At 73.2% G+C, this 53,391-nt stretch carries 58 protein-coding genes and 1 pseudogene (2 of these 59 running past the window's edge); 21 read left to right on the top strand and 38 right to left on the bottom strand.

The genetic code is table 11. The features are described 5' to 3' along the window. Positions 1-680, top strand: partial view of an MFS transporter gene (locus tag ACZ51S_RS09760; RefSeq protein WP_468960416.1) — the 3' portion only. The gene continues 682 nt to the left of window position 1, outside the view; the window shows 680 of its 1,362 coding nt (coding positions 683-1,362); the start codon falls outside the window, past its left edge; the stop codon is at positions 678-680. Between the two features lie 52 nt (positions 681-732). Here ACZ51S_RS09760 and ACZ51S_RS09755 read toward each other — a convergent pair whose 3' ends face one another. Next, positions 733-1,560: a maleylpyruvate isomerase family mycothiol-dependent enzyme gene (locus ACZ51S_RS09755; protein ID WP_468475089.1), complete on the bottom strand. Its 828-nt coding sequence runs from the start codon at positions 1,558-1,560 to the stop codon at positions 733-735. A gap of 139 nt (positions 1,561-1,699) precedes the next feature. Between ACZ51S_RS09755 and ACZ51S_RS09750 the strand changes: the two genes are divergently transcribed. Continuing rightward, complete coding sequence (locus ACZ51S_RS09750) at positions 1,700-2,497, top strand: carbon-nitrogen family hydrolase (protein ID WP_468475088.1); 798 nt, start codon at positions 1,700-1,702, stop codon at positions 2,495-2,497. A 35-nt stretch (positions 2,498-2,532) separates the two neighbouring features. Here ACZ51S_RS09750 and ACZ51S_RS09745 read toward each other — a convergent pair whose 3' ends face one another. After that, on the bottom strand, positions 2,533-3,051 hold the full coding sequence (locus ACZ51S_RS09745; RefSeq protein ID WP_468960414.1) for an LURP-one-related/scramblase family protein: 519 nt from the start codon (positions 3,049-3,051) through the stop codon (positions 2,533-2,535). Between the two features lie 32 nt (positions 3,052-3,083). On the opposite strand from ACZ51S_RS09745, the gene ACZ51S_RS09740 reads away from it, so the two are divergent. Together ACZ51S_RS09740 and ACZ51S_RS09735 are read left to right on the top strand one after the other, a co-directional pair. Beyond that, positions 3,084-3,899 (top strand): ATP-grasp domain-containing protein, encoded by an 816-nt coding sequence (locus tag ACZ51S_RS09740; RefSeq protein WP_468475086.1) that lies wholly within the window; start codon positions 3,084-3,086, stop codon positions 3,897-3,899. 55 nt (positions 3,900-3,954) lie between these two features. Continuing rightward, positions 3,955-5,793 (top strand): NHL domain-containing thioredoxin family protein, encoded by a 1,839-nt coding sequence (locus ACZ51S_RS09735; RefSeq protein WP_468475085.1) that lies wholly within the window; start codon positions 3,955-3,957, stop codon positions 5,791-5,793. A gap of 54 nt (positions 5,794-5,847) precedes the next feature. Here ACZ51S_RS09735 and ACZ51S_RS09730 read toward each other — a convergent pair whose 3' ends face one another. The 5 genes from ACZ51S_RS09730 to ACZ51S_RS09710 all read right to left on the bottom strand — a co-directional run bounded on the left by ACZ51S_RS09730 (position 5,848) and on the right by ACZ51S_RS09710 (position 10,626). Continuing rightward, positions 5,848-7,140 carry a M18 family aminopeptidase gene (locus ACZ51S_RS09730; RefSeq protein ID WP_468475084.1) on the bottom strand — a complete coding sequence of 431 codons (1,293 nt, stop codon included), beginning with the start codon at positions 7,138-7,140 and terminating at the stop codon, positions 5,848-5,850. Positions 7,141-7,241: 101 nt separating this feature from the next. Continuing rightward, positions 7,242-7,976: a hypothetical protein gene (locus tag ACZ51S_RS09725; RefSeq protein ID WP_388933037.1), complete on the bottom strand. Its 735-nt coding sequence runs from the start codon at positions 7,974-7,976 to the stop codon at positions 7,242-7,244. Positions 7,977-8,109: 133 nt separating this feature from the next. After that, entirely contained in the window at positions 8,110-9,936 is a 1,827-nt protein-coding gene (locus ACZ51S_RS09720) for an acyl-CoA dehydrogenase (protein ID WP_468960571.1), read from the bottom strand. Between the two features lie 94 nt (positions 9,937-10,030). Beyond that, positions 10,031-10,423 carry an ATP-binding protein gene (locus ACZ51S_RS09715; protein ID WP_468960411.1) on the bottom strand — a complete coding sequence of 131 codons (393 nt, stop codon included), beginning with the start codon at positions 10,421-10,423 and terminating at the stop codon, positions 10,031-10,033. After that, positions 10,420-10,626: a hypothetical protein gene (locus ACZ51S_RS09710; RefSeq protein WP_468960409.1), complete on the bottom strand. Its 207-nt coding sequence runs from the start codon at positions 10,624-10,626 to the stop codon at positions 10,420-10,422. Before ACZ51S_RS09710 ends, ACZ51S_RS09715 begins: the two co-directional genes overlap by 4 nt. A gap of 120 nt (positions 10,627-10,746) precedes the next feature. Here ACZ51S_RS09710 and ACZ51S_RS09705 point away from each other — a divergent pair, with 120 nt between their 5' ends. Genes ACZ51S_RS09705 through ACZ51S_RS09695 form a run of 3 tightly spaced genes read left to right on the top strand, consistent with a single transcriptional unit; the run spans position 10,747 to position 12,301 of the window. After that, on the top strand, positions 10,747-11,598 hold the full coding sequence (locus ACZ51S_RS09705) for a helix-turn-helix domain-containing protein (RefSeq protein WP_468475080.1): 852 nt from the start codon (positions 10,747-10,749) through the stop codon (positions 11,596-11,598). Then, positions 11,579-11,785: a DUF397 domain-containing protein gene (locus ACZ51S_RS09700; RefSeq protein ID WP_468475079.1), complete on the top strand. Its 207-nt coding sequence runs from the start codon at positions 11,579-11,581 to the stop codon at positions 11,783-11,785. The genes ACZ51S_RS09705 and ACZ51S_RS09700 overlap by 20 nt, the downstream gene beginning before the upstream one ends. A 48-nt stretch (positions 11,786-11,833) precedes the next feature. Then, positions 11,834-12,301: an SseB family protein gene (locus ACZ51S_RS09695; RefSeq protein ID WP_468475078.1), complete on the top strand. Its 468-nt coding sequence runs from the start codon at positions 11,834-11,836 to the stop codon at positions 12,299-12,301. A gap of 53 nt (positions 12,302-12,354) precedes the next feature. Here the strand turns inward: ACZ51S_RS09695 and ACZ51S_RS09690 are convergent, their stop codons facing one another. Continuing rightward, positions 12,355-12,771, bottom strand: a complete 417-nt coding sequence (locus ACZ51S_RS09690; protein ID WP_468960407.1) for a hypothetical protein — start codon at positions 12,769-12,771, stop codon at positions 12,355-12,357. Positions 12,772-12,952: 181 nt separating this feature from the next. On the opposite strand from ACZ51S_RS09690, the gene ACZ51S_RS09685 reads away from it, so the two are divergent. Next, positions 12,953-13,957, top strand: a complete 1,005-nt coding sequence (locus tag ACZ51S_RS09685; protein WP_468960405.1) for a pirin family protein — start codon at positions 12,953-12,955, stop codon at positions 13,955-13,957. Positions 13,958-13,991: 34 nt separating this feature from the next. On the opposite strand, the gene ACZ51S_RS09680 is transcribed toward ACZ51S_RS09685, so the two are convergent. After that, positions 13,992-16,235 (bottom strand): SpoIIE family protein phosphatase, encoded by a 2,244-nt coding sequence (locus ACZ51S_RS09680; protein WP_468960569.1) that lies wholly within the window; start codon positions 16,233-16,235, stop codon positions 13,992-13,994. Between the two features lie 147 nt (positions 16,236-16,382). Here ACZ51S_RS09680 and aspS point away from each other — a divergent pair, with 147 nt between their 5' ends. Next, complete coding sequence (gene aspS / locus ACZ51S_RS09675; protein ID WP_467885636.1) at positions 16,383-18,200, top strand: aspartate--tRNA ligase; 1,818 nt, start codon at positions 16,383-16,385, stop codon at positions 18,198-18,200. Positions 18,201-18,469: 269 nt separating this feature from the next. Here the strand turns inward: aspS and ACZ51S_RS09670 are convergent, their stop codons facing one another. Continuing rightward, a complete protein-coding gene (locus ACZ51S_RS09670; RefSeq protein ID WP_468960403.1) occupies positions 18,470-20,077 on the bottom strand; it encodes a VWA domain-containing protein in 1,608 nt (535 codons plus the stop codon). Between the two features lie 273 nt (positions 20,078-20,350). On the opposite strand from ACZ51S_RS09670, the gene ACZ51S_RS09665 reads away from it, so the two are divergent. After that, on the top strand, positions 20,351-22,435 hold the full coding sequence (locus tag ACZ51S_RS09665; RefSeq protein ID WP_468480105.1) for a PhoX family protein: 2,085 nt from the start codon (positions 20,351-20,353) through the stop codon (positions 22,433-22,435). Between the two features lie 47 nt (positions 22,436-22,482). On the opposite strand, the gene ACZ51S_RS09660 is transcribed toward ACZ51S_RS09665, so the two are convergent. From ACZ51S_RS09660 to ACZ51S_RS09645, 4 genes are all read right to left on the bottom strand, one after another. Continuing rightward, entirely contained in the window at positions 22,483-23,739 is a 1,257-nt protein-coding gene (locus ACZ51S_RS09660) for an ATP-binding protein (RefSeq protein ID WP_468960400.1), read from the bottom strand. Then, positions 23,727-24,437, bottom strand: a complete 711-nt coding sequence (locus ACZ51S_RS09655) for a hypothetical protein (protein ID WP_468960397.1) — start codon at positions 24,435-24,437, stop codon at positions 23,727-23,729. Before ACZ51S_RS09655 ends, ACZ51S_RS09660 begins: the two co-directional genes overlap by 13 nt. 92 nt (positions 24,438-24,529) lie before the next feature. After that, positions 24,530-26,527 carry an FUSC family protein gene (locus ACZ51S_RS09650; protein ID WP_468960395.1) on the bottom strand — a complete coding sequence of 666 codons (1,998 nt, stop codon included), beginning with the start codon at positions 26,525-26,527 and terminating at the stop codon, positions 24,530-24,532. 87 nt (positions 26,528-26,614) lie between these two features. Beyond that, a complete protein-coding gene (locus tag ACZ51S_RS09645; RefSeq protein WP_468480109.1) occupies positions 26,615-27,442 on the bottom strand; it encodes a hypothetical protein in 828 nt (275 codons plus the stop codon). A 162-nt stretch (positions 27,443-27,604) separates the two neighbouring features. On the opposite strand from ACZ51S_RS09645, the gene ACZ51S_RS09640 reads away from it, so the two are divergent. Beyond that, positions 27,605-28,018: a hypothetical protein gene (locus ACZ51S_RS09640; RefSeq protein ID WP_468480110.1), complete on the top strand. Its 414-nt coding sequence runs from the start codon at positions 27,605-27,607 to the stop codon at positions 28,016-28,018. Positions 28,019-28,083: 65 nt separating this feature from the next. On the opposite strand, the gene ACZ51S_RS09635 is transcribed toward ACZ51S_RS09640, so the two are convergent. The 5 genes from ACZ51S_RS09635 to ACZ51S_RS09615 all read right to left on the bottom strand — a co-directional run bounded on the left by ACZ51S_RS09635 (position 28,084) and on the right by ACZ51S_RS09615 (position 31,029). Continuing rightward, positions 28,084-28,344, bottom strand: coding sequence for a hypothetical protein (locus tag ACZ51S_RS09635; RefSeq protein WP_468801409.1), 261 nt, complete (start codon positions 28,342-28,344; stop codon positions 28,084-28,086). 57 nt (positions 28,345-28,401) lie between these two features. Further along, complete coding sequence (locus ACZ51S_RS09630) at positions 28,402-28,701, bottom strand: hypothetical protein (protein WP_468960393.1); 300 nt, start codon at positions 28,699-28,701, stop codon at positions 28,402-28,404. 148 nt (positions 28,702-28,849) lie between these two features. Then, positions 28,850-29,434 (bottom strand): class F sortase, encoded by a 585-nt coding sequence (locus ACZ51S_RS09625; RefSeq protein WP_468885578.1) that lies wholly within the window; start codon positions 29,432-29,434, stop codon positions 28,850-28,852. Positions 29,435-29,643: 209 nt separating this feature from the next. Beyond that, positions 29,644-30,654, bottom strand: coding sequence for a PucR family transcriptional regulator (locus ACZ51S_RS09620; RefSeq protein WP_468478099.1), 1,011 nt, complete (start codon positions 30,652-30,654; stop codon positions 29,644-29,646). Positions 30,655-30,783: 129 nt separating this feature from the next. Next, positions 30,784-31,029, bottom strand: a complete 246-nt coding sequence (locus ACZ51S_RS09615) for a hypothetical protein (RefSeq protein WP_388933085.1) — start codon at positions 31,027-31,029, stop codon at positions 30,784-30,786. Positions 31,030-31,244: 215 nt separating this feature from the next. Between ACZ51S_RS09615 and ACZ51S_RS09610 the strand changes: the two genes are divergently transcribed. Continuing rightward, positions 31,245-31,703 carry a histidine phosphatase family protein gene (locus tag ACZ51S_RS09610; RefSeq protein ID WP_468478033.1) on the top strand — a complete coding sequence of 153 codons (459 nt, stop codon included), beginning with the start codon at positions 31,245-31,247 and terminating at the stop codon, positions 31,701-31,703. 78 nt (positions 31,704-31,781) lie between these two features. Here the strand turns inward: ACZ51S_RS09610 and pucL are convergent, their stop codons facing one another. Then, positions 31,782-32,699 carry a factor-independent urate hydroxylase gene (pucL, locus tag ACZ51S_RS09605; RefSeq protein WP_468478034.1) on the bottom strand — a complete coding sequence of 306 codons (918 nt, stop codon included), beginning with the start codon at positions 32,697-32,699 and terminating at the stop codon, positions 31,782-31,784. Between the two features lie 271 nt (positions 32,700-32,970). Further along, positions 32,971-34,332: an aminotransferase class III-fold pyridoxal phosphate-dependent enzyme gene (locus tag ACZ51S_RS09600; protein WP_468478035.1), complete on the bottom strand. Its 1,362-nt coding sequence runs from the start codon at positions 34,330-34,332 to the stop codon at positions 32,971-32,973. Positions 34,333-34,816: 484 nt separating this feature from the next. Here ACZ51S_RS09600 and ACZ51S_RS09595 point away from each other — a divergent pair, with 484 nt between their 5' ends. Continuing rightward, complete coding sequence (locus ACZ51S_RS09595; protein WP_468885584.1) at positions 34,817-35,266, top strand: ATP-binding protein; 450 nt, start codon at positions 34,817-34,819, stop codon at positions 35,264-35,266. A 78-nt stretch (positions 35,267-35,344) separates the two neighbouring features. On the opposite strand, the gene ACZ51S_RS09590 is transcribed toward ACZ51S_RS09595, so the two are convergent. Both ACZ51S_RS09590 and ACZ51S_RS09585 read right to left on the bottom strand, forming a co-directional pair. Further along, positions 35,345-36,166 carry a SigB/SigF/SigG family RNA polymerase sigma factor gene (locus tag ACZ51S_RS09590; protein WP_468478037.1) on the bottom strand — a complete coding sequence of 274 codons (822 nt, stop codon included), beginning with the start codon at positions 36,164-36,166 and terminating at the stop codon, positions 35,345-35,347. A 312-nt stretch (positions 36,167-36,478) separates the two neighbouring features. Continuing rightward, entirely contained in the window at positions 36,479-37,669 is a 1,191-nt protein-coding gene (locus ACZ51S_RS09585; RefSeq protein ID WP_468478038.1) for an MFS transporter, read from the bottom strand. 85 nt (positions 37,670-37,754) lie between these two features. Here ACZ51S_RS09585 and ACZ51S_RS09580 point away from each other — a divergent pair, with 85 nt between their 5' ends. Together ACZ51S_RS09580 and ACZ51S_RS09575 are read left to right on the top strand one after the other, a co-directional pair. Beyond that, complete coding sequence (locus tag ACZ51S_RS09580) at positions 37,755-38,732, top strand: ArsR/SmtB family transcription factor (RefSeq protein ID WP_468960389.1); 978 nt, start codon at positions 37,755-37,757, stop codon at positions 38,730-38,732. A gap of 25 nt (positions 38,733-38,757) precedes the next feature. Then, positions 38,758-39,150, top strand: coding sequence for a TOBE domain-containing protein (locus tag ACZ51S_RS09575; protein ID WP_388933105.1), 393 nt, complete (start codon positions 38,758-38,760; stop codon positions 39,148-39,150). 54 nt (positions 39,151-39,204) lie between these two features. Here ACZ51S_RS09575 and ACZ51S_RS09570 read toward each other — a convergent pair whose 3' ends face one another. Further along, complete coding sequence (locus ACZ51S_RS09570) at positions 39,205-39,888, bottom strand: TetR/AcrR family transcriptional regulator (protein ID WP_468801397.1); 684 nt, start codon at positions 39,886-39,888, stop codon at positions 39,205-39,207. Positions 39,889-39,994: 106 nt separating this feature from the next. Here ACZ51S_RS09570 and ACZ51S_RS09565 point away from each other — a divergent pair, with 106 nt between their 5' ends. Beyond that, positions 39,995-41,038 carry an aldo/keto reductase gene (locus tag ACZ51S_RS09565; RefSeq protein WP_468478041.1) on the top strand — a complete coding sequence of 348 codons (1,044 nt, stop codon included), beginning with the start codon at positions 39,995-39,997 and terminating at the stop codon, positions 41,036-41,038. 25 nt (positions 41,039-41,063) lie between these two features. On the opposite strand, the gene ACZ51S_RS09560 is transcribed toward ACZ51S_RS09565, so the two are convergent. Continuing rightward, positions 41,064-41,963, bottom strand: a complete 900-nt coding sequence (locus ACZ51S_RS09560; protein ID WP_388933115.1) for a sigma-70 family RNA polymerase sigma factor — start codon at positions 41,961-41,963, stop codon at positions 41,064-41,066. 44 nt (positions 41,964-42,007) lie between these two features. Beyond that, positions 42,008-42,973, bottom strand: coding sequence for a GlxA family transcriptional regulator (locus ACZ51S_RS09555; RefSeq protein WP_468960386.1), 966 nt, complete (start codon positions 42,971-42,973; stop codon positions 42,008-42,010). A 139-nt stretch (positions 42,974-43,112) separates the two neighbouring features. Between ACZ51S_RS09555 and ACZ51S_RS09550 the strand changes: the two genes are divergently transcribed. Then, on the top strand, positions 43,113-43,706 hold the full coding sequence (locus ACZ51S_RS09550) for an MBL fold metallo-hydrolase (protein WP_388933119.1): 594 nt from the start codon (positions 43,113-43,115) through the stop codon (positions 43,704-43,706). A 44-nt stretch (positions 43,707-43,750) separates the two neighbouring features. Here ACZ51S_RS09550 and ACZ51S_RS09545 read toward each other — a convergent pair. From ACZ51S_RS09545 to ACZ51S_RS09535, 3 genes and pseudogenes are all read right to left on the bottom strand, one after another. Further along, positions 43,751-43,969: pseudogene (locus ACZ51S_RS09545) on the bottom strand (AraC family transcriptional regulator); the annotation flags it as partial. Further along, positions 43,969-44,379 carry a VOC family protein gene (locus ACZ51S_RS09540; protein ID WP_468960384.1) on the bottom strand — a complete coding sequence of 137 codons (411 nt, stop codon included), beginning with the start codon at positions 44,377-44,379 and terminating at the stop codon, positions 43,969-43,971. The pseudogene ACZ51S_RS09545 and the gene ACZ51S_RS09540, both read right to left, overlap by 1 nt. Positions 44,380-44,458: 79 nt before the next feature. Beyond that, positions 44,459-44,791, bottom strand: coding sequence for a DUF3040 domain-containing protein (locus ACZ51S_RS09535; protein ID WP_468478044.1), 333 nt, complete (start codon positions 44,789-44,791; stop codon positions 44,459-44,461). A gap of 211 nt (positions 44,792-45,002) precedes the next feature. Between ACZ51S_RS09535 and ACZ51S_RS09530 the strand changes: the two genes are divergently transcribed. Beyond that, positions 45,003-45,839, top strand: coding sequence for an L-threonylcarbamoyladenylate synthase (locus ACZ51S_RS09530; protein WP_468478045.1), 837 nt, complete (start codon positions 45,003-45,005; stop codon positions 45,837-45,839). 124 nt (positions 45,840-45,963) lie between these two features. Next, positions 45,964-46,389 carry a hypothetical protein gene (locus ACZ51S_RS09525; RefSeq protein WP_468960379.1) on the top strand — a complete coding sequence of 142 codons (426 nt, stop codon included), beginning with the start codon at positions 45,964-45,966 and terminating at the stop codon, positions 46,387-46,389. A 55-nt stretch (positions 46,390-46,444) separates the two neighbouring features. Here the strand turns inward: ACZ51S_RS09525 and ACZ51S_RS09520 are convergent, their stop codons facing one another. After that, entirely contained in the window at positions 46,445-46,783 is a 339-nt protein-coding gene (locus tag ACZ51S_RS09520; protein ID WP_388933132.1) for a MerR family transcriptional regulator, read from the bottom strand. A gap of 699 nt (positions 46,784-47,482) precedes the next feature. Here ACZ51S_RS09520 and ACZ51S_RS09515 point away from each other — a divergent pair. Beyond that, entirely contained in the window at positions 47,483-47,842 is a 360-nt protein-coding gene (locus ACZ51S_RS09515) for a hypothetical protein (protein ID WP_388933134.1), read from the top strand. Between the two features lie 124 nt (positions 47,843-47,966). Here the strand turns inward: ACZ51S_RS09515 and ACZ51S_RS09510 are convergent, their stop codons facing one another. The 6 genes from ACZ51S_RS09510 to ACZ51S_RS09485 all read right to left on the bottom strand — a co-directional run bounded on the left by ACZ51S_RS09510 (position 47,967) and on the right by ACZ51S_RS09485 (position 51,980). Beyond that, positions 47,967-48,278 carry an SCO5918 family protein gene (locus ACZ51S_RS09510; protein WP_388933136.1) on the bottom strand — a complete coding sequence of 104 codons (312 nt, stop codon included), beginning with the start codon at positions 48,276-48,278 and terminating at the stop codon, positions 47,967-47,969. Between the two features lie 50 nt (positions 48,279-48,328). Then, the gene (locus ACZ51S_RS09505; protein WP_468478047.1) at positions 48,329-48,727 is read right to left on the bottom strand and encodes a CBS domain-containing protein; all 399 of its coding nucleotides are present in this window, start codon (positions 48,725-48,727) and stop codon (positions 48,329-48,331) included. A gap of 46 nt (positions 48,728-48,773) precedes the next feature. Beyond that, positions 48,774-50,291 (bottom strand): DEAD/DEAH box helicase, encoded by a 1,518-nt coding sequence (locus ACZ51S_RS09500; protein ID WP_468478048.1) that lies wholly within the window; start codon positions 50,289-50,291, stop codon positions 48,774-48,776. 298 nt (positions 50,292-50,589) lie between these two features. Then, a complete protein-coding gene (locus ACZ51S_RS09495; protein WP_072489439.1) occupies positions 50,590-50,793 on the bottom strand; it encodes a cold-shock protein in 204 nt (67 codons plus the stop codon). 312 nt (positions 50,794-51,105) lie between these two features. Further along, on the bottom strand, positions 51,106-51,372 hold the full coding sequence (locus tag ACZ51S_RS09490) for a hypothetical protein (protein WP_388933143.1): 267 nt from the start codon (positions 51,370-51,372) through the stop codon (positions 51,106-51,108). A gap of 29 nt (positions 51,373-51,401) precedes the next feature. Beyond that, positions 51,402-51,980, bottom strand: coding sequence for a DUF5994 family protein (locus ACZ51S_RS09485; RefSeq protein ID WP_468478049.1), 579 nt, complete (start codon positions 51,978-51,980; stop codon positions 51,402-51,404). A 319-nt stretch (positions 51,981-52,299) separates the two neighbouring features. On the opposite strand from ACZ51S_RS09485, the gene ACZ51S_RS09480 reads away from it, so the two are divergent. Next, complete coding sequence (locus tag ACZ51S_RS09480) at positions 52,300-52,797, top strand: DUF5994 family protein (RefSeq protein WP_468478050.1); 498 nt, start codon at positions 52,300-52,302, stop codon at positions 52,795-52,797. Between the two features lie 69 nt (positions 52,798-52,866). Here ACZ51S_RS09480 and ACZ51S_RS09475 read toward each other — a convergent pair whose 3' ends face one another. Both ACZ51S_RS09475 and ACZ51S_RS09470 read right to left on the bottom strand, forming a co-directional pair. Then, positions 52,867-53,067, bottom strand: a complete 201-nt coding sequence (locus tag ACZ51S_RS09475) for a hypothetical protein (RefSeq protein ID WP_468478051.1) — start codon at positions 53,065-53,067, stop codon at positions 52,867-52,869. A 103-nt stretch (positions 53,068-53,170) separates the two neighbouring features. Continuing rightward, positions 53,171-53,391: the 3' portion of an HTTM domain-containing protein gene (locus ACZ51S_RS09470; RefSeq protein ID WP_468960377.1), read on the bottom strand. Its footprint extends 889 nt past the window's final position; 221 of the gene's 1,110 nt are visible here — the last part of the coding sequence; its start codon lies beyond the right edge, outside the window; its stop codon occupies positions 53,171-53,173.

The raw sequence follows: 53,391 nt of genomic DNA, 5'->3' as shown, positions 1-53,391 counted from the left end.
ACTTCACCACCCAGTTCCCAGCGATGGTCTTCCTGCTGCTGTGGGGCATGCCGTTCCTGGTCGAGGCGCAGGGACTGCCGCGGACCACCGCGGGCGGGCTGCTGACCCTGGTCGTCGCCTCGAACATGGCCTTCGGCCTGGTCTACGGTCAGCTCATCGGACGCCGCCCGGCCGCGCGCCTCCCGCTGGCGCTGGGCACGGTCGGCGTCACGGCACTGCTGTGGGCGTCGGTCCTGGCGTACCCCGGCGACCGGGCGCCGATGTGGCTGCTGGTCACCCTGTGCGTGGTGCTCGGCACCTGCGGACCCGCTTCGATGATCGGCTTCGACTTCGCCCGGCCCGCGAACCCGGCCGAACGCCAGGGCACCGCGTCCGGGATCACCAACATGGGCGGCTTCCTCGCCTCCATGACCACCCTGCTGGCGGTCGGCATCCTGCTCGACGCCACCGGCGACGACTACCGGACCGCCTTCTCGTCGGTGTTCGTGGTGGAGCTGCTCGGCCTCACCCAGATCCTGCGCCTGTACCGGAGGGCCCTCGCCCGGGAACGCGAAGCCTCCGCCCGGGAACGCGAAGCCTCCGCCCCGGAACGCGACGCCCCGGAACGCGAAGCCCCCGGTCCCGCGGCGCCGCCGGCCGGGGAGAGCTGCCGGAAGTCCGTCCGGCCGACGCCCCGCTGACCCCGCGGGCGTGCGCCTCCGCCCGGCCGCGTACTCCCGGCCCCACCGGGTCCTACGGGGTCACGGCGAAGGACCGGAGGATGGCGGCGGCCAGCTCGGTGTCGCCCTCCACCTTGACCCGGTCGGCGACCGCGCGCGGCCGGACCCGGCCCGCGGCCAGCCGTACGTACGTCTCCCAGTCCATGGCCAGCGACACCGCCGGGCCCAGCGAGGGGGTCTGGTCGAGGGTGGCGCGGCCCGCCGCGTCGACCCGTACCGTCCGCAGGAACTCCACCGGCCCGTGCACGTCGATGACGACCGCCGAGTCCGGCGGCGCGCCCGCGCCCTTCGCGACCACCTTCGGCAGCCCCGCCAGCAGGATGTCCCGCGCCACGAACGCGCCCGGCGAATCCCAGTTCCCCGGCACGCCCAGCGCGGCCCGCAGGTCCTGCTCGTGGATCCAGGTGTCGAAGGCCCGCAGCCGCAGCGCGAACTCCAGCGTGATCTGGTTGCCCTGCGGCCCGCGCACCATCGTCGTGGCCGGATCCCGCTTCTCGTTCCGCAGCTGGCGCTGGCGCCGGATGACCGTGTACTCCAGCTCCGAGGTCATCTCCGGGGCGGTGTGGTGGCGGCGGACGTCGACCGGTACCTCCATGTACCGGGTGAACTCGTCCACCACGTGCCGCAGGTCGCGCGGCAGCGTGTGGATCGGCCGGGGATCGCCGAGCATTTCCAGCTCAAGGCCGATGATGTGGGACACGACGTCGCGCACGGACCATCCCGGGCAGGGCGTCGGAAGGTTCCACCGGGCCTCCGGGAGGGGGAGGACCAGCTCGGTTATCGCCTCGATGGAGTGGGTCCACGCGTCGGCATAGGGCTCAAGGCTGGGATGGACGGTCAACGGGACCCCTCGCTGGCTGTTCAGTGGCGCGTTGTGGACTATTCCCAAAAGTACGCTGCCGATGAGCACCCCGGCAGCGCTTTCGTGTGACGATCGTAGGCCTTGAGTTGACCGGCTGACATGCCAGGACGGTGGTAGCGTGCGCGCCTCGCTGATTCAAATCGCGGTGAACGAAGCGGAGTCGGTGGCTTCCCGGCGCCAGCGGGCCGCCGATCTCGTACGGGAGCAGAGCGGCTCCGATCTCGTGGTGCTGCCGGAACTGTGGACCGTGGGCGCCTTCGCCTACGAGCAGTTCGAGACGGAGGCAGAACCGCTGGACGGCCCGACGTACGAGGCCATGTCCAAGGCCGCGCGCGACGCCGGGGTCTGGCTGCACGCCGGGTCGGTCGTGGAGCGCGCCGGTGACGGCTCGCTCTACAACACCGCCCTCGTGCTGTCCCCGTCCGGTGAGCTCGCCGCCACCTACCGCAAGATCCACCGCTTCGGCTTCGACCAGGGCGAGGCGGTCCTGATGTCCGCCGGCGACACCCTGACCACGGTGACCCTGCCGGAGCAGACCCTCGGCCTCGCCACCTGCTACGACCTCCGCTTCCCGGAGCTGTTCCGCGGCCTCGTCGACGCCGGCGCCACCACGATGGTCGTCGCCGCCGGCTGGCCGGCCCGGCGGCGCGAGCACTGGACCCTGCTGAACCGGGCGCGGGCGGTGGAGGACCAGGCGTACGTACTGGCCTGCGCGACGGCCGGTACGCACGCGGGCGTGGAACAGGCCGGGCACAGCCTCGTCGTGGACCCCTGGGGCGAGGTGCTGGCCGAGGCGGGCCCGGGCGAGGCCGTCCTGACGGTGGACCTCGACCCGGCGAAGGTGGCCGCCACCCGGGAGCAGTTCCCCGCCCTGAAGGACCGCGCCCTGGGCCTCCACCCCCCGGTCCGCCCGTAACCCGGGGGCGGTGGCGGACCTCGGGAACTCCCGGCTCAGCCGTCGGGGGTCCCGTCCCCGCCGCTCTCCTCCCGTTCCTTTTCGGCCATCCTGATCACGCACACGGCGAGCGCCACCAGCAGCGCCGCGTCCGCGTCCTCCCGGACCACGTCCACGGCGTACGTCTCGCGGATCCGGTACCACTGGCGGGAGACCAGCGCGAGCAGCTCGCCCTCGTACTCGACCTTGAACTCGCGGTCCAGGATCCGCCCGCTGACGTCGAGTTCCGTGCCCTCGGCCATGGTCACGCGGAAGTGGTTGCGCAGCAGCGACAGCCGCTTGCGCCGGATCACCGCGAGGCGCCGGCCGTCCCGCTCCAGGGTCATCGCGTCCCGCAGGGTGAAGAGCTTCTCCCGCAGGGTGAGCAGGATCCGCCCGTCGGGGTCCTTCAGCTCCAGGGTGTCGCGGAAGCGCAGTGCCTTCCCGTCGACGAGGAAGGCGTGCCGGCCCTCCTCGTCCTCGATGCAGTAGTCGTCCCCGATGGCCAGCAGTTTGTCCCGAACGAGGTATTTCATGTGCTGATCGCTGCCCGGGATAGCTTGACCCCATGCCCACCACGCGTCTCCTCTACGTGACCGACCTGGCCTACCCCGCGCGCGGCCGCCGCTACGGCGACGAGGACGTCTTCCTCACCGCCCGCCTGCGCGAACACTTCCGCTTGGCCCTGTGCCACCCGCTGGACGCGGAGGCCCTGATGCCCGGCTTCGACGCCGTCGTCATCCGCAACAGCGGCCCGGTCCTGGGCTACCGGCAGGCCTACGACGCGTTCCGCGCGGCCGCGCTCGCCACCGGGACCCGTGTCTACAACCCGCTCACCGGGCGGGGCGACATGGCCGGCAAGCAGTACCTCCTCGACCTGACGGCCGCCGGGCTCCCGGTCATCCCGACCGTCGACGACCCCGCCCACCTGGACCGCCTGCCGAGCACCGGCACGTACGCGGTCAAGCCCAAGCAGGGCGCCGACTCCATCGGCCTCACCTTCACGGCCACCCCGTCCGGCCCGGCGGGGGAGATCCTCATCCAGCCGCGGATCGACTTCGCGTACGAGGTGTCCTTCTACTTCGTCGACGACGCCTTCCAGTACGCCCTCCACGCCCCGGACCCCGCCCGCCGCTGGGAGCTCACCCCCTACGAGCCGACCCGCGAGGACCTGGCGTTCGCCCGCCGCTTCATCGACTGGAACACCCTCGACCACGGCATCCAGCGCGTGGACGCCTGCCGCGCCCCGTCCGGTGAACTGCTGCTGGTCGAGCTGGAGGACCTGAACCCGTACCTCTCCCTGGACCTGCTCCCGCAGCACACCCGCGACTCCTTCGTGGACTCCCTGATCACCTCCCTGGACTCCTTCCTCACAACCCCCTGACCCGTTCCGCGGGGCTCGGCTGCGGTGGTCGACGGGCGGCTGGCAAGCTTGAAGGATGAACGATGCTGCTCCGGCGCCCACCCCCGCGCCCGCACCCCGCAAGCGTGCCCGTGTCCGTGCCCCCGAGCTGATCGGCAAGGGCGGCTGGCTGAACACCGGAGGCAAGGAACTCACCCTCGCCGACCTGCGCGGCCGCGTTGTGATCTTGGATTTTTGGACGTTCTGCTGCATCAACTGCCTCCACGTCCTCGACGAGCTGCGGGAGCTGGAGGAGAAGCACCGGGACACCGTGGTGATCATCGGGGTGCACTCGCCGAAGTTCGTCCACGAGGCCGATCACGCCGCCGTCGTCGACGCCGTCGAGCGGTACCAGGTCCACCACCCCGTGCTCGACGACCCCGAGCTCGCCACCTGGAAGCAGTACGCCGTGCGGGCCTGGCCCACGCTCGTGGTGATCGACCCCGAGGGGTACGTCGTCGCGCAGCACGCCGGTGAGGGGCACGCGCACGCCATCGCGCGGCTCGTCGAGGAGCTGGAGGCCGAGCACGAGGCGAAGGGGACCCTGCGGCGTGGGGACGGGCCGTACGTGGCGCCCGAGCCCGTGGCCACCGACCTGCGGTTCCCCGGCAAGGCGCTCGTGCTGCCCTCGGGGAACCTGCTGGTCTCCGACTCGACGCGGCACCAGCTCGTGGAGCTGGCCGCCGACGGGGAGAGCGTCGTACGCCGCATCGGCAGCGGCGAGCGCGGTTTCGGGCCGGACGCCTTCAGCGAGCCGCAGGGACTCGCGCTGCTGCCCGACGGGCGGGTCGTGGTCGCCGACACCGTCAACCACGCGCTGCGCGTCTTCGACCCCGGGACGGGGACCGTCGAGACCGTCGCCGGGACCGGACGGCAGTGGTGGCAGGGATCCCCGGCCTCCGGGCCGGCGCTGGAGGTGGACCTGTCCTCGCCGTGGGACGTCGCCTGGTGGCAGGGCAGGGTCTGGATCGCCATGGCCGGCGTGCACCAGCTGTGGACCTGGGACCCGGAGACGGGGACCGTCGCGGTCGCCGCCGGGACCACGAACGAGGGGCTCGTCGACGGGCCCGCCGCCGAGGCCTGGTTCGCGCAGCCGTCCGGGCTCGCGGCCGCCGGGGACCGGTTGTGGATCGCCGACTCCGAGACCAGCGCCCTGCGGTACGTGGAGCGCGAGGGGGACGGGTACGCGGTGCGGTCCGCCGTCGGCACCGGACTGTTCGACTTCGGGCACCGGGACGGGGACGCCGGGCAGGCGCTGCTCCAGCACCCGCTCGGGGTGACCGCCCTGCCGGACGGTTCGGTCGCGGTGTGCGACACGTACAACCACGCCCTGCGCCGCTACGACCCCGCGACCGGGCAGGTCTCCACCCTCGCCACCGACCTGCGCGAGCCCAGCGACGCCGTCCTGGTGGGCGAGGACATCGTGGTGGTGGAGTCCGCGCGGCACCGGCTGACGCGGCTGCGGCTCCCGGAGGAGGCCGTACGGGTCGACGCCGTCGCGCACCGCACGCAGCGCGCCGCGACCGAGGTGGCGCCCGGCACGCTCCGCCTCGACGTGGTGTTCCAGGCCCCGGCCGGCCAGAAGCTGGACACCCGTTACGGGCCGTCCACCCGGCTGCTGGTGTCCTCGACGCCGCCGGAGCTGCTGGCGGAGGGCGAGGGCGCCGGCACGGACCTGTTCCGGGACCTGGTGCTGGACCCCGCCGTCACCGAAGGGGTGCTGCACGTGTCGGCGATGGCCGCGTCCTGCGACGACGACCCGGAGAACGAGTACCCGGCCTGCCACGTCCACCAGCAGGACTGGGGCGTCCCGGTCGTCGTCACGGCCGCCGGCGCCGCCCGCCTGCCGCTGGTGCTGGCGGGCATGGACGCCTGACGGCGCGTCGGCCGGCGGCCCGTCGGCCCGTCCCGCGGGCGCTTCCCGGGGGGCTCAGCCCTCCAGGAAGGCCAGCAGGGCGTTGGCGAGGAGGAACGGGTCGTCGGAGCCGCACAGTTCGCGGGCCGAGTGCATCGACAGGATCGCGACGCCGATGTCCACGGTCTGGATCCCGTGGCGGGCGGCGGTGATCGGGCCGATCGTGGTGCCGCACGGCATGGAGTTGTTGGAGACGAACGTCTGCCACGGCACCCCGGCCCGCTCGCAGGCCGCGGCGAACACCGCGCGGCCGCTGCCGTCGGTGGCGTAGCGCTGGTTGACGTTGACCTTCAGGATGGGGCCGCCGTTGGCGCGCGGGTGGTGCGAAGGGTCGTGCCGCTCCCCGTAGTTGGGGTGGACGGCGTGCCCGGTGTCCGAGGAGAGGCAGATGGTGCCGGCGAAGGCGCGGGCCTTGTCCTCGTACGATCCGCCGCGCGCGAAGACTGAACGTTCCAGCACGTTGCCCAGCAGGGGGCCGTCGGCGCCGGTGTCCGACTGGGAGCCGTTCTCCTCGTGGTCGAAGGCGGCCAGGACCGGGATGTGGTCCAGGCCCTCGGAGGCGGAGACGGCGGCGAGCGCCGCGACGCCGGCGTGCACCGACAGCAGGTTGTCCATGCGCGGCCCGGCCAGCAGTTCGCGGTCGCGGCCCAGGTAGGCGGGCGGCTCGATCGAGTGGACCATCAGGTCCCAGCCGGCCACGGAGCCCTGGGGCAGCTCCTCTTCCTCCTCCAGGAAGGAGATCAGGTCGCCCTCGCGGGCCTCGCCCAGACCCCAGACCGGCTGCATGTGCCGCTGCTTGTCGAGCTTGAGTCCGTCCGTGTTGACCGACCGGTCGAGGTGCACGGCGAGCTGCGGGACGCGCAGCAGCGCGCGGTCCACGTTCACCAGGCGCTCGGTGCCGTCGCGCAGGGTCAGCCGCCCGGCGAGGCCGAGGTCGCGGTCCAGCCAGGTGTTGAGCAGGGTGCCGCCGTAGATCTCCACCGCGATCTGGCGCCAGCCCTGCGAGCCGGTGTCCGGTACGGGCTTCACCCGCAGGTTGGGGGAGTCGGTGTGCGCGCCGATGATCCGGAAGGGGGTGTGCGCGGCCGCGCCGTCGGGCACGTACCAGGCGATGAGCGCGCCGCCGCGCAGGACGAACCGGCCTCCCGTGCCCGAGTCCCAGGCGTCCGATTCCGACAACTGCCTGAAGCCCGCCTTTTCCAGCCGCTCCGCCGCGTTCGCCACGGCGTGGTACGGCGACGGACTGGCCGTCAGGAAGGTCATCAGATCGTCGGTGTGGCCGCGGTCGAAGCGGGCGGGAGAGCTCATGTGGTTCACCTTAACGACGGTCGTGTTCGTCATGGCCGGGCAGCGGCGGATGGCCGAAAGGACGAGGACCGCGGGGGGATTGCCCCGTGGTCCCGTCGTTCTCAGCCCGGCGGACGTTCGAATCTGCGCTGCAGTTGTCTGCGCTCGCCCCGGCGGATGCGCGGAAGCATCTCGGGGGTCTGCGGCGGGCGCTGCGCGCGTCTTTTGCGTCCGGCGCAGAAGATACAGGCCTCGCCGGGAGGGGCATCGGGGTCGATGGGTGCGCCGGGGTGCTCGGAGCATCCGGAGGCGTTGCGCGGCCGGGACAGTTCGCGGGCCACGATGAAGGCCCGGTGGAGGTCGTCGGCGATGCGTACGAAGTCCTGGTCGGGGGAGCCGAGCGTCAGGTGGAAGCGCTGCTCGTCGATCACGCGCAGGTAGTGGCGCAGGACGTCGAGGGTGTACGGGGGCTCGGGGACCGGGTACCCGAGGCGCCGCTGTTCGCCGGCGGGGGCGGGGCCGGCGGCCCGGCCGCCCTGGAGGCGCCGGCCGAGGCGGCGGCGGTCGTTGCAGATGAGGCAGCGGCCCCAGCCCTCGGGCGCCTCGGGGTCGAGGGCGCCGTTGGGGTGCTCGGGGCAGCCGGTGTAGCTCTTGGCGGGGGCCAGGCCGGCGGCCGTCTGGAAGGCGACGTAGAGGGCGTCGGCCACGGGGTCGTACTCGGCGGGGTGGGCGCCGTCGTAGAGGTCCTTGATCCTGTCGCCGAGCGCGCCCACGTTCGCTTGCAGCTCCTTGAGGGCGTACGGCCGCCCGGTGGGGACGGAATACCCCCTGCTGCTGTGCTGCTCCTGTGGACTCATGTCTACGAGCGTCCCATGAACCACCGACAACGCCGAAACGGCCCGACGGCAGTGGCCGGACCCTCCGCGGGGAGGGTCCGGCCACTGTGCGTACGTACACCGCGTACGGCTGTGTCCGGCGGGGCGGTGTGCCTTAGAAGGCGGCCTCGTCGAGCTCCATGAGGGAGTTGTCGACGGCCTCGGCCAGCGCGCGCTGGACCGAGACGCCGGGCAGCACCTGGCCGGCGAAGAACTTCGCGGCGGCGATCTTGCCGGTGTAGAAGGGGACGTCCTTGGCGGAGGCGCCCTCCAGCTTCTCGGCGGCCACGGCCGCGCCCTTGAGCAGCAGGTATCCGACGACGACGTCACCGGAGGCCATCAGCAGGCGGGTGGTGTTCTGGCCGACCTTGTAGATGTTCTTGACGTCCTCGCCGGTGGCGGTGAGGTCGACGATCATCTGGCCGACGATGGCCTCGAGGTCGACGGCGGCCTTGGCGAGGGCGTCTCGGGCGGGGGCGAGGTCCTCGCCGCCGGGGCCCTCGGCGAGGAACTTCTTGATCGTCTCGGAGAGGGTGTTCAGCGAGGCGCCCTGGTCGCGGACGATCTTCCGGAAGAAGAAGTCCTGGCCCTGGATGGCCGTGGTGCCCTCGTAGAGGGTGTCGATCTTCGCGTCGCGGATGTACTGCTCGATCGGGTACTCCTGCAGGTAGCCGGAGCCGCCGAAGGTCTGCAGGGACTGGGCGAGCTGCTCGTAGGACTTCTCCGAGCCGTAGCCCTTGACGATCGGCAGGAGCAGGTCGTTCAGGCCGATCTCGGCGGAGGCGTCCTCGCCGGCGGCCTGCTTGACGGCGATCTCGTCCTGGACGGAGGCCGTGTAGAGCACCAGGGCGCGCATGCCCTCGGCGTAGGCCTTCTGCGTCATGAGCGAGCGGCGCACGTCGGGGTGGTGCGTGATGGTGACCTTGGGCGCGGTCTTGTCCATGAAGTTCGCGAGGTCCGGGCCCTGCACGCGCTCCTTGGCGTACTCCAGGGCGTTCAGGTAGCCGGTCGAGAGCGTCGCGATGGCCTTCGTGCCGACCATCATGCGGGCGAACTCGATGATCATGAACATCTGGCGGATGCCGTCGTGCTTGTCACCGATCAGCCAGCCCTTGGCGGGGTGCTGGTCGCCGAAGGTCATCTCGCACGTGTTGGAGGCCTTGAGGCCCATCTTGTGCTCGACGTTGGTGGCGTAGACGCCGTTGCGCTCGCCCAGCTCGCCGGTCTCCCAGTCGAAGTGGAACTTCGGGACGAGGAAGAGCGACAGGCCCTTGGTGCCGGGGCCGTGGCCCTCGGGGCGGGCGAGGACGTAGTGGAGGATGTTCTCCTCCATGTCGTGCTCACCGGACGTGATGAAGCGCTTCACGCCCTCGATGTGCCAGGAGCCGTCCTCCTGCGGCACGGCCTTGGTGCGGCCGGCGCCCACGTCCGAGCCGGCGTCCGGCTCGGTGAGGACCATGGTGGAGCCCCAGCGCTTCTCGACGGCGATCTGCGCGATGCGCTTCTGGGCCTCGTTGCCCTCCTCGTGGAGGACGCCCGCGAAGGCCGGGCCGGAGGAGTACATCCACACGGCCGGGTTGGAGCCGAGGAGCAGTTCCGCGTACGCCCAGATGAGGGAGCGGGGCGAGGTGGTGCCGCCGATCTCCTCGGGCAGGCCCAGGCGCCAGTACTCCGAGTCCATGAAGGCCTCGTAGCTCTTCTTGAAGGAGGCCGGCACGGGGGCGGTGTTGGTGGCCGGGTCGAAGACCGGCGGGTTGCGGTCGGCGTCCGCGAAGGACTCCGCGAGCTCGTTCTCCGCGAGGCGGGCGATCTCGGACAGGATGCTCTTGGCGGTCTCGGTGTCCATCTCACCGAACGGGCCGGTGCCGTACAGCTTGTCGCGTCCGAGCACCTCGAAGAGGTTGAACTCGATGTCGCGGAGATTCGACTTGTAGTGCCCCATGGCGACGGCTCCGTTAAGGCTCGGGGAGACAGGTTCCTCGTACATACCAATCGGTAACGTAATGATGCTACCCGCGAGTAATAAGGCGCAACCCCTACGGCCCGGAGTGTGACGGCTCTCTCGGCAGCTCGCACCACACGGTCTTGCCGCCCCGCCCCCGGCTCACCCCCCACCGCAGCGACACGGCGGCCAGCAGGGCCAGCCCGCGACCGGACTCCTCCGTGTCGCAGGCCTGCCGCGGCAGGGGCCGGGTGCGCGGATCGGGGTCGGTGAGCTCGACCCGCGTACGGGTTGCCCTTCCGCTGCCGCTGATCCGCAGGGTGACCGGCGTGCCTTCGCCGAGGTGGGCGATCACGTTGGCCAGCAGCTCGCTGACGCAGAGTTCCGCGTCGGGGGACGCCTCGGCCCCGAGGTGCTCGCGCACGGCGTGCCGGAGCATGCCGGCGGCCTTGGGGGCGGCGAGCAGCCGGATGGTCAGGTCGCTCACCGCTCGTCCAGGGCGGCCGTCAGGAGCCGCGCGGTGGCGACGTTGCAGTTGCCGAGGGTGATGAGGGGTGGGGTGCGGTGGCTACTGGCGTAGGAGGGGAGGTGGAGGTCGAGGGAGGGGAGGGTGATCCCGTGCGCGGCGAGGGCTGCGCGGAGGCGGCTGAGGGCGTCGAGGGCCTCGCGGTCGGCGGCGTGGTTGCTCATGGGGATTCCGTTCCGGTGTGGACTGACTGTGACGAACCGCTCACAGCGTGACGTCGCGCGGCGTAGCTTGGGAAGGGTTTCCGATTGCGCTGGGCAAGTGGCAAATGGCGGTGGTGGGTTGTGCCCTCTCGTAAGGACCCCGACGCGTCGGCGAACGTGCCGTCCTTCTACGGCGCCGAGCTGCGCTTCAAGCGGGAGGCGGCGGGGCTGACGCTGGAGCAGCTGGCGGACGGCAGCTTCAGAGGCGTTCCGTTCCTGAGCCAGATCGAGCGCGGCGAGCGCCGGATGCCGGTGGATCTGGCCCGGCACGTGGACGCGAAGCTGGGGACGGACGGCTTTTTCGAGCGCCGCTGTGAAGATGCGCGCAAGGCGAAGCAGTCCGGGCACGCGGAGTACTTCGCGGACGTGGCGGAGATGGAGCCGTTCGCGGAGACCATCGAGGAGTGGGCCCCGATGCTGGTGCCGGGGCTGCTCCAGACAGAGGCGTATGCGTCGGCCGTGATCCGGGCAGGGATGCCTTGGCTGCCCCCGGAAACCGTCAACAAGCAGATTGCCGCACGCATCAAGCGTGCAGCGCTCTGGGAGAAGGACGACCACCCGGCGTTTTGGGTGATCCTCGATGAGTCGCTGATCCGCAGGCCGCTCCTGGCGGCGGACGCGATGGCAAAGCAGCTGGCCTACATCGGGCAAGTGGTTCGGGCGTCGCGAAGCGTTCTGCAAGTCCTTCCGGAAAAGGCGGCAGCCCACCCGCTCATGATGGGCATGATCAAGGTCATGGCCTTTCCGGACGCGCCACCGCTCGTGTACACCGAAGGTCTGCACAGCGGGCAACTCATCGACTATCCGGCGCTCGTGAAGGACTACCGCAGGTCGTACGATCTGCTCAGGGCTGCCGCGCTGTCACCTGAGGCGTCCCTGGCGATGATCGACGCAGCTGCAGAGGACTTCCGACATGGCAAGCACCGACATTGACTTGACGTCCGCCTTGTGGCGCAAGAGCAGCTACAGCAACGCAAGCGGCGGGGATTGTGTCGAGGTGGCCGACGGGGTCACCGGGATCGTGCCCGTCCGGGACTCCAAGGTCGAGGACGGGCCCGTCCTCGTGGTGTCGGCGGCGGCCTGGGCGCCGTTCGTCGCCGCCCTCAAGGGTGGCCTCTGACCGGAACTCGGGGACGGGCCGGGCCCCGCCCTCGGTAGGCTTCGGCGCATGTACGGCTACGACCAGACTCCGGGCGCCCAGCAGCAGCAGTACGCGCCGCCGCAGCCCCCGCCGCAACAGGGCTACGCGCAGCAGCCGCCGCTGTACCCCGAGCCGTCGCCGCCCTCGCTCGCGGACGCGGTCCGGGCCTTCACCACCGGGCAGCTCGCCGCCGAGGACTTCCAGCAGATCTTCGCGACCTCAAAGGTCTACTGCCCGCGCGGCGAGACCCCCGGGTTCCTGGCGCTGCACAACACGCAGCACCCGGTCATCCCGATGTTCACCACGCTCAAGGAGCTCCGCCGGTACGCCGGCAAGGAGTCCAAGTACTTCGTGATCACCGGCGCCGAGGTGATCGACCTGCTGCCGACCGGGTACGGCTTCGTCCTCGACATGGAGGGCGACCACCGGATGGTGTTCGACGCGAAGGCCGTCGAGCAGATGGTCGACTTCGCCATGCGCCGCATGTACGGCTGACGTCGCCGTAGCCCGCCGGGGGGCGGGCGCCCCCCGTTCGGTCCGCCCCCGCGCTACCGCCCGCCGCGCAGCCGCCACAGGATGATGCCCGCGGCCGTCGCCGCCAGGGCCGCCAGGCCGTACGCGTACAGCAGGGCCGGGTCCGGGCGGTGCGCCAGCGAGAGGCGGATGCCGGCGAACACCGGCACGGCGACCAGGCTCCAGCGGCCGTCGTAGTCGATCCCGGACGTGGCCCACTGCAGGAGCAGGGAGGCCACGAAGGTCAGCGCCGCCCACGCGATCAGGTAGGGCCAGGGCGAGCCCGGCAGGGGTTCCATCGGCAGTCCGGTGGCCGCCCAGCGGTGGGCGGCGTACCCGGCGGCCGTCATCGCCGCCGTCATGGCCGTGGCCCGGGCGAGGGCGCGCAGCCACGCGGGCGGGTTCCATCGCCGCCCGGGGGCGGCCTCGGTGTCGGGGGTGCTGGTCTCCATGCCCTGTCAGACCGCGCCACGGCCTCCTGTGGTTGTCAGGTACGGGCAAAAATCCTCGGTTCGCGGGACATGCGGCCGGAAGTGATCGCTACGGGAATGCGCGGGCCGGGCGCGCCGTTCCCTGTGGCATGGCAGAAAGTTCGAGTTTCAACTAAACTCGAAGCAGAAGGAGGTCCTGACCATGCCCGCAGTGACTGTTGAGAACCCGTTGACCCTTCCGCGCGTGGCCGAGCCGCAGACGGCCGCCGCCCGCAAGGTGCTCGCCGTGACCACGGCTCCGGGGGGATTCGAGGGCGAGGGCTTCCCGGTGCGCCGCGCCTTCGCGGGGATCAACTACCAGTACCTCGACCCGTTCATCATGATGGACCAGATGGGCGAGGTGGAGTACGCGCCCGGCGAGCCCAAGGGCACCCCGTGGCACCCGCACCGCGGCTTCGAGACCGTCACCTACCTGCTCGACGGGACCTTCGTCCACCAGGACAGCAACGGCGGCGGCGGAGTCATCAACGACGGCGACACCCAGTGGATGACCGCCGGCTCCGGCCTCCTGCACATCGAGGCCCCGCCGGAGCACCTCGTCGTCAGCGGCGGGCTCTTCCACGGCCTCCAGCTGTGGGTGAACCTCCCCGCCTGCGACAAGATGATGCCCCCGCGCTACCAGGACATCGGCGGCGGCAAGGTCAAGCTGCTGACCACCCCCGACGGCGGCGCGCTGCTCCGCGTCATCGCCGGTGAGCTGGGCGGCCACGAGGGCCCCGGCATCACCCACACGCCGATCACGATGGTCCACGCGACCGTCACCCCGGGCGCGCAGCTCACCCTGCCGTGGCGCGAGGACTTCAACGCCCTCGCGTACGTCATGGCCGGGCGCGGGTCGGTGGGCACCGACCGCAGGCCGGTCCACACCGGGCAGACGGCCGTCTTCGGCGAGGGCGGCTCCCTCACCGTGCGGGCGGACGAGTCCCAGGACTCCCACACCCCGGACCTGGAGATCGTCCTGCTCGGCGGCCGGCCGATCCGGGAGCCGATGGCGCACTACGGGCCGTTCGTCATGAACACCCGGCACGAACTCCAGCAGGCCTTCGACGACTTCCAGGCGGGCCGGCTGGGCCGGATCCCCACCACCGCCCGGACCGGCCTGGGCCACCGCGGGGCGGGCGCGGCCGACCCGGAGGAGACGGCCTGAGGCCTCCGGCCTCCGGGGAGCCGCGGCGCCGGGCCTACCCGGCCGCCGCGGCGTCGTCCCCGGCCGGGGAGCCGTCGGCCGGCTTGGAGCGCTCGTACAGCTCGAACCAGATCGACTTGCCGGCGCCCCTGGGGTCGACGCCCCAGGTGTCGGCCAGCATCTCCATCAGCAGCACCCCGCGCCCGCTGGAGGCCATCTCGCCGGGGTGCCGCTTGTGCGGCAGCTCGTCGCTGCCGTCGGCGACCTCCACGCGCAGCCGGCGGGTGCCCAGCTCGCCGGCCGCCTCCGCGACCAGCAGCGCGTCGCCGTCGGTGTGCACCAGCACGTTCGTCACCATTTCCGAGACCATCAGCTCGGCCGAGTCCACCTGCTCCGGGTCCGCCCAGTCGTGCAGCAGCTCCCGGACCTGCCGGCGGGCGCCCGCGATCCGCTCCGGTTCCGCCTGCGCCACGGTCAGCACCGTGCGCCGGGCGGGCCGTACGGGGTGCGGCACGTCCGTCCCGCAGCCGCGGCCCGCGCCCTCGCGGCAGAGCAGCACCACGGCTATGTCGTCCTCGCGGCGGTCGGCCAGCGGTCCCGTGGTGTGGTGCGAGGAGGGCCCGTGCACGGCCTGGACGAGCAGGTCGGCGAGGCGCTCCAGGTGGCCGGCCGTGAGTCCGGCGCCACCGGACGCGCCGGCCCCGTACGTCTCCGCGTCGGCCTCCAGGACCGCCCGCAGCCGCGCCCAGCCGGTGTCGAGGTCGTGGCCGCCGGTCTCGATGAGCCCGTCGGTGCACAGCATCATCGTTTCGCCGGGCTCCAGGGTGAACCGGGTCGTCGGATAGTCGGTGTCGGGGACGATCCCGAGCGGCAGTCCGCCGGCCGTCGGCCGCATCAGGACGGTGCCGTCCGTCATCCGGACCACCGGATCGGGGTGCCCGGCGCGGGCCACCTCCAGCGTGCCGGTCCCCGGGTCGCACTCCACGTACAGGCAGGTCGCGAAGCGGGGGCTGAGGTAGTCGGGCTCGCCGCCCGGGCCGCGTCCACCGGCCTCCGCCTCGCCCTCCTGCTCCTGCGAGGAGCAGAGCCCGGCCAGGAAGCGGGAGGCCCGGGAGAGCACCGCGTCCGGCCGGTGGCCCTCGGACGCGTAGGCCCGTACGGCGATCCGCAGCTGGCCCATCAGCCCGGCGGCCCGTACGTCGTGCCCCTGGACGTCGCCGATGACCAGCGCGAACCGGCCCGAGGGCAGCGGGATCATGTCGTACCAGTCGCCGCCGACCTGGAGCCCCCCGCCGGTGGGCACGTAGCGCGCCGCGAGCGTCATACCGGGGATCTCCGGCCCGAGCTGCGGCATCATCGACCGCTGCAGCCCGGTGGTGAGCTCCCGCTCGGACTCGGCGACGCCGGCCCGCTGGAGGGCCTGCGCCAGCATCCGGGCGACCGTCGTCAGCACGGACCGTTCGTCGGGGGAGAAGGTCACCGGCTGCTTGAAGGCGGCCATCCAGGCACCCATGGTCCGCCCGGCCACGATCAGGGGCAGGAAGGCCCAGGAGCTCCGGCCGAAGGGCCGGGCCAGCGGCCAGGTGACGGGGAAGCGCCGCTCGTAGTCCTCCGGTGTGGGCAGGTAGATCGCCCGGCCGGTACGGACGACCTCCGCGGCCGGGTAGCCGGTCGCCAGGCCCATGTCGGTGAAGGGGGCCTCGTCGCCGGGGTCGTGCCCGTGGTGGCCGATGACCGACAGCCGGTCGCCCTCCACCCCGAAGACGGCCAGACCGTCGGGGCTGAAGCCCGGCATGGACAGCGAGGCCGCCACCCGCAGCACCTCGGCCGTGGACCGCGCCTCGGCGAGCGCCCGGCCGGCGTCGAGGAGGAAGGCCTCCCGGGAGCGCCGCCAGTCGCCGGTGATCGGGGTGTGGGCGGCGGTGGTGCCGGGCTGCGGCTCGGCGATCTCCTGGATGGTGCCGATCAGCTCGTAGTCGAGGCGGCCGTCGGGCGTACGGTTCTCCACGGGTTTGGAGCGGCTGCGCACGGTGCGCAGTACGCGCCCGTCCTCGTCCATGATCCGCAGCCGTGCCTCGGCGAGGGTGCCCTCGGCGACGGCGAGGTTCACGATGCCGTTGATCTCGTTCCAGTCGACCGGGTGGAAGCGCGAGCGCGCGGCGGCCTCGGGCAGGACGACGGGCTCGGCGGGCAGCCCGAGCAGCCGGGCGGCCTCGCTGTCGAGGGTGACCGTCCCGGAGGCGTTGTCCCATCGCCACAGGCCCGTCGCGATGGCGGCCAGGACGTCCTCGGTGCGCACCCGGTCATCTTTACAGGTCATCGCACGGGCCTGCCTGTTCAGGACCCTCTCAGGACCCTCTCCGGGCACGCCCGCGCGGTGCCCGGCCCGGGCGGTAACCTTGGGAGGGTTGAATCCACCCTGGTATCGCGTAGAACTGGATGACTGATGCATCGGTACAGGTCCCACACGTGCGGCGAGCTCCGTGCCTCTGACGTCGGCACCGACGTCCGGCTGAGCGGCTGGCTGCACAATCGTCGAGACCTGGGCGGCATCCTCTTCATCGATCTGCGCGACCACTACGGCATCACGCAGCTCGTCGCCCGCCCCGGCACCGCCGCCGCCGACGTCCTGGACAAGCTGTCCAAGGAGACGGTCGTCCGCGTCGACGGCAAGGTCGTCTCACGCGGCACCGAGAACGTCAACCCCGACCTGCCGACGGGTGAGATCGAGATCGAGGCCGCCGAGGTCGAGGTGCTCGGCGCGGCCGGCCCGCTGCCCTTCACGATCAACACCGACGACGGTGTGAACGAGGAGCGCCGTCTGGAGTACCGCTTCCTCGACCTGCGCCGCGAGCGCATGCACCGCAACATCATGCTGCGCTCGGCGGTCATCGCGTCCATCCGCTCGAAGATGGTGGCCCTCGGCTTCAACGAGATGGCGACCCCGATCCTCACCGCGACCTCCCCCGAGGGCGCCCGTGACTTCGTCGTCCCGTCCCGCCTGAACCCGGGCAAGTTCTACGCCCTGCCCCAGGCCCCGCAGCAGTTCAAGCAGCTGTTGATGATCTCCGGCTTCGACCGCTACTTCCAGATCGCGCCCTGCTTCCGCGACGAGGACGCCCGCGCGGACCGCTCGCCGGGCGAGTTCTACCAGCTCGACGTGGAGATGTCCTTCGTCGAGCAGGAGGACGTCTTCCAGCCGATCGAGAAGCTGATGACCGAGCTCTTCACCGAGTTCGGCGGCGGCCGCCCGGTCACCTCGCCGTTCCCGCGGATCCCGTTCCGCGAGTCGATGCTGAAGTACGGCAACGACAAGCCCGACCTGCGCGCCAAGCTGGAGCTCGTCGACATCACCGACGTGTTCGAGGGCTCGGAGTTCAAGGCGTTCGCCGGCAAGCACGTGCGTGCACTGGCCGTCCCGGACACCGCGGGCCAGCCGCGCAAGTTCTTCGACGGTCTCGGCGAGTACGCGATCTCGCTGGGCGCCAAGGGCCTGGCGTGGGTCCGCGTGGGCGAGGACGGTTCGCTGACCGGCCCGATCGCCAAGTTCCTCACCGAGGAGAACGTCAAGGTCCTCGGCGAGCGTCTGGGCCTGGCGCCCGGGCACGCGGTGTTCTTCGGCGCGGGCGAGTTCGACGAGGTTTCCAAGATCATGGGCCCGGTCCGGGTCGAGGCCGCCAAGCGAGCCGGCCAGTTCGAGGAGAACGTCTTCCGCTTCTGCTGGATCGTCGACTTCCCGATGTACGAGAAGGACGAGGAGACCGGCAAGATCGACTTCTCGCACAACCCCTTCTCCATGCCCCAGGGCGGCATGAAGGACCTGGAGGAGAAGGACCCGCTCGACATCCTGGCCTGGCAGTACGACATCGTCTGCAACGGCATCGAGCTGTCCTCCGGCGCCATCCGCAACCACGAGCCCGAGGTCATGCTGAAGGCCTTCGAGATCGCCGGTTACGAGGCCGAGACCGTCGAGCGCGAGTTCGCGGGCATGCTGCGCGCCTTCCGCCTCGGCGCCCCGCCGCACGGGGGCATCGCCCCGGGCGTCGACCGCATCGTGATGCTGCTGGCCGACGAGCCGAACATCCGCGAGACCATCGCCTTCCCGCTCAACGGCAACGCCCAGGACCTGATGATGGGCGCCCCGACGGTGCTGGAGGAGTCCCGCCTGCGCGAGCTGAACATCGCCCTGCGCAAGCCGGTCGAGACGAAGGCGGCCGACGCCAAGCCGGTCGCGGAGGCCGTCCACCCGGACGCCGCGCGCTAGGCCCTGTCGTCAAAAGTCCCGCCTGGCCCGCGGCCCCCGGCACCGCACCTCGCCGCGTTGTCGGGGCACCCAAGTACGTCCAGTACTCGGGCGCCCCTCCGCCTTGCGATGCACGGCACCGGACGCCGCAGGCCTGACCGGCGCTACTTTGACGACAGGACCTAGGCAGACCTGTCGCAGCCGCTCCTGTAGCGGGAAGGGCCCGGGATCCGAGGATCCCGGGCCCTTCGTTCTGCCTTCGTTCTCCGCCTTCGTTCTGACCGCCGCGGTCAGAACCGTTCGAGGACGCCCTTGAGGAGGGCGGCGGAGGTCAGCTCCGCGGGGGCCGGGCCGGCGTGGAAGAAGCCGGCGTTCTCGGCGTCCAGCTTGCGCAGGAAGTCGAAGGCCTTCGCGTCGTGGTCGCCGAACGCGACGAACTGCCAGTGGACGCCGGGGGCGGCGGCCGCCGCGTCGGCGATCGCCTGCCGGGCGGGACGGACGTTGTCGGGCGCGCCGTCGGTCTGGAACACGACCAGGGCCGGGCCCGTGCCGCCGTCCTTCCGGTAGCGCTCGACCACGGCCTCGACGGCGACGTGGTAGCTGGTGCGGCCCATCCGTCCCAGCTCGGCGTGGCGGGCCTCCACCCAGTTCGCGTCGTGCGCGTCGAGGGTCAGCTCGGCGGTGCCGTCCAGCTCGGTGGAGAAGAACACCGTGTGGACGGTGGCCTCCTCGTCCAGGTGCGCGGCCAGGGCGAGGGCGTGGTCCGCGAGGTACTGGGCGCTGCCGTCCTTGTAGAAGCCGCGCATGGAGCCGGACCGGTCCAGTACGAGGTACACCTTCGCGCGGGCCCCGGCCTTCCCCTTGGCCCGCAGCACCTGCCCGGCGGCCTTGTACGCCCCGGCGATCCCGGCGGCCCGCCGCCGTACCGCTGCCGCGGCGATGGCGGGCCCCTGCTCCGGCTGCTCGGGGTCCGGCTGCTCCGTTGCTCCGGCGGCGACCGGGTCCGCGGCGCCGGGCTCCGGCTCGGCGGCGACGGCCGCCTCGGGCTCGGCGGCGGGCGCCTCCTGGGCCTGCGGCGCGGCGTCCTGGGGCTCGGGCTCGGCCTCGGCGGCGGGCTCGGGCTGGGGCGCGGGCTCGGGCTCGGCGGCGGCTTCGGCGGTGACCGGCTTGGCCTCGGCCTCGGCGGGCTCGGCTTCGGCGGTGGCGGCCTCGGGCTCGGCGGCGGTGGCCTCCGGCTCGGGCTCGGCGGCGGCTTCGGCGGTGACCGGCTTGGCCTCCGCCTCGGCGGGCTCGGCTTCGGCGGTGGCGGCCTCGGGCTCGGCGGCGGTGGCCTCCGGCTCGGCCTCGGCGACGGCTTCAGCGGCAGCCGGCTCGACCTCGGCTTCGGCGGCAGCCGGCTCGGCCTCGACGACGGGCTCGGCCTTGGCCTCGGCCTCGACGACGGCGGGTTCGGCCTCGGCGGCAGCCGGCTCGGTCTTGGCCTCGGCCTCAACGGCATCGGGCTCCGCCTCGGCGGCGGGGGCGTCCTGCGCCCCGGCCCCGGCTCCGGCGGGCTCGGCGTCCGCGGACGCGGCCGGTTCGGCAGGGGTGTCGGGGGTCGTGGGACCCCCGGCGCCCTCCGGGGCCGCCGGAGGCACGGGGCGGCGGGCCTCCGGGACCGTGGGGTCCGCCGTCGGCGCCGGGGCGGCGGTGAGCAGCGTGCCCGGCTCGCGGTCGCGGGGCGCGGACTGCGGCGGGACGGTCGGGTTGTCGAAGGACGCCGCCACCAGTTCGGCCGCCACGTCCAGGGGGGTGCGTTCGGCCTGGCTCGGGACGGCCGCCGAAGGGGCGTCGGACGTCTCGGGGACCGGCTCCTCGGTCCGTCCGAACACCTTGCGCAACAAGCTCCGAATACCCATGGGCCAGGCCTTTCGCATGAGTGCGTGCGTCATTTGTCCGTGCTGCGCGGTTGATCCCTGCCCAGAGTGGACACGTAAGGTTATCGGCCGCTCGGCTGGAACTTCGGCAGGGGCGCCTTTCGTGGCGCCCGGCTGTCCACCCAACCGTGGCCCTTACCCGAACTTCCCCTCCGCCGTGCCGGGTTCATCCACCGTTCATCCCCGCGCCGCCGCATCGGCGCAACCCGCGCCTAGCGTCACCGCTGATTCGTACCGACACCGGAGGACACCCTCGTGCGCAAGCTCCTGCCGTTCATCGGCAACCCGCATGGCAGCGGCCGTTCCGCTCTCACCTGCCGCTACCGCTGCGGCGACGCATGCTTCCACGAGGTGCCCAACACCAGTGACAACGAGTACGCCGGCGACATCATGGCCCGGGCCTACTCCCGCCGCTCGATGCTGCGCTCCGCCGCGGTCGTCACGGTGGCCACCGCCGCCGGCACCGCCGTCACCCTCGGTGCGGGCGGCGGCCAGAGCGCCAGCGCCGCCCCCGTGCCCGGGGACGAGGCCAGGCGCGCGGGCGAGGCCGCCCGCGGCCTGCGCTTCAAGCCGGTCGCCCCGAACACCGACGACAAGGTCACCGTCCCGGAGGGCCACGAGCAGAACGTGGTGATCCGCTGGGGCGACCCGATCCTCAAGGGCGCCCCCGGCTTCAACCCGGACAAGCAGACGGCCGCCGCCCAGGCCGGCCAGTTCGGCTACAACAACGACTTCCTGAGCCTGCTCCCGCTCGGCGGCGGCTACGAGCGCCAGCAGCTGCTGGTGGCCAACCACGAGTACACCGACGAAAACCTCATGTTCAAGGGGTACGACCCGGCCAACCCGACCCGCGAGCAGGTCGAGATCGCCTGGGCCGCGCACGGCCTGTCCGTGGTCGTCGTCCAGGAGGACCACCGCAGCGGCAAGCTGACCGCGGTCTCCCGCCACCAGCTCAACCGCCGTCTGACCGCCACCAGCGAGTTCAGGATGGCCGGCCCGGCCGCGGGAAGCGCCCTGCTGAAGACCTCGGCCGACCCCACCGGCACCAAGGTGCTCGGCACCCTCAACAACTGCGCCGGCGGCACCACTCCGTGGGGCACCACCCTCCACGGCGAGGAGAACTTCAACCAGTACTTCGGCAACGCCGGGCAGGTCACCGACCCCACCCAGGCCGCCCGTCTGAAGCGCTACGGCGTGACCTCCGGTGCCACCGAGCGCAAGTGGGAGCGGTTCGACAAGCGCTTCGACGTGGCCCAGGAGCCCAACGAGTCCCACCGCCACGGCTGGGTCGTCGAACTGGACCCGTACGACGTGAACTCGGTGCCCCGCAAGCGCACCGCGCTCGGCCGCTTCAAGCACGAGGCCGCGCAGCCGCGCCTGACCGAGGACGGCCGTCCCGTCGTCTACATGGGCGACGACGAGCGCTTCGACTACTTCTACAAGTTCGTCTCGTCGAAGCGGATGAAGAAGGGCGACTCGCGCGCGGCGAAGGAGCACAACCTCACGCTCCTCGACGAGGGCACCCTGTACGTCGCCAAGCTGACCGGTGACTCCCCGGCCGCCCAGATCGACGGCTCCGGCAAGCTGCCCGCCGACGGCGAGTTCGACGGTTCCGGCGTGTGGATCAAGCTCGCGACCGGCAACGTCTCGCACGTCGAGGGCATGACCGCCGAGGAGGTGTACGTCTTCACGCGCCAGGCCGCCGACAAGGTGGGCGCCACGAAGATGGACCGCCCCGAGGACGTCGAGCCGTCCCCGCGCACCGGCCGCGTGTACGTCGCGCTGACCAACAACACCGACCGCGGCAAGCCCGGCAAGGCCGAGGGCGCGACCGAGGCCAACCCGCGCAACCTGAACAAGCACGGCCAGATCCTGGAGCTCGCCGAGAACTTCGACGACCCGGCCGGCGACGGGTTCGCCTGGCGGCTGTTCCTGGTCGCCGGTGACCCGAACGACCCGGCGACCTACTTCGCCGGCTTCCCGAAGGACAAGGTCAGCCCGATCTCCTGCCCGGACAACGTGGCCTTCGACCCGCACGGCAACCTGTGGATCTCCACCGACGGCAACCAGCTCGGCTCCCACGACGGCCTGTTCGGCGTCGCGACCGCGGGTGAGCGCCGCGGCGAGCTGAAGCAGTTCCTGACCGTCCCGCGCGGGGCCGAGACCTGCGGCCCGGTCATCCAGGACAAGCGCGTCCTCGTCTCGGTGCAGCACCCGGGCGAGATCGACGGCGCCTCCGTGGAGAAGCCGCAGTCGGTGTGGCCCGACGGGCCGGGCAAGCTCGTCCGCCCGGCGGTGGTGTCCGTGTGGCGCAAGGACGGGAAGAACATCGGCGTCTGACCGCCCCGGTGCGGAGGCTGACCGGCCGGCCGTCGTCCCCCGGCCGGTCAGCCCGGCTCCGGCAGCCGCCCCACCGGCAGCCGGAGCGTCGTCAGCGCACCCCCGTCTTCGGCGTTGGCGAAGCTCAGCCCGATCTCCAGTACCGCCGCCTGGCCCGCCGCGATCGTCAGGCCCAGTCCGTGGCCGCGGCCGCGGCCCGGGTCCCCGGTGCGGAACCGCTTGGGACCCCGCTCGATCAGCTCGGCGGGATAGCCGGAGCCGTGGTCGCGGATCACCACCACCGGGCCGTCGACGGTGACCTCCACCGGCGGCCGCCCGTGCTTGTGGGCGTTGGCCAGCAGGTTGGCCAGGATCCGGTCGAAGCGCCGCCGGTCGGTGAAGACCACCGCGTCCCGCAGGATGCGTACCTCGGCGGGCAGCCCGGTCCCGGCGACGGCCCGTTCCACGGACCGGCCCAGCTCCATCCGGGCCAGGTCGGCGCGCTCCACCCCGGAGTCCAGGCGGGAGATCTCCAACAGGTCCTCGGTGAGCAGGTGTAGGGCCTTGAGCCGGTCGTTGATCATCTCTTTCGGCCGGCCCTCCGGCAGCAGCGAGGCGGCGGCCAGCGAACCGGTCAGCGGGGTGCGCAGCTCGTGCGCCACATCGGCGGTGAACCGCTTCTCGGCGTCCAGCCGCTCCTGGAGCGAGGCGGCCATCGAGTCCAGGGCCAGCGCGACGTCCCGTACCTCGTCGCGGTGGCGGCGGCGGCCGGAGCCGGTGTCCACGGCGAGACCCACCCGGGCGTCCAGGTCCCCGGCGCTGATCCGGCGGGCGACGGCGGCGACCGTCACGAGCCGGCGGCTGATCCGGTCGGCGAGGAACACGCCCGCCAGGGCCACCGCCCCGGCCGCGAGCGCCGAGGAGGCGAGGATCGCGGTGTCGATGTCGCGCAGCCGGTCGCGGGTGGCGCCGTACGGGATCCACACCGCCAGCGCCTTCCGGTCGGCGGGGGCGGCGGCCCACATGACGGGCTCGCCGTCGTGGGTGCCGACCATGCTGCCGGTCCGTCCGCGTGCGACGAGCTCGCGCAGCGGGCGGGGCAGGCCGGGCGGGTCCAGGGCGACGTTCACGTCCCCGTGCGAGGTGCCGTACTCGTAGTGGCCGAGGGCGTGGTCGAGGTCCCGTTCGACGTCCTTGCGGATCTCGCCGACCACCTGCCGCGAGACCACGTTGTGCACCAGGATCCCCAGGGCGGCGGCCACCGCGCAGCACACCAGGGTGATGGTGAGGGCGATCTTCCAGCGCAGGCTGCTCAGCGGGCGCATCGGAACCGTCCCTCGCCCAGCGGGACGTCCGAGACGGCCGGGCAGTCGTCGAGGGTGAGCTGGGACAGGCTCATGCTGCGGGCCTGGGGGTCCCACACATAGTCGGAGACGGAGATGTAGGCGGGGTTCGAGGTCGGCTCGCGGACCGCGAGGTGCTCGGCGGCGACCTCCACCCCTTCGAGCACCGCGCGCCGGGACAGGATCCGGGCGATCCGGCCGTCGCCCCGGACGGTGTAGACGCGCAGTTCGCTGACCCGGCCGTCCACGTCGAGGGCGGTGATCAGCTCCTCCTTGCCGTCTCCGGTGAGGTCGTGGAGGACTCCGGGGCGGACGGGGCAGTACGGACCGCCGTCCACAGCCTGTGTGCAGAGGGTGAGCCGCTGGACGGCGCGGGGATCGACGAGCCGGCCCGTGCCGGCGTCGGCGGCGGCGGCCGAGGTGATGTCGGCCCGTACGACGCCCAGCGCGTCCACCCCGCGCATGCCCGGCCCCTTCGGCTCGGGGAGCCCGGGCACCACGGCGGCCGCGCCGGGCTGCTGTCCGGGGCCCGGCGGGTCGGGGCGGTAGGCCTTCCACAGGCTCTGCGGGGCGTGGGCGGTGCCGAGGTCGCCGGCGCTGCGCAGTCCTTCCGCGTCGGCGCAGCCGGCCGTGGCCGCCAGGAGGGCGGCGAGGGCGGCCAGGCGGTGGGGGCTGCGCATGTACCCGATGCTGCCCCGCCACCGGCCTCCCGGCCCGGTCACTGCTCCATCCGGGCGGCCCTTCCGTGCGGCGGCCCGGCGCGTCAGGCGCCTCATGCAGGGCGGTGGGAGATGGCGCGGGCCGCCGCCAGTTCCTGCCGTACGGGGGCCAGGACTCCGGTCTCGTCGTCCTCCGGGGGCGTGTCCACGCGGACCGGGACGGGGCTGCTGCGGACGTCCCCGGCCAGTTCGCGGAGCTGCCGCGCGATCCGGTCGACCTCGTCCGCCGAGGGCGGGGCGGCGCCGTGGTTGACGCGGACCCGCGCGGCGGTGGTGGCGTCCACGATGCGTTCCAGGGCCACCACCAGCGGCCACCAGGCCGCGGCCCGGGCCCCGGTGGGCGGGGGCTCGGTCAGGGCCCGCTGGAACTCGCTGCGGACCCCGGAGAGGTCGCGGTAGATGCGGCGCCGGGCCTGGAGGCGGGACTGCCGGGCGGCCCGCAGCGCGGCCTCGTCCGCGACGGGGGCGAAGGCGTGCTCCACGTACCCGGCGGCGTCGTCGACGGCGTCGGCGAGCCGGTCCCCGATCCGGGTGTGCCAGCTCTCGGGCCACAGCAGGTAGCCGGCGACCAGGGCGATGGCGCAGCCGATCAGGCTGTCGAGGAGCCGGGGCAGGATGAGGTCGAAGCCCTCGTGGTTGAGCTGGTCCGACAGCAGCAGGATCACCGGGGTGATGGCCGCGGTCTGGAAGGCGTACCCCTTGACGGAGAACGCCGGGATCAGCGCCGCGAGCACCACCATCACCGGTACGTCCCACCAGCCGCGCGGCACCTCGGAGAGGACGGCGGCGGCGAGGACGAGCCCGGCGGCCGTGCCCAGGGCGCGCAGGACCGCCCGGGAGAAGACCGAGCCGAAGTCGGGCTTGAGGACGAAGGTGACGGTCAGGGCCACCCAGTAGGAGCGTTCCACCTCGATCAGGGAGACGAGGGACTGGGCGAGGCCGATGCACAGGGCCAGGCGCAGCCCGTACCGCCAGGAGGCCTCGGACAGCATCATGTCGCGCACCCCGCGACGGGCCCGCACGCGCAGGGAGGCCGGCCGGCCGAGGCGGTCGTCGACGTTGTACGGGTCCGGCTCGGTGAGGTGCACGATGACCGCCGCGTGCCGCAGCGCGGAGTCGATGGCCCGCTCGGACGGGGTGTGCGGGGCGGGCAGGTCCAGGACGGGGGTGCCGGTGCGGCCCTCCTCGACGGCCGCGGCCAGTTCCCGTACGGCCGCCGGGATCCCGGGCGCCGGCGGGCGGCCCCGCAGGTGTACGGCGGGCGCGGCCTCCACGAGCGGGATCAGCACGTTCAGCTGGGCCAGCATCCGCACCAGGGAGGGGCTGCGCCCGTGCACCCGTGCGCGGCGGCCCAGGACGAGGTCGTAGGCGTGGTCGAGGGCATGCGTGACCTGTTGGCGGCGTTCGTCGTACGCGGCCTGGGGTCCGCCGCAGGCTTCGAGCGCGTCGGCCAGCGCCCGGTAGGCGGCCCCGACGGCGGACCGTTCGGGCCGGCGGCCTCGTACGGGCCAGCCCAGCAGGGTCAGGGCGAGCACGAACAGGCCGCCGGTGGTGAGCAGCAGCGGCGCGGTCCACCAGGGCTGGGGCATCGGCAGACCGGCCCCGACGACGGCGTTGAGCAGGAGCAGCAGCCCGGACACGGAGGCGACCGTGCCGATCGAGGAGATCATCCCGGAGAGGAGGGCGATCAGGGTGAGGACGGCGACGGCCAGCCAGCCGCGCCCGTAGACGAGGGTGCCGAGGGCGACCCCGACGGCGCCGAGTGCCTGCGGGACGGCGATGTTCAGGACCCGCATCCGGTAGGCGTCGGCGGTGTCGCCGATCACCCCGGCGAGGGCGCCCATGGATACGAGGGCCCCGTACTCGGGCTCGTCGAGGGCGAAGCCGACGGCGAGCGGGGCGGCCATCGCGATCCCGGCGCGGGCGGCCGCGGCCCAGGGGATGCGGCCGCTGCTGGGCCGCAGTCCCGCGAGCAGCCAGGCGGGGGGAGCCAGGGGGCGGGGGCGTGGCCGGCCGGGCGGTATGTGCTCGGTGCGTCGTTGGGTGGTCATTCCGCTTCCGTGTCGCCGCTCTTCCGTGTCACCGCTCGCGAATCGGTCGTTCTGGGGAGTTCTGCGGAGGATGGGTACCTTCCGAGCTTATGGGGTGCGGCGTAGCCGGCCCATCAGCCATGCGGTCAGCGCGGTGGCCAGTCCGAGGGCGAGGACCACCCAGGCGGTGGTCCGCAGGAAGGCGGTGAGCGCGTCGTACACGGCCGCGGCGGCGGGCCGGTCGATGTCGGCGGGCAGGTCGTCGAGGGTGATGCGGCGGCAGACGCCCACCGCCGCCCACAGCAGCAGGGCTCCGGCCGCGAGCCCGGCGCCGGTGGCGAGGAGGGCCCGCCGGCGCCGGACGGCGACGGCCACGGCCGCCACGGCGAGCAGCACCGTGAGCACGGGAAGCCATACTCCGGCGATCTGGAGGGCGTGGAACCCCTCCCGGAGTGCGCCGAGGTTGTCGTACTCCATGACCTTCACGGAGAGGTGGGTCTCCGGGATGCGGTCGGCGAAGGGCACGTCGTCCGCCACCAGTTCCTCCTTGACCTGCGCGATCACGGGTGCGAGGTCGACGGTGACGGCGTCACCGCGGCCGGTCTCCAGGGCGTCGAGGAAGGCGGTGTGCGCCGCCCGGTTCGCGGTCTCCCAGGCCGTCCGGTAGGCGGGGGTACCGGTGAAGGAGTGCAGGGCCTCGCCGATCAGGGCGTCGACGGCGCCCTGGAAGGGGCCCGCGTCGATCTGCCCGGACAGGGCCCGGGTGGCCTGGGCGGCGACCACCTCCTGGACGGCCGGGTCCTTGGCGAGCGGGGCCATGGCCGCGGTGTAGTGGTCGGCGTCACCCAGCCGGCGGTCGCCCCAGTACGCGACCGCGCTCGCGGGCACGAGCAGGGCCACGAGCACGATGAGGGCCGCCGACAGGTAGGTGCGCACGTCACCAGGGAAAGCGGACGCGGCGTGCGGCGCCACCCCCGCTGCTGCGTCCGGGGCCCGGATTCCCTCCCGGGACCGGGCGGGAACCGCCCGGACGGGTGATCCACTTGCCGGTCCCGGGTGCCGGGTGTGCCCTTGAGGGTGGAAGAGAGGAGCCCCGCCATGGCACATGCGGCACCCACCGCCCACCGGCGGCACCGCCCGATGACGTCGGCGGACGCGCGCCGGCACACCGACCGCGGCGCCCTGATCCGCGCGCTGCTCATGGGCCTCGTCTACGGGGTCTGGGCGGCCTTCATCCAGCGTCAGACGGGCCCGGTCGACGCGGGCAACGTGTTCTACGGGATCCTGTGCGGCGCGCTCTTCGCCGCCTGCATGTTCGCGCTCGCGCGGGTCGGCCCCAGGCTGGGGCGGGAGGTGCACGCCACCGCGTACGGGGTGTTCGGCGGCATCGCCGTCGGCTACCTCCACAGCCTGACCCACGCGTCCGTGCTCCGCTCCACCGTGATCGGCCTGTTCGTGGCGTTGGGCGTCGGACTCACGGCGTTCTACCGGTATTACACGCGCGAGGACTGAACCGGGCCCGGCGCCGGTTCCCGCACCCGCTGGGAGGGCGCGGGAACCGGCGCCGTCATGTGTCGTTACGCCGCCGAACCGGCGGTGTCCTGCCGCGGTTCGCTCCCGGCGCCGGCTGCCGCCGCGCCGCCGGTCTTCGGCGCGCCGGCGGTCGCGGGCTGCGGGACGCTCCGGTCGGCGTGGCGGTCGGCGGCGTGGCGGTCGGCGGCGTGGCGGTCGCCGGCCGGGCGGTCCGGGGCGGCGGCCTCCTGCCGGGCCGGCGGCGAGAAGCGGGCGACCTCGGCGCGGAGCATGGCGTTCAGGGCGGCGTACGGGTCGATGGGCATGACGGAACCTCACGGTGGCTCGGGGGTGTGGGGGGTCGTTCACGCTGCTCGGCCCGCTCAGCAGCGCAGGACCATGCTCCGTACCGTCCACCGGGGCAGGGCCGGTGCGGCCGCCCCGTACGAGGCCGCACGGGCGACCTGACCCGCGTGTTTCACGTGAAACATCCGCTGCGGCCACCGCCGTACGGCCGGGGCCGCGCGCACGGCCGTCCGCAGCGCCGCCCGGCCGACGGCGTCCCCGGCCGGATCCGACTGTCCCTCGGTGGGGTCGGCCGGTGCCGAGGAGGCGGGGCGGGACTCCCCGCCGGCCGTGGCCGCCGTCGCCGGACCGGCGCCGAACAGACACAGCAGAGCCACGCAGGCCACTGTCAGGGCCCGCGCCAGTGGCGTCCGCGCGTACCGCGCACCGTTCATGGGGCCTGCATGCCCCGACACGCCGTACGGCTCTCCGTTGATCCCCGAGAAGCCGCCGACCGGGGGACGAAGACACCCCCCAACGGCCGACTCAGCCGGTGCGCCGGGGACCCGTCAGCCGGGCCAGGACGGAGGTCTCGCCGCTGACCAGCCGCAGCCGGGCGATACCGGTGTCCCCGGCCGGCGCCGCGACCGGGTGCGGGGAGACCCGCTCGACGGTGAACACCGCCGTACGGTGGTCCGCGCGCGGGATCTCGATCACGCGGCCGCGCCGCAGTCCGGCGAGCGGGATCCCGTGACCGGTGACCACGGCGGTGCCGGCGGATCCGGGAGCCGGGCCGTCGATGTCCCAGCCGGCCCTGCCCTCACCGTCCTGCGGGCCCGCGGCCAGCGGGAGGTCCACCCCCAGAGCGGGGATGCGCAGCCGCAGCGGCCGTGAGGCCCGCATCGGCGGGGCGGACACCGTCCGGCGTTCCGCTCCGGGAGCCCGCGCACCGGCGTGCTCCAGCCCGCGTACGAGGCGGCGGTGCCCGGACAGGCCCAGTGCCCGGGAGGGCAGCGCGTCGGTGACGCTCGCGGTGGCGGGCTCCGCGCCCGCGCTGCCGCGCAACAGGCCGATCCCGGTGCAGAGCAGAGTGACCGTCAGGGCGGCGGCGGCCCACCGGGCGCGGGACATGGCATTCCTCCTGTCCGGCTCGGGCGGCCGGTCCTGGGAGCAGTGGACCGCTCCCCGCCCGCCCGCACATCGCCGCCCGCCCCGGAAATGACGGCGCGTCACGTGCCCTTCGCCGCCCGGCTCTCCCGTCCTCCCAGCTGGCGGTGGGTGTGCCGGCCGTACACGCCCGACCGGGCGGCTACGCCCGAAGGGGTGAGGGGTGAAGGCGGTTACAGCGCGCGGGCGGGCCAGTCCAGCAGCCGGGCTCCGATGACGGCCGTCTGGAGGGTGTAGCGCTGCACGGGGTCCCCCGGGTCGGTGCCCGTCAGCCGGTGGATCCGCTCCAGCCGGTAGGTCAGCGCCCGCACGCTCAGGTTGAGCCGCCGGGCCGCCTCCGCCGCCACGCACCCGGAGTCGAAGTACGCGGTCAGGGTGTCCAGCAGGGGCGCCGCCCCGCCCCGCCCGGCCCGCAGCGGCCCGAGCGCGGTCAGCACCAGTTCGGCCATCGCCGCCCGGTCGCGGGTCAGCACCGGGAAGACCAGCAGGTCGGCGGCGCGCAGCAGCGGGCCCCCGAGGCCGAGCCGGTCCGCGACGCCGAGCGCGTCCAGGGCCTCCGCGTACGAGACCGCGACCCCGCCCGGGCCCGGATGCGGGCGCCCGACCGCGACGAGCGCCCGGCCCGCGGACTCGGTGTGCAGGAGCTGCGCGAAGTGGGCCAGGACCCCGTCCTGGTCGCCCGGCGCCACGCAGACCAGCAGGCCGTCCTTGGTGGCGAGCAGGAAGGCGCGGTCCCCGGAGCACCGGGTGAGGGCCGACTCCATCCGGTGCTGTTCCGGGCCCCCGTCCTCGTACGGCCCGGGGCCGCGTGCGACGGCCACCGCGTGCGTCGGCGCCGGGCGCAGTCCGAAGCGGGCGGCGCGTTCACCGAGGCGGGCGGGGTCGCCGCCGGCGAGCAGCAGGTCGTCGACGAACTCCCGGCGGGCCGCCGTTTCCCGGTGCGCGGCCGGCCCGTGGGCCCGTTCGTACCCTTCGGCGAAGGCGTCCACGGCCTGTTCGACCGCCGCCAGCAGGTGGTCGGGGGCGGGGCGTCCGGCGAGGGCGGTGCGGGTTGCGGCGAGGTGCGCCCCGATGAGGTGCCGCAGGCCGTGACCGGCCCCGGCGGCCTGCTCGCCGAGTGCCCGGCGGGCGTCGAGTTCCGCGGGGTCCGGGCCCCGGCCGGTGGCCGAGACGCCCGCGAGCATGCGTACGTACCCGTCCAGATACTCCTCGGGTATGTCCCGCCCTGACCCCACACCAGCTCCCCGGCTCGTCCGACCCCCATTCTCACCCGGACCAAGATCAACTACTGGCCGGGGAGGAGGCGGGGGTGCTCAGACCACCACCAGCGCCACCGTCGCCGCCCCCATGAGGGCGGCGGCGAGGTGCATCGCGGAGTGGCCGTAGTCCCCGAACCAGAGCTGGCGGGCCAGTCCGCCGAGGGCGGCCAGGGCGCCGATCACACCGATCTGGGCGAGGAGGGTGGCGGCGGTGAAGGGTGCCAGGATCAGCAGTACCGAGTTCAGCCAGAACGGCGCGGCGCCGGTCCAGCCCCGCCATTCCCGGATCGCGGACTGCATCGCCGGCTCCCACCTCCACACCCGTCACACGCGCAACAGGCGTGTCTCGCTCAACTCATCGGCTGTACAGCCTCCTTGGGTGCGGCTGCCGGGGCAAGTGCGCGTTCGGCTAGAAACCTGAGGGACCAGGCCGAAAGTCGTCCACCGCGTCACCGGGACGGCGAGCGGCGCGAGACGGAACACTCCCGCCCGTGGCGCGGGCCTACGCTCCCCGGATGGCATCCGTACGCGTACACCTCACCACCCCGCCGCTCGAGGACGCCGCCCGTCGGGGGCGGTTCGGGTACGGGGAGCCCTGCCCGGGCCGTGAGGGCCTGGCCGCTCCGGCCATGGGGGACTGGGCGGGCCGGACCATCGAAGAGGTGGCCGCCGAGGACCCGGAGGGGATCCGCAGCTGGCTCACCGAACCGGAGTACGCGCCCCCCGGCGGCGGTGAGCCGCTGGCCGCGCTCCTCGGCCGGACGGGTGCGTACCTGCGGGTCCTGGTCCCCGGACGGCACCACGCGGTGGTCGCGCAGGCCGTCGTACGCGCGGCCGTGGTGGCCGCCCTGGAGCTGCCGGCCGCGGCCTTCTGGCGGCTCGACGTACGGCCCGACACGGTGACGTTCCTCAGCGGGCGGGCGGGCCGCTGGAACCTCCTGGTGGGACGGCCCGCGGCGGAGGACCGGGGGTGAGCCCCGGCGGGAAGCAGGACGGCCCGGACCCCGCGACGCGGTCCGGGCCGGCTGGACGGCACCGCGGCCGGAGACGGATCAGGCGACGATCCAGTCGGAGGTCGCGATCACCGGCTGCACGCCGTCACGGTGGACGGTGCCCTCGATCAGGCCGTACATGCGGTCCGCCGCGAAATAGACCTCGTTGTCGTTCTTGAGGCCGAAGGGCTCCAGGTCGACCAGGAAGTGGTGCTTGTTGGGCAGGTTGAGGCGCACCTCGTTGACCTTGGGGCAGTTGTCCAGCACCCGCTCGGCCATCTGGTTCAGGGTCTGCTGGAGCGAGTAGGAGTACGTCTCCGCGAAGGCCTCGAGCATGTGCTTGCGGACCTTCTTGTACGACTGGTCCCAGTCGTGCCCCGCGTCGTCACCGGCCAGCGCCGAGTGCGCCCAGCGGGCGGTGACCTTGGTCGCGAGGATGCGGTCGTACGCCTCCTTGAGCGTCGTGTACTCGTCCTTGATGTAGCCGTGGAACTCGGAGTTGGTCGAGTTCATCACCGTCAGGTCCTTCAGACCCGAGATCACCTGGAGACCGGTGGTCTCGCTGTAGGTGACCTGCGCGGTGCGCACCTCCTGGCCCTTGCGGACGAAGGAGTGCTGCTCCTTGCGGGTCGGGACGGGGATCCGCTCCCAGGCGAACTCCTCGATGCGGATCTGCGCCTCGCGGATCGGGGCCTGTGAGGAGACGAAGTGCTTCGCGAGCAGGATGCCGAAGGCCTCGGGGGAGGCGATGCCGTGTTCCTTGCCGAAGGCGTACACCGTGTTCTTGGTGGTGTCGGTCGGCAGGCAGTTGGCGTTGTCACCGGTCAGGTGGACGTCGCGGAACTCGCCGCGCAGGGCCACCGAGACGTTCAGGTCGCGGATCTCGTGCCACGATCCGTCGTTGCCCTTGCGGGTGACCACGACGATGCGGTTCTCGGCCTTGCCGTACTGGTTCTGGCCCAGGACGTGCTTGCTCATGCTGTCTTCCTTCGGGTACTCGGGAACACGGAGTCCGTTGGTCTGGATCCCGTACGCCCGGCGTCCAGCGCCCGCCCTCCTCGAAGGACGTCCCGCTCCCCGCCGTTCGGCCCCGCAGGACCGCCCCGGGACTGACGTGCATCCCGGTCCGTAGGTGCTGAGTCGTACTGAAGTACTGACGGGATTGCACCATGTGTGCGGCGGGTTGACCACCGCACGGAACCTCCCAACACCAGCACCCACGGATTGGGCGACCGCACAAGCTCGCAGGTCAGGCCATGTGCGCGTCCGCGACGGACAGGGCCTCGTCGAGGATCGCCAGTCCCTTGGCCACGTCCTGCTCCGCGATGTTGCAGGGCGGTGCGAGGTGGATGCGGTTCCCGGCGAGGAGGGGCCACAGGCCGGCCTTCTTCAGGGCCGCGCCGAAGGCGGCCATCGGCGCGTTGTCGGCACCGGAGGCGTTGTACGGGACGAGCGGCTCGCGCGTCTCCCCGTCGCGTACGAGTTCCAGCGCCCAGAAGGTGCCCGTGCCGCGGACCTCGCCGACGGACGGGTGCCGGCCGGCGATCTCGCGCAGTCCGGGCCCCAGCAGCTCGGCGCCGGTGCGGGCGGACTGCTCGACGATGCCCTCCTCGGCCATGGTGTTGACCGTCGCGACGGCGGCGGCGCAGGCCAGCACGTGCCCCGAGTACGTCAGCCCGCCCGGGTACGGCCGGCGCGCGAAGGTCTCGGCGATGGCGGCGGAGATGGCGACGCCGCCCAGCGGCACGTAGCCGCTGGTGATGCCCTTGGCGAAGCAGAGGAGGTCCGGGGTGACGTCCCAGTGGTCGGCGGCGAACCAGGCGCCGGTGCGGCCGAATCCGACCATGACCTCGTCCAGGATGAAGACGATGCCGAAGCGGTCGCAGAGCTCGCGCACGCCCGCCAGGTAGCCGGCCGGGGGCACGAGCACGCCGGGGGCGCCGCCGACGGTCTCCAGGATGATCGCGGCGATGGACTGCGGCCCCTCGAAGACGATCGTGTCCTCCAGGTGGCGCAGGGCACGCTCGCACTCCTCGGCCTCGGTGGTGGCGTGGAAGGGCGAGCGGTAGAGGAACGGTCCCCAGAAGTGGACGACGCCCGCGGTCGCGGTGTCGTTGCCGAAGCGGCGGGCGTCACCGGTGAGGTTGATCGCGGTGCTGGTCGCACCGTGGTACGAGCGGTACGCGGACATCACCTTCGGCCGGCCGGTGTGCAGCCGGGCCATGCGTACGGCGTTCTCCACGGCCTCGGCACCGGCGTTGGTGAAGAAGATCTTGTCGAGGTCGCCGGGGGTGCGCTCGGCGATGAGGCGTGCGGCCTCGGAGCGGACGTCCACGGCGAAGCCGGGCGCGAGGGTGCAGAGCCGGTGGGCCTGTTCGGCGATGGCGGCGGCCACCTTGGGGTGCTGGTATCCGATGTTGGTGTAGACGAGCGAGCTGGAGAAGTCGAGGTAGCGGTTGCCGTCGTAGTCCCAGAAGTACGAGCCCTCGGCGCCGGCCACGGCCAGCGGGTCGATGAGCTCCTGTGCCGACCAGGAATGGAAAACGTGCTTCCGGTCAGCTTCTTTGACTGCGTCTTTCACGGCGGCGGTGGCATCGGCTTCTGCGTTCATATATCGAGGGTAGTTGTCCATGATGTGGACGCCGGGGTGCCTCGGGTACGACACCCCGCGCGGGCGACTTGACGGATCCCGGGCCTTGTTCTCGACGGGTCCGGGCGGCCCGCATAGCGTCCCCCGGACCGGCCGCTCCACGGGGGAGAACGGCGGGAAACCCATGGTGGGAGCCCTTCGCGGGTCCGCGCGCCGCCGGGGGCGCCTGAAGAGCCGCCGCCCGGCCGCCCTGCACGCGCCGGGCCCGGCGCCCTCGACGGGCCTTCGAGGCCCCTTCGAGACCGCGCCCCTCCGGACCCGCCGCGTGCGGGCGTCGGGCGGCCGGTGCCGGGCGGCGGCGGAGGGCCCCGCCGTGACCTCTCACCGCCACGCGTCGTGCTTCCGGTGCACACTCGGCAGTAGCGTGGTGCCCGTGCGGGATTTGTCCGTCCCGGCCGGGGGTAGGTGCGGCGCCGGGGGAGCGGTGGCGGAGACAGGAGAGCCTGTGGCGGAGCAGACGCGGCGGCTGGTCCTGGGCGGCGCCACGACAGGGGTCGTAGCCCGGTGCCGGGACTTCACGCGACGGGCCCTCACCGACTGGTCGTGGCCCGAGGGCTCGGAGGCCGAGGAGGACGTGCTCCTGCTGGTCTCCGAGGTGGTCACCAACGCCTGTCTGCACGCGGGCGGGCCGCGCGAACTGGTGCTGCGGCACAGCCCCGGCCTGCTGCGGGCCGAGGTCAGCGACGACAACCCCGAACCGCCCGTGCGCCGGGCGACGCGCGACCGCTCCCGCCCGGGCGGGCACGGGCTGATCCTGCTGGAGCGCCTCGCCAAGAGCTGGGGCTCCGTGCCCGCCGCGGACGGCCGCCCGGGCAAGACGGTCTGGCTGGAGATGACGGCCCCCGGGTCCGCGGTCGCCGCCCCCGCGGCCGAGGGAGGCCTGGCAGGGGCCTGAGCCTGCCCGCCGAGCGGCAGCCGCCCCGGGAGGGGCCTGAACGCCCTGCCCGCCGAGCGGCCCCGCGCGAGGCCGGGTTCACGCGTCGGTGAGGAGGCCGCCGCGCAGGCGGGTCAGGGTGCGGTTCAGCAGCCGGGACACGTGCATCTGGGACAGGCCCAGCCGGGCCCCGATCTCGGACTGGGTCAGCTCCTGCCCGAACCGCAGCGACAGCAGCTCCCGCTCCCGGGCGGGCAGCTCGGCCAGCATGGGCTTGAGCGACTCCAGGCACTCGATCCGGTCGTACGCGGGCTCCTCCTCGCCGATCGAGGACCGCTCCGCGGCCGGGTCGCGCTCGGAGTCCTCCTGCACGGGCGCGTCCAGGGAGCGTGCGGAGTACGCGCTGGCCGCCTTGCGGCCCTCGCTGAACTCCTCCGGCGTGACGTGCAGCTGCTCGGCCATCTCGGCGTCGGTCGGCTCGCGCCCGAGGTCCTGCTCCAGCGCGTCGTGGGCCTTCGCGCTGTCGATCCGCAGCTCCTGGAGGCGGCGGGGGACCTTGACCGCCCAGCTGGTGTCACGGAAGAACCGCTTGATCTCCCCGCTGATCGTGGGCATCGCGAAGGTGGTGAACTCCACCCCCCGCCCGGGGTCGAACCGGTTGATGGCCTTGATCAGGCCGATCGTGCCGACCTGGACGATGTCCTCCATCGGCTCGCTGCGGCCGCGGAAGCGCCTCGCGGCGTACTTCACCAGGCTGAGGTTCAGCTCGACCAGGGTGTTGCGGACGTACGAGTAGTCGGCCGTTCCCTCGTTCAGCTCCGCGAGGCGGTGGAACAGGGCGGTGGACAGCGCCCTGGCCTCGAGGGTGGCCGCGTCCATGCGGTCGTTGCTTTCGGTGTGGTCGCGCTCGGTACGGTCCATTGTTCTGCGCTCCTCCGACGGGCGGTCCCGGGTCGCGGGGCCGAGTCATGCGCTGTGGGCCCTCACCATCCAGGTGGATATACCCGATCAAACCGCCCCATACCCACCCTTTCTCCGGTCCCGTGTTTCACGTGAAACCACGCCCCGGACGAAACCCCTGGTCACCGGGGCAGCACCGGCCCCGCGACGGCTCCGACACCGCGCCGGGGATGAGCAGCCGGCCGGTACGGGGCCGCGTGCGAGGAGCTCCCCCGTGGGCTCCCCGCACGCGACTCCGTACCGGCCGGATACCGCCCCCGCCGTCCGGCGCCCCTACGCCGCCAGCTCGTGCTCCACCCGGGCCGCGACCCGGTGGCGCAGCAGCACGACCGCCGCCGAGCAGAGCAGCCCGCCGACCAGGGCCGTCCACCACAGGGCCGCCGGGCCGGCGCCCGCGTACAGCGCCACGCCCAGCGTCAGCGCGGCGAAGCGGGCGACGCCCCAGGTCCAGCTGAAGGCGCCCTGGTAGCGGCCGCGGGCGTCGGCCGGGGCGAGGCCGGCGATCACCGAGGCCGCGATCCCGGCGACGACCACCTCGCCGAGCGACCAGACGACCACCGAGGCCGTGTAGCCCGCGAGGGTGTCGGCGAGCCCGGTCGCGGCCACTCCGGCGGCGATCAGCACGCTGCCGGCCGCGTGCACCGGCAGCTGCGGCAGCTTGGCGAGACGGGCGGTCACCAGCGGCTGCAGGCCCACCACCAGGACCGCGTTGACGGCGGCCATCGCCCCGTAGGCGGCGGGGGACAGCCCGCTGTCGCGCATGGACAGCGGCAGGGCCACCTCGGTCAGCGAGTACACGAACAGCTGGACGCCGAAGACCGGCAGCAGCACCAGCATCAGCCGGTCGCGCAGCACGACCCCGTAGCCCAGGGTCCGTACGGTCCCGTCCGCCGGGGCCTCCCGGCGCGGCTCGCGCAGCCGGGCCGCCACGACGACCGCGTACACCAGCAGGGTCCCGGCGTCGACGGCGAAGAGCAGCCAGTAGCCGTGGGCGGCGAGGAAGCCGCCGAGCACCCCCGCGACGGCCGTCCCGATGTTGACGCCCCACCCGAACAGCGCGTACGCCCGCTGCCTGCGCTCCCCGTCGACGGTGTCGGCCATCAACGCGTACGTGGCCGGGCCGACCACCGCCGAGGCCGCGCTCAGCAGCAGGGCGGCCGCGCCCATCGTCAGCACGCCCGGCGCGAGGAAGAGCGCGCCCTGTGCCGCCGCGGCGCCCAACAGCCCGATGAGCATCGTCGGACGGCGCCCGATCCGGTCGGCCAGCACGCCGCCGAGCGCGGGTCCGAGCAGGTTGCCCGCGCCGAGCGCGCCGAGGACGTACGAGGTCTCGGTGCCGGTGATCCCCCGGTCGGCCAGCAGGAACACCAGGAACGGGGTGACCAGGTGGCCGAGCCGGTTGACGACCGTGCCGGCGAACAGGGTCCAGACGGTGGGCGGGAGTCCGCGGAAGGTGGAGAGCATGCGAGGAGCCTGCACGCCCGCCCCCGCCCTCCCGAACTGATTAAGCTCAGGCCGAATCCAAGGGGCGGGACGAGGGGGCGCGGCCGTGCGGACGGGCTTGAGTTTTTCGGCGGGAGACCTGGCGCAGACCCGGTTCGCGGTCTCCCCGATGTGGGAGGTCGTCACCAGCTTCCGGCGGCTGCTGGACCCCGCCCCGCCGCACCTGCACCGGAGCTGGGCCGCGCAGGTGCGGCCCCGGATCGCGCGGGCGGGCCTGGGGCGGGGCTGGCTGGCCGAGCTGGTCCCGGTGCGCGGCTACCTGGCGGACTTCCTGAACCCGACCCCGCCCGGGCCCTTCCCGGAACTGTCCGCGGAGCTGCGGGCCGTCCGCGAGACCCGGCCGGAGCAGGTGCGCACCGACCTCGCCGGGCTGGGCGCGGGGGCGGACTACTCGCCCCGGCTGAGGCAGCTGCTGGAGGAGCCGGAGGCGGCGCTGGAGAAGGTCGCGGCGGAGATCGAGGTGTACTGGGAGCTGGCGCTGGCGCCCTACTGGGCGCGGATCCGCCAGGTGCTGGAGGCGGACGTGTTCCACCGTGCCCGCCAGGTCGCCGAGCACGGGACGGCGTCCGTACTGAACGAGCTGCACGAGTCCGTGTGGTGGGACGCGGACACCCTGCGCCTGGTCCGGGCGCACTGCGGGCTGAGCCGCGACCAGTCCGGTGCCGGCCTGCTGCTGGTGCCGTCGGCCTTCGCCTGGCCGCGCGTCCTGACCCGGGCGGTGGCCCCCGACCCGCCCCAGCTGGCCTATCCGGCGCGCGGCGTCGGCACGCTGTGGGAGCCGCGGACCTGCTCCTCCGCCGACGCGGTGGCCGGGGTGCTGGGGCGCTCCCGCGCGCTGCTGCTGGCGGAGCTGGACACCCCGGCGTCGACCACGCAGCTCGCGCGGCAGTGCGGACTGTCCGCGGCCGGGGTGTCGCAGCACCTGACGGCCCTGCGCAACGCGGGTCTGGTCACCGCCCACCGGGCGGGCCGTTCGGTGCTGTACGCGCGCACGGCGATCGCGGATGCCCTCCTCACGGCCTGACCGGGCACCGCCTACGCTGCGGTGCATGGAGTCGTACACGATCGGCCAGGCGGCCCGGCTGCTCGGCGTCAGCAGTGACACCGCCCGCCGCTGGGCGGACGCCGAGCGCTTCCCGACCCGGCGCGAGGGGAACCGCAGGATCGTCGACGGGCCGGACCTCGCGGCGTTCTGCGTCGAGGTGGCGCAGGAGACCGGGGAGGACGGGGAGGGCCCGTACACCTCGGCCCGCAACGCCTTCCCCGGCATCGTGACGGGCATCAGGCTGGGCTCGGTCGCGGCGCAGGTGGAGATCCAGGCGGGCCCGCACCGGGTGGTGTCGCTGCTGACCCGGGAGGCGGTGGAGGAGCTGGGCCTGGAGGTCGGCATGCGCGCCACGGCCCGGGTGAAGTCCACCAGCGTGTTCGTCGACCGCGCCTGACCGCGGGCCGGACCGCCCCGGCCGGACCGCCCCGGAACATCCGGACGTGACGGCCTACGGGGTCCGTACGAAGGCCCCCGCGCGGGCCGCCGCCACCGCCGCCGTGGCCGCCCGGCGGGCAGCGGCCTCGTCCAGCGGGGCGTCGCTGGTCAGCAGCCGGTAGTACAGCGGGGCGGAGACGGCGCGGACCACCTCGGCGGCGTCGGTGCCCCGCGGCAGTTCGCCCCGCGCGACGGCCTCCTCGACGCAGGGCGCCCACTCCGCGACCCGGACCGCGTAGAAGCGGTGCAGGGCCTCGGCCGTCCGGGCGTCGCCCGTGGCGGCGGCGATGACGGCCTTGAACAGGGGGCCCTGGCGCGGGTCGGACAGGGTGCGCCGGACGAGTGCGGCGTTGGCCAGCAGGTCCTCCTCCAGCGAGCCGGTCTCGGTGCGCGGCAGCGACTGTTCGGCCATGTCCGTCAGCAGGTCGGCGACCAGCCCGGCCACGGTGCCCCAGCGCCGGTACACGGTGGTCTTGCCGACCTCGGCCCGCCGGGCGACCTCGGCGAGGTCCAGTCCGTGGAAGCCGTGCTCGGCCAGCATGTCCCCGGCCGCGTCCAGCACGGCGGCCCGTACCCGGGCGGTCCGGCCCCCTGGGCGCACGGTCCCCGGCCCGGCGGACGCGTCCCCGGTGTCCCCGGCGAACCCCGCGTCCCCGGCGTCCGCCGCGTCCCCTCGGGCAGCACTCGGCAATGTCATAACGGGTCCTCGGTTCCATTAGCGGTGTCCAGCTGTTACGTTGAGACCACCTTAAAGGGTCTGCGGTGCCATTACCGCTCGCGCCCGCTCTCGGGAGGACTCCGTCATGGAATACAGGCAGCTCGGCGCGTCCGGCCTCAAGGTCCCCGCCCTCAGCTTCGGAGCCGGCACCTTCGGCGGCCGGGGCCCCGTCTTCGGCGCCTGGGGCAGCACCGACGCCCAGGAGGCGCGCCGGCTGGTGGACATCTGCCTGGAAGCGGGCATCACCCTGTTCGACACCGCCGACGTCTACTCGGCGGGCGCCTCGGAGGAGGTCCTCGGCCAGGCCGTCAAGGGCCGCCGGGACCAGGTGCTGATCTCCACCAAGGCGGGCCTGCCCACCGGTGACGGCCCGGGCGAGTACGGAACCTCCCGCTCTCGCCTCATCGGGGCGGTCGAGGACGCCCTGCGCCGGCTCGGCACCGACCGGATCGACCTCTTCCAGCTGCACGGCTTCGACGCCGCCACCCCCGTCGAGGAGGTGCTGGCCACCCTTGACCAGCTCGTCCGCTCCGGCAAGGTCCGCTACGTCGGCGTCTCCAACTTCGCGGGCTGGCAGCTGATGAAGTCCCTGTCCGCGGCCGAGAGGCACGGCTTCCCCCGCTACGCGGCCCACCAGGTGTACTACTCCCTCATCGGCCGGGACTACGAGTGGGAGCTGATGCCGCTCGCCCACGACCAGGGCGTCGGCGCGATGGTGTGGAGCCCCCTCGGCTGGGGCCGCCTCACCGGCAAGCTGCGCCGCGGCAGCCCGCTGCCGGCCGGCAGCCGGCTGCACGAGACGGCCGACTACGGCCCGCCGGTGGAGGACGCACACCTCTACGACGTGGTCGACGCCCTCGACGGGATCGCGGAGGAGACCGGCCGGACCGTCCCGCAGGTGGCCATCAACTGGCTGCTGCGCCGCCCGACCGTCTCCACCGTGCTCGTCGGCGCCCGCAACGAGGAGCAGCTGCGGCAGAACATCGGTGCCGTCGGCTGGGAGCTGACCCCGGAGCAGGTGGCCCGGCTCGACGCCGCCAGCCACCGGCCGGCGCCGTACCCGTACTTCCCGTACGAGCGCCAGGAGGGCTTCGCCCGCCTCAACCCCTCGCTGCTGGCGCGCGGGTGACCGTACCGGCCGGCGGCCGGGGCGCTCACTCCTCCAGCGCGCCGCCCCACTCCAGGCGGGCGAGGCGCTCGGGGTCGGTGAGGATGTCCAGGGCGGTGATCAGTCCGCCCCGGATCGTGAAGGCCATCACCGACACCGGGCGGCCGTCCTCCGCCAGGGAGAGCACGCCGGGGGTGCCGTTGACCAGCACCGGGCGCCCGGCGCGGGCGAACCGGGCGAACGTGATCGCCTGCGAGGCCACCTCCGCCGCACCGCGCCGCAGCAGACCGGGCAGCAGCGCGCCGCCGTCCGAGCGGGCCACGACATCGGGGTCCAGGACGGCGACGAGGGCGTCGAACTCCCCGCCCCGGGCGGCCGCCAGGAACGCGTCGACGACCTCCTGGCGCCGGGCCGGGTCCGAGTCGGGGGCCGGAGCGGCCCCCTGGACGCGGCGCCGCGCCCGGCTGGCGAGCTGGCGCGTGGAGGCCGCCGTCCGGCCGAGGACCGGGGCGATCCCCTCGAAGGGCACGGCGAACAGGTCGTGCAGGACGAAGGCGAGCCGCTCGGCCGGCGACAGGGTGTCCAGTACGACCATCAGGGCCATGCCGACCGAGTCGGCCAGCAGCACCTGCTGCTCCGGGTCGGCCCGGCCGGGCAGGCCGATGACCGGATCGGGCAGCCGGACCGGCCCGTCCCCGGCCTCCAGCGGCTCCTCCCGCCGCGTGGTGCGCGACCTCAGCATGTCCAGGCACACCCGCCCGACCACCGTGGTCAGCCAGCCGCCCAGATTGGCGACCTCGCCGGCGTCGGAGCGGTTCAGCCGGAACCAGGCCTCCTGGACGGCGTCGTCGGCATCGCTGAGCGAGCCCAGCATCCGGTAGCCCACCGCACGCAGGTGCGGCCGGTGCTCGTCGAACCGCCGTGCCAGATCGTCCTTCGCGTTCACCTGTCCGGTCCCCCCGTAGTGATCTCCGCCTGTTCCAGGGGACGTTAACCCCTCGCCGGGGTACGGCTGAAGGCCCTGCGGTAGGAGCGGGGCGGCACCCCGCGGCGCCGCACGAACTGCTCGCGCAGGACCGCCGCGCTGCCGAAGCCGACCAGCCGGGCTATCTCCTCGACCGGCAGGTCCGTGGTCTCCAGCAGCTCCTCGGCACGGCTGAGCCGCAGCCCGAGCAGCCAGGCGTGCGGGGTGGTGCCGGTCGAGGCCGCGAAGCGGCGGGCGAAGGAACGCCTGCTCATCAGGGCCCGGCGGGCCAGCTCGGCCACCGGCAGCGGCTCGTGGAGGTGCGCACGGGCCCACGCCAGCACCTCGGCGAGCTTCTCGTCCCGGCAGTCCTCCGGGACCGGCGTCGCCAGGTACTGGGCCTGTCCGCCGTCGCGGTGGGACGGCAGCACCAGGTCCCGGGCGATGGCGTTGGCCGTGGTGGCGCCGTACTCCCGCCGCAGCAGGTGCAGGCACAGGTCGAAGCCGGCGGCGGCGCCCGCGCCCGTGACGATCCGGCCCTCGTCCACGTACAGGGAGTCGGGCTCGACGCCGACCGCCGGATGCCGCTCGGCCAGCAGGCCGGCGAACCGCCAATGGGTGGTGGCCCGGCGCCCGTCGAGCAGCCCGGCCGCGGCGAGCGCGAAGGCCCCGACGCAGTGCGCGGCCACCAGCGCGCCCCGCGCGTACGCGGCGGCCAGCGCGTCCAGCACCGCGGACGGCGGCGGCGTGCGGAAGCCGGCCCAGGGCAGGGCGATCACCAGGTCGGCCGAGGCCAGCCGGTCCAGGCCGTGTTCGACCATCAGCGGCAGCCCGACGTCGCTGCGCACCGCGCCGGGCCGGTCCGTGCAGAGGGCGAAGTCGAACCGGGGCAGGCCCTGGCCGCGCTCGTCGAACACCTCGGAGACGATCCCGGCCCCGAGCATCCCGACCCCGGGCGGGGCGTACGCGGCGACGGACACGAAGGGCGGCATGCGGGCAGTCTGGCACGCGCCCCGCGCACGGCCCCCAGCGCGCCCGGGGCGCACCCCCCCGCCCGCGTGGCACGATTCCCGCGATCAGTGGCAGTACGGCCACTCGTGAAGTGCCGCGTCTCCGCGAAGACTTGGGGGCATGACGAACGCACCGCTCGGCCGCAGCGCCCGCTTCCGCATCCTGACCACCGGCTACACCCTCTCCACCGGCCCCGGCGTGGCCGCCACGGTCTCCTACGCCCGCGACGGGGACCGCCACGTGATCGTCGACCCCGGCATGGTGGCCGGCCGCGACCGGATCCTCGGCCCGCTCGCGGAGATGGGGCTCGGCCCCGACGACATCACCGACGTGGTGCTGAGCCACCACCATCCCGACAACACGATGAACGTCGGCCTGTTCGGCCACGCCCGCGTGCACGACCACAAGGCGATCTACGAGAACGACCAGTGGACCGACCGTGACGCCGAGGGCTACGAACTGACCCCCGCGCTCCGCCTCATCCGCACCCCGGGCCACAGTCGTGAGGACATCACGCTGCTCGCGGGCACCGACGAGGGCGTCGTGGCCTTCGTGGGCGACCTGTGGTGGCGTCCCAACGGCCCGGTCGACGACCCGGTCGCCCCGGACCACGACGTCCTGCGGGCCTCCCGGGAGCGGGTGCTCGCGGCCGCGGACGTGATCGTCCCCGGCCACGGCCCCGCCTTCCCGGCGGACGACAGCGCACCGCTGTAGAGGTGCCCGCCGGATCAGCCGGCCGTCTCCGCGCGGGCGGCGGCGCGCCGCGCGGTCACGTACGCGTACGGCGAGCGGCCGTAGGCGAGCCGGAACTCGCGGCCGAGCTGCCCGGCCGGCATGTCCGCGGCCCGCGCGAGGGCCAGGACGTCCAGCGGCCGCGCGTGCTCCCGGTCGATCCGGTCACGGACCCGGCGCAGCCGCGCGAGTTCCCTCAGGTGCTGTGCCTCGGTGAGCGCGCGCGCCCATCCGGGGCGGCACATCAGCGCAGTTCCTGGATCCGGACCAGGTTGCCCGCGGGGTCGCGGAAGGCGCAGTCGCGCACCCCGTACGGCTGGTCGGTGGGCTCCTGGACCACTTCGGCGTCGGCGGCCCGCGCCTTCTCGACGGTGGCGTCCAGGTCGCGGGTGGCCAGCAGGATCCAGCCGTAGGTGCCCTTGGCCATCATCTCCAGGATGGTGCGCCGCTCGTCCTCGGTGATCCCCGGGTCGACGGCGGGCGGCGCCAGCAGGATCGACGTACCGGGCTGGCCGACGGGGCCGACGGTGATCCAGCGCATCGTGCCCTGGCCGACGTCGCTGCGGACCTCGAAACCGAGGACGTCCCGGTAGAAGGCCACGGAGGCGTCCGGGTCGGTGTGCGGGAGGGCGGTGGTGTGAATGGTGATGTCCATGCCCGCAACGGTAGGCGCGGGGTCCGGGGCCGCGCTTCTCGAATCCTGACCGGTCCTGCCCGGTCCGGTCCGGTCCGGTTCAGTTCCTCCTGGCCGCGGCCCTGGCGTACATCCGGCGGCGCCCCCACGAGCAGGCCAGCCGCAGCAGCCGGACCGCGGTGAGCACCCACACGCCGGCGAAGAGCCACAGCAGGCCCGGCGAACCCGTCGCCACGGCCCGTACGAAGAGGGACGCGCAGAGGAGGACCAGCAGGGACGTCCACAGGCCCTGCCGGCTCCACGTGCCGCTCCACGGTCCGAGTCCGCGGCGCAGGGTACGGAGCCTGCGGTCGAGGCGCGCGTCGGACCGCAGGTCGCCCTCGATGCCGTCGAGGATCATCCGCTCGTGTTCCGAGAGCTCGGGGCCGTCCATGGCAGACCTCCCGGGGTGTTCCGTACCCGCGCCTCCCGCGGCGCGACGCCCACTTCGCCTACCCGCCGGGCCGCCGCCTACACCCCTGCGCGCCGTCCGTCCGGCCGGCCGAGCGGGCCGCCCCGGCGCCGCGTCCCACCCGGATGGCCGGTGACGTATCCGGGGCCTTCTCGTTGCCGCTCGTAAAGGATCACGTTGCGGAGGGCCGGCAGTGAACGGACAGCGGACGAGGACGAGCGCGCGGCGACTGGTCCTGGACGACGCCGAGGACGTACGGGCCGCGGCGGGCGCGCTGGCGGAGGGGTGCGCGGTGGCGCACGGTTTCGGCAACCTCTACGCCGTGACCGCCGGTGCCGACCGTGCGGCCGTGGAGCGGGTCAGCCGGCTGAAGGGCCGCCCCGAGGGGCAGGTCGCCAGTGTCACCACGGTCCGCGAGCGGGTGCTGTCGCTCTTCGACTGGAGCCGGGTCCCGGCGGCCCTGCCGCGCCGGCAGCTCGGCCAGCTCGTCGAGGAGCTTTTCCTGCTCGGCCCGTTCGGCTTCCGCGGCCCCGCCGCCGCACACGTCCCGCGGCACCTGACGGACGTCCGGGACGGGGTGGCCACCGTACGGCTCGTCGGACCGGGCTACCGCTGCCCCTCCAACGGCTTCCTCGCCGAGGCGCTGGAGCGCACCGGCGGCGCCCTGCTGTCCGTCACCTCGGTGAACCTCTCCCGGCACCTGACCGGCACGGAGCACGAACCGGCCCACTGGCGCGCCGAGGGCGTGGTCGCCGACTTCGGCCACCGGCCCGACGTCCGGATCCTCGTCCACGACGACGAGCCCGCGGCCCGCCGCCGCTACCCCCACCACGCCCCGACGCCGGCCACGGTGCTCTCCTTCCACCACGCGCCCGGGCGGGGCCGCTCGGGACTGCCCGCGCTCACCCTCGAACGGCACGGCTCGCTGTCCGCCGACCACACCCGGGCGATCGCCGCCAACCACGGCTTCGCCCTCGTGCCCGCCCCCCGCGCCGGGCACCGCCTCCCGGCGCGCGCGTACGCGGACTGACGGGCGGGGAGGGCGGCCCGGAAACCGGGTCGTCCGGGGCGCCTCACATTTCGCGGAGCTGCGTCGTCGGACCGGCGAGAGATCACCGATCCACCGCCGCGAGGCAGAAGAGGGGGGCCGCGTCATGGCCACACGTACGACGGCAGTACCGGGCGGGTTCACGTTCCAGGGGGCGGCGATCGCCCTGCAGACCTTGGCGCTGTTCTTCCAGGCGCTCACCGCCGGACTGCTGCTGTCCTCGTCGTACGGCGAGACGCTGCACGGCGTCGGCGCGCGCGTGATGTACGGGGCCTCGATGCTGTACGTGCTGGCCGCGGTCCTGGCGTGGCGGCCGGGCGGCGGCTCGCCCCGGCCGGTCCTGTACGCCTGCGGCTTCCTCGTCCTGGCTTCGGTGCAGGTGGCGCTGGGCATCGCGCGCGTGCCGTCGCTGCACGTGCCCCTGGGGGTGCTGATGTTCGGCCTGAGCGCGCTGGACCTGAGCCGGGTGCTGTCGTCCCCCGCTCGCCGGGGCGCACCGGCACCCGGCGGCAGCGGAGTCGAGCACCGGTGAGCCGTCCTCCGGCGGGGCGGCGGCCGGGCCGCTGCCCGGGACGGGCGGGCTCACGTCAGGCGGAGGCCGGCGGTCCGGACGATTCGGCGGCGCGACGGTATTCGGCGTTGATGCGCTGGGCTTCTTCGAGCTGGTCCTCAAGGATGATGATGCGGCACGCGGCCTCGATGGGCGTGCCCTGGTCGACGAGCTCACGGGCGCGGGCGGCGATGCGCAGCTGGTAGCGGGAGTAGCGGCGGTGACCGCCCTCCGAGCGCAGTGGGGTGATCAGGCGGGCTTCTCCGATGGCGCGGAGGAAGCTCTGGCTGGTGCCGAGCATTTCCGCGGCCCGGCCCATCGTGTAGGCGGGGTAATCGTCGTCGTCGAGACGTCCGTACGAGTCGTCTGCTGTCATTTGCACCTCTCTGTGAAACGCGTCGAGGGGCCCTGGTGCCGTACGGCACCAGGGCCCCGAAGGAACTACTACACCACCTGCCGGCCCTGATACTGCGCCGGCGTTCTGTGTCCGCGGATCCGACCTGGCTGCTGTCGGAGGCGCGGGGATCGCTGTTGCCTGACCGGAGACCACCTCACTATCGATGTCCTGCGGTACCCGGGCTCGACTTCGTCCCGGGCGATCCTGATGGCGTGGGTTCCTCCGTTCTTCCTCTTGATCACTACCTACCACGGGGGTACTGCGTACTGCGAACTCGTACCGCGAACTGCTCGCGGGACCGCTCCTGCCATGACTGCGGTCCCGCCGTGGCGGCCCCTGATCACTGCGGGCCACCCGGTCCGGCGGTCAGTCCCGTCGCCGTCCTGCGAAAACCTGGCTTCGGAACTCCACCACCGTACCGCTCCGCACATACTGCTGACCGGCAGTTCGTCTCTGCCAGGCCTCTTTGTCTCTCTGGGCTACGAGAGAAACCATAACCAGCTCACCGGCCAATGTCTACTCCGGCGAGTGCAGATTTTTGCCCGTCCGGCGGTGAGGAAATCGGCAGTGCCGGGAGACGGGCGCGGGAGGGCGGCGCCGTCGCCGCCGGTCGCGGTGGTGTCCGGAGTGCGCGACCGCACTCCGCGGGCCCCGCGCACGGGCATAGGATCGGCTTTCATGTCGAAGCCTGACGAGCTGCTCGTTGACGTCGCCACCCTGGTGGAGTCCGGGCAGAGCAATCAGATGTCCCTGACCGTGGTCACCGGCGGAACTGTCATCACCGGCCGGCTGGCTCCCGAGGCCGTGTGGCGGCAACGGGTGTCGGAGGTCCTGGCCGACTCGTCCAGCCTGGGCGAGTTCTCCGGCGTCTTCACCGCCAGGACGCGGAGCGAAGGACCGCCCACGCACCTCCACTTCCACATGGCCCGGATCCTCCAGGGCACGGTGGGGATCCCGGAGACGGGGGGCATGTACCGCGTCTCGATCGAGAACGTCAGCGCCTGGACCATGGGCGACTTCAGCTACTCCGATCACTGACCCCGCGTCGCGCGCAACCCCACCCGTACGCGAGAGGGCCCCACCGGCGTGTGCCGGTGGGGCCCTCCTGGCTGTCCGGGGTCGGCTCGCGCTCTCCCCGGCTCGTGGCCGTACTGTCAGACGGTCACGCGATCGCCGGGACGCCGAGCATCGCGGAGGCGTGCTCGAACGCGTCGGCGGCCCGCGTGGGCGCGGGGCTGCGCGGCAGGCTCCGGCAGGTGAACCCGAGCTTGGTCAGGGCCCGGACGACTTCGGCGGCGCTGAAGTCGCGGCGGTCCTGGCGGGTGATGACCTGGCCGACCTGTTTGACCGGGTAGGTGCGGCGGCCGACGATCACCGACTCACCCGTCACCTCCTCGGGCTTGATGCCCTTCATGGAGGCCAGGACACCACTCTTGGTGAGTTCGAACGGGAAGCGGGCGATGACACAGCGCACGATGCCTCACAGGGGAGAAGGGGGAGATGGTTCCGCCGCGGTGAGGCGGCTCAGCGGACGGGGGCGAGGAGCCCCCGGGCACTGTCCTGGCCGTCCCCCGGGCACCGGGCGACGAGCGGGCGGTGGCGCGGGGCGCGCCCGGCCGCCGGGGTGGCCGGCGGGGCGGAGGGCCCGCCGTCGCCGGTGAGGTCGCGCAGCCGGAGCCGGTCCGAGTAGGCGGAGCTCGCGCGGACGGCGGTGAGCTGCGCCCGCGTGACCAGCCCGGTGCACACGCCGTCGTCGTCGGTGACGCTCAGGTGCCCGGTGAGGGCACTGGCCATGACGGACAGGGCCACCTCGACGGTCATGTCGTCATGGACCCGCGGTCCGGTCGTGTCCATGGCTTCGGCCACCGTCAGGTGCAGCGGGGCGGCGTTCGCCGGGCGGGGTTGCGTCTGGACCAGCGTCACGACGTGCCTCCTGCAGAGATGGATGAACCTTCGGATCACGCGGTGTTCAGGCCGCCGCGTCGAACGCGGCCTGCCTCGCGCCCAGGCGCCGGGACGTCGAACCGGGGCCGCGCCGGCCGCGGGCGGACGACGTGCCGCGCTTCGGCCGTGCGGGCGCCGGCGCGGTGATCGTCACGGGGATGCCGGAGGGGGTCCGGGCGCCGGTGATCCGGCTGAGCGCTTCCTCACCGGAGCGGACCTGGGTGGTCAGGGGGGTGATGCCGGCGGCAGCCATGAGGCGGGTCATGTCACGGCGGTGGTTGGGGGTGACCAGCGTGACGACGCTGCCGGACTCGCCGGCCCGCGCGGTACGGCCGCCGCGGTGGAGGTAGTCCTTGTGGTCGGTGGGCGGGTCCACGTTGACGACCAGGTCGAGGTTGTCGACGTGGATGCCGCGGGCCGCCACGTTCGTCGCGACGAGGACGGTGACGTGTCCGGTCTTGAACTGGGTGAGGGTCCGGGTCCGCTGCGGCTGGGACTTCCCGCCGTGCAGGGAGGCGGCCCGGACGCCGCAGTCCAGGAGGTCCTGGGTGAGGCGGTCCACGGCGTGCTTGGTGTCCAGGAACATGATCACCCGGCCTTCGCGCGCCGCGATCTCCGTCGTCATGCGGTGCTTGTCGGCGGCGTGCACGTACAGGACGTGGTGCTCCATCGTGGTGACCGCGCCCTGGGAGGGGTCCACGGAGTGCACGACCGGGTCGGCGAGGTAGCGGCGGACCAGGAGGTCGACGTTGCGGTCCAGGGTCGCGGAGAACAGCATCCGCTGGCCCTCCGGGCGTACCTGGTCCAGGAGGGCGGTGACCTGCGGCATGAAGCCCATGTCGGCCATCTGGTCGGCCTCGTCCAGGACGGTGATGGCGACCTGGTTCAGCCGGCAGTCACCGCGGTCGATGAGGTCCTTCAGGCGGCCGGGAGTGGCCACGACGACCTCGGCGCCACCGCGCAGCGCGGCCGCCTGCCGGCCGATCGGCATCCCGCCGACGACGGTGGCCAGGCGCAGCCTCACGGCGCGGGCGTAGGGGGTCAGGGCGTCGGTGACCTGCTGGGCGAGCTCCCGGGTGGGGACCAGGACCAGGGCCAGCGGCTGATGCGGCTCGGCACGCTGACCGGCGGTACGGGCCAGCAGGGCCAGGCCGAAGGCCAGGGTCTTGCCGGAGCCGGTCCTGCCGCGGCCGAGGACGTCACGGCCCGCCAGGGAGTTCGGCAGCGTCGCGCCCTGGATCGGGAACGGGACGGTCACGCCCTGCGCGGAGAGCGCGGCCAGGAGCTCCTTGGGCATGTCGAGGTCGGCGAACGCCTCGACGGAGGGCAGCGCCGGGGTGATCGTCTTCGGCAGGGCGAACTCGCCCGACGCCGAGGAGCCGCGCCGGCCGTAGCCGGCGGAGCGGCCGGGAGCGCCGGAACGGCTCGGGGCGGACGAACCGGAGCGGCCGCCCCGGACGGGTGCCGCGCCGGAGTCGTACGAGTGGCCGCCGGTGTGGCGGCGGCTGCGGGAGGAGCGGCTGTTCGTGCGTGCGGGGTTCATTCAGAACCTTCCTGGATACGGTACGCATCAAGGAATTCCCGCAGTGGAAGAACGGTGCGGAGAATCGCAGGCACGGACCGAATGGAATGCGAAAGCGAACGCGGATCACGGGGAAATCCGTGTCGGCGCGGGGGGAACGGGGATGGCGCACGGAAATGGATCCGGCGCACCGGCGGAGCGGGTGAGGCTCCGGGGAGGCTGTTCCCTCGGATCCCGGGTGGAACCACTGCGGAAAAGCGTGCAGCTGGGGCCCGCACCCCGAGGGATGCGGGCCCCAGCTGCAAAATGTGCGTGAGCGTCAGGCAGAAACGATGTTCTCGGCCGTCGGGCCCTTCTGGCCCTGCGCGATGTCGAAGGACACCTTCTGGCCCTCCTGGAGCTCACGGAAGCCCTGGGCGGCGATGTTCGAGAAGTGGGCGAACACGTCAGCGCCGCCACCGTCCTGCTCGATGAAGCCGAAACCCTTTTCCGCGTTGAACCACTTCACGGTGCCAGTAGCCATGTCATATCTCCTTTGGGCATTGCCTCGGAATCCGCGCTTTACGGATGCCGTGTCGCCGCGATGATGCCCCGACCGGAAAATGACCGGAAATACGAAGCGCTTCCGTCCGGCCGTAGCCGGGCGGAGGCGCTTGAAGTTTTTGGGTACCAAAACTGCAACTGACTTCGACAGTAGCACGCCATGACGGATCGCGTGGGTCGAACATTTTCCCCGGCGTGGTGCCCGTAAAAACTCTCCCTGCGAGGACCGGCAAATTCTCCGGCCGCGAAGACAGGTATTCATTCCCCGCGGCGAGGGTCCTGCCGTGGCCGGTCAGTTCTCCTCGGCCCGGGCGCCGACATCGGTGGAGGATCTGCTGGTGTCCAGCCAGGAGCGGGCGGGGCCGGCGACGGCCTCGGTGTCGACGGTGAGGTGGAGCCGGGTGCCGCCGCCCGGGGCGGGGTAGCTGCGCTGTTCCGTCGCGTCGAAGCAGCGGCGCAGTACTTCCGCTACCGCGCGGGCCGCCTCGGGGCTGGCGGCGACGATCCGGACCTCGGCGTTTCCGGCCACCGGGAGCGCTTCTGTCTCGTGGGGGTCCAAGGGGGGCGTCCTTCCGTCAGGGGCGGTGCTCACCGCCGGGTGTTCCCGGGCCCCGGGAGGGGCCGTCGCCGTCCGGCGAGGTGCCCGGAGCGCGCTGTGCGGGCCCCGCCCTCGGCCTCCCAGACGTCCTCCTGGTTCCCGGCATCGCGTATGCCGCGGCCGATGGCGGCCTCGTTGGCCACCAGCGTGCCGGCGGTCAGGACACTGCCGGGGATCGCCGCGGCGGTCATCAGGCGGGCCGCGGCGGCGGGCTCCGTCTCGGGAGGGACGACGAGCAGGTCCCAGCGGCCGACGGTGAGCGAGAGCAGGATCAGCTTGTCGGGGTGCTGCTCGGTGAACCAGCCGACATGGACGGTGTGCCCGGCGGCCGGCACCTTGTGCGGAACGGCGTGCCAGCGGGTCGGGTTCACCGTGACACGGGTGATGCGTCCCCAGGCCTCGTCGAGCACGGCCACGAGCGGCGGGAGCTCGGCGTACAGGTCGCGGGAGTAGGGCCACCAGGCCCCGTCCAGCTGGCCGGCGAGGGTGGTCCTCGGAGTGAGGGACACGCGTGCCGGGAGCTCGGTGGCGAGGTCGCGGGGTGCGGTCGGGTCGGTGGTGGTGGTCATGGTGCGACCTGCCCCCGGGCCGCCCGTCGGCAGCCCGGTTCTTCGTGATCCCCGGAAACGACACCCGCGTGGGAGCCGGTGTGCGAAGTGCTCCCGGTGCTCCCACTGTACGCCCGCCCGGCGCACTCCCACCCGCCGCGACCAGGCATTTTCCGGGGGCGGTGCCGGGGCGTTCGGGCCGGGCGGCGATCCGGCGGCGGGGGTACCGTGAAGAGGACGGCAGTGCCGCGTCCGCCGACGGGCGCCACCACGGGTTTCGGCGCCGGTCCGGGCCGGGCGCGGCCGTACTCCGCGGACTTCCGCAGACGGGCGGACCCTGATGGCTGACGCCGACACACCGCGCACGTCCCCGATGCTGTTGCCGGACGCGATCCATTCCGCGGTCCGGCCCGGTACGGCCCTGCTGCGGCTGGAGACCACGCACACCCGGGAAGGAGTCCTGGACGGCGCTTGGTGGCCGCGTTCGCGCGACGTCGAGAGCGAGCTCCCCGCGCTGATCGGCGCGCTGACCGAGCACCTCGGACCCATCACCCGCGTGGCCCTGGACGCCTCGGCCTGGAACGGCCTGCCGGCCCGTCTGGTCGTCGACGACCGCGTCGTCCACCTCGACACCGACCCCGTCGGAGACGACACCGTCCTCATCACCCGCGGCGACAAGGACCACTTCGCCCTGCTGGTGGTACCGCCCGGCACCACGCCGGACGCCGCACGCGCCGCCATGGCCCGCGCGGTCCGCGCCGACAACGTCACCTCGGCCGCCGAGATCCTCGTGGCGTCCGGGCCCGCTCCCGAATCCGGGCATGGGGAACCTGGATGATCCGGAGGGCGGACGTCCGTGAGCGGCGCACCCAGGACGTGGTGGGCGCCCCCCGGGACGGTCTTCCGGTCACATCGACTCGTCGTGGAGGTCCTCTTCGCGCAACAGGTCGTCCTCACCGCGGCGAGGGGTCTCCTTCCGCCCCTCCTCCCGCCCCCGTTCACGGGACTGCTTGCCCGGCTGGGGGTGCGCGGGATCGCCGGGACGCTGGTGCGCCTGTGCCTCGCTCCCCTTGCCCGGCTCCTGACGCTTGTGCTGCGCACCGCCCATGACCGCGACTCCTTCTGTCGTGCGGGGATCCGTCGTGCGGGGATCGTCGTGCGGGGATCGGATCCCTCCCGGACCACGCTCACACGCACCGTTGCGGACCGCATCACGTCGACTCCGATACGGGGCACCCGGGTGACGGCACAGGGGTCCAGCCGGCCGGACCGGGCTGGTTCGGCACCAGGGCGGATTCCCTCCGGAACCGGAGGCGCGCCGTCCAGGAGCCTCCCGGCGGGAAGGCCTTCGGCCACAGGCTCCCCAAGGACCGGTAGAAGCGGTCCGGAAGGAACACGGCGTCCGCGACGATCATCACTCCGGAGAAGACCG

This window comes from Streptomyces sp. NPDC034043, from assembly GCF_055575675.1.
The sequence above is the reverse complement of the archived record's forward strand: the minus strand, read 5'-3'. Positions and strand labels throughout refer to the sequence as shown.

Bases quoted from the DNA above. Each gene is read 5' to 3' on its own strand.
- ACZ51S_RS09485 (WP_468478049.1), bottom strand. From the start codon at position 51,980: ATGACCACCACCACCGACCCGACCGCACCCCGCGACCTCGCCACCGAG.
- ACZ51S_RS09655 (WP_468960397.1), bottom strand. From the start codon at position 24,437: ATGCGCAGCCCCCACCGCCTGGCCGCCCTCGCCGCCCTCCTGGCGGCC.
- ACZ51S_RS09565 (WP_468478041.1), top strand. From the start codon at position 39,995: ATGGAATACAGGCAGCTCGGCGCGTCCGGCCTCAAGGTCCCCGCCCTC.
- ACZ51S_RS09550 (WP_388933119.1), top strand. From the start codon at position 43,113: ATGACGAACGCACCGCTCGGCCGCAGCGCCCGCTTCCGCATCCTGACC.
- ACZ51S_RS09670 (WP_468960403.1), bottom strand. From the start codon at position 20,077: ATGGGTATTCGGAGCTTGTTGCGCAAGGTGTTCGGACGGACCGAGGAG.
- ACZ51S_RS09475 (WP_468478051.1), bottom strand. From the start codon at position 53,067: ATGGGCGGTGCGCAGCACAAGCGTCAGGAGCCGGGCAAGGGGAGCGAG.
- ACZ51S_RS09620 (WP_468478099.1), bottom strand. From the start codon at position 30,654: ATGCTCGCGGGCGTCTCGGCCACCGGCCGGGGCCCGGACCCCGCGGAA.
- ACZ51S_RS09700 (WP_468475079.1), top strand. From the start codon at position 11,579: ATGGCAAGCACCGACATTGACTTGACGTCCGCCTTGTGGCGCAAGAGC.
- ACZ51S_RS09575 (WP_388933105.1), top strand. From the start codon at position 38,758: ATGGAGTCGTACACGATCGGCCAGGCGGCCCGGCTGCTCGGCGTCAGC.
- ACZ51S_RS09650 (WP_468960395.1), bottom strand. From the start codon at position 26,527: ATGACCACCCAACGACGCACCGAGCACATACCGCCCGGCCGGCCACGC.
- ACZ51S_RS09520 (WP_388933132.1), bottom strand. From the start codon at position 46,783: ATGACAGCAGACGACTCGTACGGACGTCTCGACGACGACGATTACCCC.
- ACZ51S_RS09685 (WP_468960405.1), top strand. From the start codon at position 12,953: ATGCCCGCAGTGACTGTTGAGAACCCGTTGACCCTTCCGCGCGTGGCC.
- ACZ51S_RS09570 (WP_468801397.1), bottom strand. From the start codon at position 39,888: ATGACATTGCCGAGTGCTGCCCGAGGGGACGCGGCGGACGCCGGGGAC.
- ACZ51S_RS09600 (WP_468478035.1), bottom strand. From the start codon at position 34,332: ATGAACGCAGAAGCCGATGCCACCGCCGCCGTGAAAGACGCAGTCAAA.
- ACZ51S_RS09515 (WP_388933134.1), top strand. From the start codon at position 47,483: ATGTCGAAGCCTGACGAGCTGCTCGTTGACGTCGCCACCCTGGTGGAG.
- ACZ51S_RS09710 (WP_468960409.1), bottom strand. From the start codon at position 10,626: ATGAGCAACCACGCCGCCGACCGCGAGGCCCTCGACGCCCTCAGCCGC.
- ACZ51S_RS09690 (WP_468960407.1), bottom strand. From the start codon at position 12,771: ATGGAGACCAGCACCCCCGACACCGAGGCCGCCCCCGGGCGGCGATGG.
- ACZ51S_RS09540 (WP_468960384.1), bottom strand. From the start codon at position 44,379: ATGGACATCACCATTCACACCACCGCCCTCCCGCACACCGACCCGGAC.
- ACZ51S_RS09555 (WP_468960386.1), bottom strand. From the start codon at position 42,973: ATGCCGCCCTTCGTGTCCGTCGCCGCGTACGCCCCGCCCGGGGTCGGG.
- ACZ51S_RS09495 (WP_072489439.1), bottom strand. From the start codon at position 50,793: ATGGCTACTGGCACCGTGAAGTGGTTCAACGCGGAAAAGGGTTTCGGC.
- pucL (WP_468478034.1), bottom strand. From the start codon at position 32,699: ATGAGCAAGCACGTCCTGGGCCAGAACCAGTACGGCAAGGCCGAGAAC.
- ACZ51S_RS09535 (WP_468478044.1), bottom strand. From the start codon at position 44,791: ATGGACGGCCCCGAGCTCTCGGAACACGAGCGGATGATCCTCGACGGC.
- ACZ51S_RS09740 (WP_468475086.1), top strand. From the start codon at position 3,084: ATGCCCACCACGCGTCTCCTCTACGTGACCGACCTGGCCTACCCCGCG.
- ACZ51S_RS09720 (WP_468960571.1), bottom strand. From the start codon at position 9,936: ATGGGGCACTACAAGTCGAATCTCCGCGACATCGAGTTCAACCTCTTC.
- ACZ51S_RS09695 (WP_468475078.1), top strand. From the start codon at position 11,834: ATGTACGGCTACGACCAGACTCCGGGCGCCCAGCAGCAGCAGTACGCG.
- ACZ51S_RS09725 (WP_388933037.1), bottom strand. From the start codon at position 7,976: ATGAGTCCACAGGAGCAGCACAGCAGCAGGGGGTATTCCGTCCCCACC.
- aspS (WP_467885636.1), top strand. From the start codon at position 16,383: ATGCATCGGTACAGGTCCCACACGTGCGGCGAGCTCCGTGCCTCTGAC.
- ACZ51S_RS09525 (WP_468960379.1), top strand. From the start codon at position 45,964: ATGGCCACACGTACGACGGCAGTACCGGGCGGGTTCACGTTCCAGGGG.
- ACZ51S_RS09660 (WP_468960400.1), bottom strand. From the start codon at position 23,739: ATGCGCCCGCTGAGCAGCCTGCGCTGGAAGATCGCCCTCACCATCACC.
- ACZ51S_RS09640 (WP_468480110.1), top strand. From the start codon at position 27,605: ATGGCACATGCGGCACCCACCGCCCACCGGCGGCACCGCCCGATGACG.
- ACZ51S_RS09615 (WP_388933085.1), bottom strand. From the start codon at position 31,029: ATGCAGTCCGCGATCCGGGAATGGCGGGGCTGGACCGGCGCCGCGCCG.
- ACZ51S_RS09730 (WP_468475084.1), bottom strand. From the start codon at position 7,140: ATGAGCTCTCCCGCCCGCTTCGACCGCGGCCACACCGACGATCTGATG.
- ACZ51S_RS09500 (WP_468478048.1), bottom strand. From the start codon at position 50,291: ATGAACCCCGCACGCACGAACAGCCGCTCCTCCCGCAGCCGCCGCCAC.
- ACZ51S_RS09585 (WP_468478038.1), bottom strand. From the start codon at position 37,669: ATGCTCTCCACCTTCCGCGGACTCCCGCCCACCGTCTGGACCCTGTTC.
- ACZ51S_RS09745 (WP_468960414.1), bottom strand. From the start codon at position 3,051: ATGAAATACCTCGTTCGGGACAAACTGCTGGCCATCGGGGACGACTAC.
- ACZ51S_RS09635 (WP_468801409.1), bottom strand. From the start codon at position 28,344: ATGCCCATCGACCCGTACGCCGCCCTGAACGCCATGCTCCGCGCCGAG.
- ACZ51S_RS09480 (WP_468478050.1), top strand. From the start codon at position 52,300: ATGGCTGACGCCGACACACCGCGCACGTCCCCGATGCTGTTGCCGGAC.
- ACZ51S_RS09625 (WP_468885578.1), bottom strand. From the start codon at position 29,434: ATGTCCCGCGCCCGGTGGGCCGCCGCCGCCCTGACGGTCACTCTGCTC.
- ACZ51S_RS09610 (WP_468478033.1), top strand. From the start codon at position 31,245: ATGGCATCCGTACGCGTACACCTCACCACCCCGCCGCTCGAGGACGCC.
- ACZ51S_RS09590 (WP_468478037.1), bottom strand. From the start codon at position 36,166: ATGGACCGTACCGAGCGCGACCACACCGAAAGCAACGACCGCATGGAC.
- ACZ51S_RS09735 (WP_468475085.1), top strand. From the start codon at position 3,955: ATGAACGATGCTGCTCCGGCGCCCACCCCCGCGCCCGCACCCCGCAAG.